We start from the raw sequence: 54,371 nt of genomic DNA, 5'->3' as shown, positions 1-54,371 counted from the left end.
AATGCCGATCATCACGATGAAGATGCCGGTATCCTTCGGCATTTTGCCGCTCAGCCCGGAGAACAGCCCTCCCTTGCCCGTTGAATCGGCGGAGAGCGGCTTCTCAATCTTTACGTTACTCATGATGTTCACCCTTCGTTATTCTGAGGCCAGCGCCAGGATCTTCTCCTGGTCCGCGTCGTCTTTGTCCAAAATGCCGGTGATGCGGCCGCCGTGCATCACCATCACCCGGTCGCTCATGCCGAGGATCTCCGGCAGCTCGGAAGACACCAGAATGATGGCGACGCCGCGGTTGGCCAGCTCGCTGATCAGGCGGTAGATTTCCGCTTTCGCCCCCACGTCGATGCCGCGCGTCGGTTCGTCGAGGATCAGGATTTTCGGCTGCGCCAGCAGCCAGCGCGCGATCAGCACCTTCTGCTGGTTGCCGCCGCTGAGGTTATTGATGATCTGATCCATGGTCGGCGTTTTGATGTTGAGCTTTTTAATCTGATCCATGCAGTCTTTGGCCATCTGCACGTGGCTGACGAAACCGTTCTTGCCGATGTATTCCGACAGGTTGACGATGCTCATGTTCTCGACCACCGACAGCACCAGAAACAGGCCGGATTTCTTGCGGTCTTCGGTGAGAAACGCCAGCCCGCTCTCGATCGCTTTCGCTGGGGAATCCACCTTCACCGCCTGGCCTTCGATAAAGATCTCACCGCCGTCCGCCGGGTGCATGCCGAACAGGCTTTCCATCACTTCGCTGCGCCCGGCGCCCACCAGCCCGGCGACGCCGAGGATCTCGCCGCGCTTGACGCTGAACGACACGTCGTGGAACCAGCCGCTGCGGCGCAGCCCCGCCACCCGCAGCACTTCCTCGCCGATATTGTTGTTGAATTTGGGGAACATCTGCGTCAGTTCGCGCCCCACCATCATGGTGATCAGCGACTGTTTGGTCAGGTTTTCGGTTTTGTCGCAGGCGATGAAGGTGCCGTCGCGGAAGATGCTCACTTCGTCGGTGATGGCGAAGATCTCGTCCATCTTGTGGCTGATATAGATAATGCCTTTGCCCTGCTCGCGCAGTTCGCGGATGATGGCGAACAGGTGCACCACTTCGCCTTCGGTCAGCGCCGAGGTCGGTTCATCCATGATCAATACGTCGGCGTTGTAGGACACCGCCTTGGCGATCTCCACCATCTGCTGGTTGGCGATGCTCAGCTCGCCCACCAGCGTATCCGGCTGCAGTTTGATGTTCAGCCGCGCCAGCAGTTCGCGGGTCTGTTCATTCAGCTGCTCGTGGTTGACGAACCCCAGCCGCGCCGGCTCGCGCCCCAGCCAGATGTTTTCCGCCACCGTCATGTCAGGCACCAGGTTCAGCTCCTGGTGGATCATGGAAATGCCCGAATGCAGCGCCTGTAGCGTGTCGCTGAAGGTGACCGGCCGACCTTTGATTTTGATCGAGCCTTCGTCCGGGTGGTAGATGCCTATCAGGCATTTCATCAGCGTCGATTTGCCCGCGCCGTTTTCCCCCATCAGCGCGTGCACGCTGCCGGGTTTGATTTTAATCGAGACCTTATCCAGCGCTTTGACGCCGGGGAACTGCTTGCTGATGCCTTCGGCCTCAAGAACATAAGGGTACATACCGCTTACCTCCGCACTGACCCACGTTTTCCGCCGCGCTCGCCCCACACCGGCGCCCGCGGCGGGCTTCAAGGCTTATTTCTTGTTTTTATCGGCGAATTGCTGGTAATTGGCCTGGGTGATCAGTTGGTAAGGGATCAGCACGTTGCTCTCCACTTTCTCGCCTTTCACCAGTTGAACGGCGGTCTGCACCGCGCCCTCACCCTGGCCTTTGGCGTCCTGGAATACGCTCAGCGCCAGATCGCCCTTCTTGATGAACTCCAGCGCGTCCGGCGTGCCGTCAACGCCGGCCACCAGCACGCCGGATTTCTTGGCTTGCTTCAGCGCCAAAATAGCGCCGATGGCCATTTCGTCGTTGTTGGAAGCGATGGCGTCAATCTGCTGGCCGGACAAAATCCAGTCGGTGGTGACGTCCACCGCCTCTTTGCGGAAGAACTTGGCGGTTTGCTTGTCGACTATTTTGATGCCGGGGTAGTTGGCCGCTACCTCTTCCACGCCGCGGGTGCGGTCGCGCGTGGCTTCGCTCGACAGCTCGCCCATCAGGATCATCACGTTGCCCTTGCCGTTCATCAGCTTGGCCAGCGCCTCCATCTGCAGCTTGCCGGCCAGCTTGGAGTCGGAGCCGACGTAGGCCATGCCGGCTGGCAGCGCCACTTCCGGCTTGCGGTTGACGAACACCAGCGGGATCTTGGCCTTCTCGGCCAGCTTGATCATCGGCTTAACGCCCTGGGTATCCACCGGGTTGAGGATGATGGCGTCGACGCCCTGGCTGACGAAGTTTTCGATTTGTTGAATTTGCTGCGCGATGTCGCCCTTGGCGTCTTCGAACTGGCCGCTGACGTTGCCGTCGGCCTTCATTTTGCTTTGCATCGACTGGCGCAGAATGGTGAGGAAGTTGTCATCGAAGTAAGCCATGGAAACGCCGATCTTGATGTCTTTCGCCAACACGCTGGCCGGCAGCATGCACATCAATACCGAGGCGGCGATCAGTTTCTTCAGCTTCATGTTCGTTACCCTTTAATCGTTAGAATGAAGAGGTCTGTTGGTTGACAGCTAATGAAAAATATTTTTTACATTCAAACAACATTACGGTCGGTGTTATCCCTTTGATACGGCGAATTTACCGTGTTATCGCCGTATTAAGGCCGTAGACAAAATGGTGATCGATATCTCAAAATAGATTAAAAACAATCAATTGAAATAAACCCCTGGCATAACAAACGGCGTCTTTAGCGCGCTTTTAAATGTTTATTTCATAATTGAGATTATTGAAACTTTTTAACCCAAACAAGCGAAACATGCATTTTGGAATGGCTTATTAACAAAAACATGACACGGATCTAACAAATGAAATGAAAGCCGCCGGCAAGCGTTCCCCTTTCGTGCGCCGGCAAAAACTGCGAGCGGCCACGCAGTTTGCGGTTTCCGCGTTTCCCGACCATCCTTACTCGGCAATAATGGACATATCCCTATCTCAGGAGGACCTGACATGCAGCTCAGCAGTAAGGTGCGGATGAACCGCCTGTTCAATAACGGCAAATGCCTGGATGTGGCGATCGATCACGGCATCGCCAACGAACCGGATTTCTTGATCGGTCTGGAAGATATCGAACGGGTGATGGGCAACCTGATCGCCGCGCGCCCCGACGCCATTCAGGTCAACTACGGCCAGGCGGATCTGCTGCAGTGCGCGCCGCAGCGCGAAAAACCGGCGCTGGTGATGCGCACCGACGTCGGCAACGCCTATAACGCCGCGCGCCACCGCGAAATGTGGGCGGTGCTGCACAACCCGGAGGCGCCGATCCTGGCGGCGCTGCAAATGGACGCCGCCGCGGTGGTGGTCAATCTGTATATGATCCCGGATGAGCCCGGTATTTTCCGCCAGTGCGTGGAGAACATCGGCCGCCTGCGCCACGCCTGCGATCGCTACGCCATGCCGCTGATGATCGAACCGCTGGTGATGGCGCCGGCCGGCCAGGGCGCCGCCTACGGTTCACTGGGTGACGTGGAGAAGATCGTGCCGCTGGTGCGGCTGGCGCGTGAGCTGGGCGCCGACATCATCAAGGCCGACCCGACCGAACGGGTGGAAGACTTCCACCGCGTGGTGGAAGCGGCGCGCTGCCCGACGCTGGTGCGCGGCGGCGGTAAAGGGGAGCTGGGGCCGGTGCTGGAGAAATCCGCCGCGCTGATGGCCCAGGGCGCATCCGGCATGGTCTATGGCCGTAATGTCTATCAACACAGCAATCCGTCGCAGGTGGTGCGCGCCCTGATGGCGATCATCCATCAGGGGGCCAGCGGCCAACAGGCGCTGGAGATCTACCACCAGCAGTGACCCGCTTTTGTAACTAAAATAACCCCTCCGCACTCCGGCAGCATGCTATAACCTGCTGCCGGTAACTGCAGCTTGCCTCATTCCTCGCTAGAATACGCCGTGATATCGCCATTCGGAGAACCGCCATGCCAAAACAACGGGTGCCGCTCAAGCTGAGCACCGCCATCACGCTGATGGTGTCCGCCATCATCGCTTCGGTGCTGCTGGTGGTGTTCGCGCTGTTTTTCGTGCAGATGAGCCGCGAGGGGCAAGATCAGCTGCAGCAGAAAGCCATCGCCGTCGCCAATACGCTGGCGCTCTCCAGCACGGTGGTTGACGGCCTGCAGCGGCGCGACCAAAGCGGCGCCATTCAGCGCTTCGCCGAGCAGGTGCGCCATCAAAACGAGCTGCTGTTCGTGGTGGTGGTGGATATGCAGGGCATCCGCTATTCGCACCCCAAACCCTGGCTGATCGGTAAGCATTTTATCGGCGAAGATCTGGCGCCGGCGCTGCAGGGCAACGTCAACAGCGCCATCAACCGCGGCACGCTGGCCCCGGCGCTGCGGGTGTTCGTGCCGGTGTATGACGCGCAGAAACAGCAAATCGGCGTGGTGGCGCTCGGCATCGCGCTGGACACCGTGCAGCGGGTGGTGTCGGAAAGCCGCTGGATCATCTATTGGACCATCGCCTTCGCCGCGCTGGTCGGCAGCCTGGGCACCTTCTTCCTGGTCTCCGCGCTCAAGCGCATCATGCTGGGTTTCGAGCCTTACGAAATCTCCAACCTGTTCGAACAGCGCAACGCCATGCTGCAATCGATTAAAGAAGGCGTGATCGCGGTCGATAATGAATCCCGCATCACCATCGTCAACGACGAGGCCAAGCGCCTGCTGCGCCAAAGCGGCCCGGTGGAAAACCTGCTGCTGGAAGCCGCCAGCAAACATTGGCCGGCGCAGCTGCATCTGGCGGAAGTGCTGGCCAGCGGCAAGCCGCTACGCGATCGGCAGATCAGCTTCAACGGCAGCGAACTGCTGACCAATACCGTGCCGGTGATCGTCAATGGTCAGGTGACCGGCGCCATCGCCACCTTCCGCGACAAGACCGAGGTCAGCCGCCTGCTGCAACGCCTGAGCGGCATGGCGCACTACGCCGATGCGCTGCGGGTGCAGTCGCACGAATTTATGAACAAGCTGCACGTGATACTCGGCATGCTGCACATGAAGGCTTATCAGCAGTTGGAAAACTACATCATCAATACCGCCAGCAACTACCAGGAAGAGATCGGCGCGCTGCTGCGCAAAATTCACTCGCCGGAAGTGGCGGGCTTCTTCATCGGCAAGATCAGCCGCGCCCACGAAGCCGGCGTTGAGCTGACCATCGAGGAGACCAGCCTGCTGCCGGAAACCGACGACGCGGAAACCACCCATGTGCTGATCAGCGTCCTCGGCAATCTGATCGAAAACGCCATCGACGCCATCGACGGCGTTGAGGGCCACGAGATCGGCCTGAGCTTCCATCACCACGACGATCAATTACACTGTATCGTCAGCGACGACGGCCCCGGCATCGATCCGGCGATCGGCGCGCGCATCTTCGAACACGGATTTTCCACCAAGGGAACGGGACGCGGCATCGGCCTGGCGCTGATCCGCAGCCATCTGGAGAAACTGGGCGGCAGCATCGATTTCGAATCCGAACCGGGCGAGCTGACCCAATTTTTCGTGCACCTTCCCTATCAGGCCAAGAGCAGAGCCCATGATTAACGTACTGATTGTCGACGACGACCCGATGGTGGCAGAGCTAAACAAATACTACCTGAGCCAGGTCGGCGGTTTTCACTGCCAGGCGACGGTCGCCACTCTGAGCCAGGCGCGCGCCCTGCTGGCCGATGCCAGCGTCAGCATCGATCTGGTGTTGCTGGATATCTACATGCAGCAGGAGAACGGGCTGGATCTGCTGCCCGGCCTGCGCGAGCTCGGCGAGAAGACCGATGTGATCATCATCTCCTCCGCCAGCGACGTGAACACGGTGCAAAAAGCGCTGCACTACGGCGTGGTGGATTACCTGATCAAGCCGTTCCAGTTCAGCCGCTTCAAGGAGGCGCTGAGCCACTACCGGCAACAGTCGCAGCTCTTGGCGCAGCGCGAGTTTTCGCAGGCCGACGTCGACAGCCTGCTGCGCCGCCAGCCCGGCGGCCAGGAGAGCAAGAAACTGCCGAAGGGGCTGACCAGCATCACCCTGAGCACGGTGTGCGAGTGGATCGAACAGCAGCACGACAGCGAATTCTCCACCGACAACCTGGCCAACGCCATCGGCATTTCGCGGGTGTCCTGCCGCAAGTACCTCATCTATCTGGCGGAGAGCGGCATTCTCGGCACCCGTATTCTGTACGGCGCCACCGGCCGACCGGTCTATCTGTATCAGTTGAAACCGGACGCGATCGCCATGCTGAAAGAGCATTGCCGCCCGGCCTAAACGACGCCGGGCGCAGAAAGCGCCCGGACGTTGAAGGCTAGAAGTTGTGCATGTAACACTTCGCCTCGGGGTGAGGATCTTTCGAGTGTCTGCGCAGGCAACGCTGCTTTTTCTCCTGCTGTTCCAGGTTCCGCTGCTGCCGCTCGGCGGCCTCTGCGGCCTCGCGCTGCTGTTCCCGTGCAATCGCCTGCTCGTTGACCAGCGTCAGGTTATCGACATTCCACACCTTGTGACGCAATGCGTCGCGCTTTTTCTGGTACTCCTCGGTGATCTTACTGTCCTTCGGCGCCGCCGCATGGTATTCCAGATCCACCCGCGCCTGCGCGAAGCTGGCGCAACACAAGGCCATGCCGGCCAACACTATCATTTTCATCGATAAACTCCTGACAAATCCCTGTTCTCATCTTTAGCAATTCAGCGGTCGACCATTCAGCCATGCCCGGCAATATGCGCCGACAAACGGCCGATGCGGCCCCATCAGGGACGTCCGCCGCAGACGCAGCGACAGGCAGCGGACAATATCGGCTCCCTGTTCACAGGCCGATCGGGCGCTCTGGTGCCCCTGCGCAGAACGTCTCGCCGTTTTCTGCATTTGCAACCGCATTTCCAACGCTTCCCGCTCCGCACGCAGCCGCGCCAGCTGCATGCGCTCCGCCTGAATCTGTTCAGCCAACCAAATATGCTGCAACAAGCCATCCAGCCGCGCCGGGCATCCCGCCGCCGAAGAACTTTCCGTCGAAGCGCCGGGCGAGGAATGACGATCGATGAACGCCTGACTGCAAAATGAGGCCAACAGTGCCAGCGCCGCAGCGATTAACGAGGGTAGTTTCAATACACAAGCTCCATGAATAAGCCGACTGGGGCGCGCCACGAAAAATGACGCAGAGAACCGTTCAACAACCATTGAGTGAAGACACATGAGGCTCTGCGGGATCTGGCGCATGTTGCCCTCCCGTCGCCGGCGTTTTCGCGTTTTCGGCATCGCATTCGACCAGACGCGCCAAGGTTTCAGCCTCATTCTCCGTGGGTGGGCTCGGCACCGCTATCTCTTGTCGCAGGCCATGCGCCAGCTCTTTCAATTTCTTCTGAAACAGCACGGGAGAAATTCCCTCGCATTGCCGATCGTAACGGGCCGCATTTGCTTGCAGACTCAACAACGACATTATCAACATGGCGACAATACGCTTTGCCATTGAAAACTCCTGTAATGATGTCTGGGTATGTCGATATAAATTCAACAAGCAGAGATTCATCGTTTAAAGATAAATAACGCATCGGAAAAACAGAGTAGCGAATTAATAATAAACCGTTCCACAATATCTCTGAGATAACGTCTGGCGCCACGCCGAATAAAGAGTGGTGATTAGCGCCCCTCTATTTTCGACCAGTCCAGCCTACCGCCGATACCGACCCGGCCTTCATTCAGCACGGAAGCAGCGGATTCGCCGGCGATAATACGCTGTTTTTGTTCTCGCGTTGCGGGCTGCGGTGCTCCCCAATTCCCCCAGTGAGTGGAGGAGGATGAGGATGAAACAGTGGGGTAAATGGCACTGCATCCGTTTAATACCAGACACAATGCCAGAAGATAATTACGCCATGTCATACTATTCCCCTTAAAATAACGCCATTGGCAGTGACGGTAAATGAAAAATGAGTTTATTTAGTTTAATAACGTTCGCCGCATGCCATCGCCTGCGACAAAAAGAATACGCCGGTGTTAATCACCCGTTATTTTAATTAACCTGAATAAAACAAATATCGCTCAATAAGATAACGCTAATCGCAGAAATGGGCCAACAGGTTCAGCGCACTTCCGAGTGCGCTGGGATCTTACTCTTCGCCGTCCGGCTGCCAGGCCAACAGATCGCCAGGCTGGCAGTCGAGAATGCGGCAGATCTTGTCCAGCGTTTCCAGCCTGACTCCCTTGACCTTGCCGTTTTTCAACAGAGACAGGTTTTGCTCAGTGATCCCCACCTGCTCCGCCAGCTCCTTTGAACGCATCTTCCTTTTGGCCAACATGACATCAAGACTTACGATTATTGCCACTCTATTCTCACACGAAAGAAAGCTGTTCTTCATTCAGCCGCAACGCTTCCAGAAATACCCGGCTAAATACCAGGATTGCGCAGCCTACGATCAGCGAGCGCACCGACTCGCTATTGACGCCATAATAAAGGATAAACAGCATTTTTTCATCGGCGGTCAATACCATCACCTGCAGCAGACCGGCTAACGACGGGAACAACACATCGACGATCAGCAAGATGCCGATGATCTGCAACAGCACCATATTGTTGCGATGCCACACGTTGCCGCGGAAAAATTGATAAAACAGCCCGGCGCCGCACAGCAGCGCGCTGTAATAGGGCAAATAACCGAGCATGTCGATAACCAGCGTGGCGAACAGCGCCCAGCGTTGCTGCGGGATCGCGTAGGCAAGCAGCTCCGGGTAATATTCCCGGTAAGAGGCGACGATATCGCGATAGGCTACGCCTTGCAGCCAGTCCCGCACGATGATGAACATCTCAACGCCGGTGCTGACGATCAGCATCGCCATAATGAGCAAACACAGACAACGCACATACAGCGGCAGATGGATCCTTGGCGCAGCGCCCATAATTTTCTATCCCTTAATCAACAGCAATAACAGCAATAAATTATCGTAAAACGATAATTTATTGCTGTCAATGATCAAGTGGACTGATGAGTCAGACGGTGGTCGCCAACGCGCGGACAATAAAAAAGGCCGGGCTAACCCGACCTTGTTTGACTGCTCGCCGCGCTTAGACCAGCTCGATCACATCGAAGTTGGCTTCGCCGCTCAGATCGGCGTCGTAGTCAACGCCCTGCAGACCAAAGCCGAACAGGCGCAGGAATTCCGCCTTGTAGCCCTGGTAATCGGTCAGTTCGTTGATGTTGCTGTCGTTCAGCTGCTGCCAGATTTCACGGCAGGTTTCCTGCACGGCGTCGCGCAGTTCCCAGTCATCCAGGCGCAGACGGTGTTTCTCGTCGGTGTCCGGTGCCACGCCGCTGTACAGCTTGGTCGCGAACAGACGCTGGATCTGCTCGATGCAGCCTTCGTGAATGCCCTGCTCCTTCATGATTTTGAACACGATGGAGATATACAGCGGCATCACCGGAATGGCAGAGGAAGCCTGAGTCACTACCGACTTGAGCACCGCAACGTAAGCCGCGCCGCCTTTGGCCTGCAGCTTCTGGTTGATGGCCTGCGCCGCGCGATCCAGATCTTCTTTCGCCTTGCCCAGCGTGCCGTGCCAGTAGATTGGCCAGGTCAAATCGGTACCGATGTAGGAGTAAGCGACAGACTGCGCGTTATCCGCCAGCACGCCCGCTTCGTCCAGCGCGTCCATCCACAGCTGCCAGTCCTGGCCGCCCATCACCTTCACGGTGTCGGCGATTTCTTGCTCGTTGGCCGGCTCGACCACGGCTTCAACCAGCACGTCTTTGTTGGTATCCAGCGCGACGGATTTGTACGGCTCGCCGATCGGCTTCAGTGCGGAACGCACCACTTCGCCGGTTTCCGGCATTTTACGCACCGGCGAAGCCAGCGAGTAAACCACCAGGTCAACCTGACCCAGGTCTTTTTTGATCAGATCGATCACGGTCTGACGGCACTCGTTGGAGAATGCGTCGCCGTTGATGCTTTTCGCGTACAGGCCTTCTTCTTTAGCTGCCTTGTCGAAACCGGCGGAGTTGTACCAACCGGCGGAACCGGTTTTGCCTTCGCTGCCAGGCTTCTCGAAAAATACGCCGATGGTGGCCGCACCGCTGCCGAAAGCGGCATTGATGCGCGAGGCCAGACCGTAACCGGTGGATGCACCAATGACCAGCACCTTTTTAGGCCCGTTTTTCAGTTCGCCGCGCGACTTAACGTAGGCGATTTGCTCACGGACGTTGGCTTCACAGCCTGCCGGGTGAGCGGTGGTGCAGATAAAACCACGAATTTTAGGTTTGATAATCATAGTAATTTTTTCTTGGTAGCTAAAAACCGAAGGACAATATACCTGATTTTCTCGATATACTTAAGAAAGTGCGAAAACAAGCGCAGTGAACAGACCAGTTTAGTCGAGGGATCAGGGTTGCCCAACTCCGCATCGTGATGCCTCCACGCGCCACGCTTCGCACCCTCAGCGCGTTCAAGCCTTCCCTCTTAAATCAGCAAAAGTTGATCATGCTTCTGGCGTTGCGTTATGGTGTGGCTGTTTTTCGGTCGAATATCAGGGAAGATAAAATCACCAGGAACAGTGATGGAACCAACTTTATATTATATTCTTTCTACTCTCGCTGCCGCGGCCTGTCTGGCCGTGAAATACGGCTTCAGACCGCCTCTGGGTTCCAAGGGTTATGTCGTTCTGGTTACGATATGTTTTTTAATCCTTTGCTGGCAATTTACCCTTTTTGCCAACGGCAACGCGATGTTTATTGCTGACTCTGAAACATGGACCAAAGAAAATTGGCCTCTACGCTACTGTGCGTTGGGGTTTGCTCTTGCACATGCCTTCGCCACTTTCGAATCCTCCAGAAGAAAGAAAAAAGACAAACTTTCCTGAAGTCGTCACCACCAAATGAAACGCCATTTGGTGGTGACAAGGTAGATCCATTACGCCTTGTTCTTTTCCAGCTGCTCAATCAGCGTATAACGCAGCGATGAGGCATCGGCCGGCACGTTCTCCACCGGGGTAACAAGCACTTTCAGCCGATACTGATAACCCGGTTCGAAGGTGAAACCCTCGATGCCGGTATAGAACAACTCCCACGGCTGCTGCGCGGAGCGACGCACCTGCATGCACTTCATCGGGCCGACGCCCACGCAGTCCACCAGCGCGCTGTTTACCAGCAACACTTCCGTTTGGCCGCCTTTCTCATTTGCGGGCTGATTCATTGAGGTTCCCTCCTGGCTGCAGCCGGCCAATGCGGCCAACGCAACAAATAACAACGCTTTGATTTTCAATGTACTGCACCAATAGTCATGTAGGTCAGACGATCCTAACAAATTGACTGGATGAATTGAACCTTGCTCCGTATCACAGAGGCGACATTATTCGCTCGCGCTTATTCTCATACGTTACAGGACAGCGGTCATGACGGTACGTTGTCGTTTATATCATCAGTATCGATGAGAAAACCGGCATCACGAATCGCCGCCCTCACCTGCCTGGCGTCCATCACCGCCGTTTTCACATAGCCAAAGAATGCCACCCGCGCGCCGGGCAAACGGACTGGCGTCGCCAGTTGGGCACTGAGTTCGCGATTGCGCTGCGCCATCTGCTCGGCACGCGCCTGCCAAAATGCAGCCGGTTCGGAGGGAGTTTCAGTGGCGGTTTCGAACCGAGACGCCAATTCGCTTAGCGCCTCCCACTCCGCCAACAGGGCGGCAACCACTTCAGGATTAGCCACCTGCCCCCAGTCAGAGGGTAAAATCCCCTCACGCCACGCCTCGAGATAGCCGGGCAACGCCCTCTTCAACCGACTCAGCCGATCGTTCAACGCAGGTGTCCTTTTACAACTACAACGCCTAATATCTTGATATTCCCCATAATGCCGCTCTCGCTTAACCGGTGATGGGAGCAATGACCGGAGCTTATCAGCGCCATACATGACGTAATGACTTTTGGTGCGGCTAAATTAGCGATATGTGCGGGTGGGGAATAAGGATGGAGATCGGGTTGGTGGCTGTGACTCGAAAAGAGGAGCGGAGATTGTTGCTTGCGGATTAAGAGGAATTTACTTATAAATCAATCACACAAAAAAAGACCGAATACGATTCCTTTATACGAAAAAGAATGAAAATATCCTTTTTTAACAATGCCTTATCAACCTTTCAGCCTTTGCAATCCCTTGCTATACCTTGCATTCCATGCTTTTAATTTCAGATAGTTACCAGAACCCTCGGAGCAATTCGGAATAATTTAGGTACTAAAACTCTCAATCACAAACGCTAATATACTCGCGCACGTGGCAGATCACTCAGCCGTGTCGTGTATGCCGGCGACAGTAGCTCACGCTTCATTGACCACACCTGATGCGCCCCTTGTCCTGCAAACCACAGTTTTGCCCTTCCCGAGTTATTGATCCGATCAAGCACCCCCATCAGTTGCTCGCTGTTATGCCGTGGCTTGTACTCATCGAACAACCCCAACTGAGCCACACCTTGACTGTAAAAATCCTGCAGCATCACCCCGCCTTTCTGATATCGATGGCCAGGTTGCCAAACCGCATCCAGGCAACGCATAGCCGCAGCGATAATGTCCCGAGTATCCTGCGTTGGCGTGCTCAGTTTTATGCTTGCGGTGTTGTCATAGTATTCCTCATTGATGGCAAATGGGCTGGTTTTGAGCCACGCGCTGACATGCCGGCAATACTGATGCTCCTCCCTCAACTTCTCCGCTGCACGCGTCGCGTACATGCAAATAGCCTGATGCATCTGGTCATACTCGGTGATCCGATCTCCGAAGCTGCGGCTGCAGATGATCTGTTGTTTTGTCGGCGCAAACTCCTCCAGCTCGAGACAAGGCTGACCACGTAGCTCGCGGACGGTTCGCTCTATCACAACGCTGAAATGCTTGCGGATCATCGTAGTGCTTGCATCGGCCAGTTGGAGTGCCGTTTCTATACCCATCATGTTGAGCTTTTTCGATATCCGGCGTCCGATACCCCAGACCTCATCGACAGGCACGAGGCCCATCAATTTGCGCTGGCGCCCTTCATTGGACAGATCCACTACTCCGCCAGTCTTGTCCCACTTCTTCGCCGCGAAGTTTGCCAGCTTGGCTAACGTCTTGGTTTGGGCAATGCCAACGCCTACAGTTAGCCCAGTGTTGCGCAGTACCTTGGCCCTCACCTGGCGGCCGAAAGTATCCAGATCAATGCAGTTACGAACTCCAGTCAGATCAAGAAAACTTTCGTCAATTGAATACACTTCTACGCGTGGCGCCATCTCTTCTAAAACAGCCATCACACGCTGAGACATGTCGGCGTATAGCTCATAGTTGCTGCTGAACGCGATGCCCCCTGCGCGCTCAAATTCCCGCTTAATTTTGAAATAGGGTTCTCCCATCTTTAACCCTAACGCCTTCGCTTCCTTGCTCCTGGCTACGACGCATCCGTCATTATTCGACAGAACGACGACAGGACGCCCTCGCAGATCTGGGCGCCACAACGTTTCGCAGCTCGCGTAGAAGCTGTTCACATCAGCAAGCGCGTACATCACTTGAGCCTCGTTATCGAAGACACAACAACGCCCATCACCTCCAGATCGTCACCGCCATCATGAAGCAGGATCGGCTCATACTTCGGGTTCATGGGTTCCAATTGCGCGCGAGGATGCAAACAGAGACGCTTCACGGTGAACTCGCCGGCTATGCTGGCAATAACAATATCTCCATGGGCTGGGCTGATGCTGCGGTCAACAACAAGCATAGAGCCCTCAGTGATCCCGGCCTCAAGCATGGAATCACCTGTCGCATAGAGAAAATAGGTCGCATTGGGATGGCTGATGCAGTACTCGTTCAGATCGATGCGCGAACTGACGTAATCTGCTGCAGGACTGGGAAACCCCGCCGGCACCTTGTCGGCGAAAAGCGGGATTTTGAGCTTGGTTGGGTTTGGTGTTGGATAAAAGAAAGTCATAATGTTGCCTTGTTACTGTGTTTTTATACAGTATATGCGCAAGATTTTGACGGGGGAAAGTTCGGATTTTTGTTAGAAAGGTAGGATATTGATCGGTAAAGAAAGATAGTTTCGATGAATGGCCGAGTTCCCTCCAGGCTACAACTCACGATCGAAGTTCGACCTTCAGCGCGTTTTCGCGTCCACAAGTAGAACACTATGCCGATGTTTATCGCGACATTATCCCTTGAGATATCAGTCTGAGAGGAGCGCCAGAACCCAACTATCAGGTGGCGTGAGGCAACGCTGACGGACGGCGTGCTGGGAGTCATACGTTGTTACTACAGTATGTCACCATGCCCCAACGATAGTGATTGTGCTTACTTATCATCTTGATGGGCTAGAAAATTTTGCCATCAATATCATGCGATGGCAGAATATGGCAAACCAACATTTAAGAATTTTACGCATTGAATACTTTTATACGTTATGCATCTGTAGGGGTAATGAATACCCTGGCTCACTGGGCTGTTTTTGGGCTCATGCTCTTTAGCGGTTTCTCACAATCAGTTTCAAATGTTGTCGCTTTTGGCATCGCTGTAACCGTTTCGTTCTTTGCTAACGCCAAGTGGACGTTCAAGGCACAAGCTACAACTTACCGCTATATGGTGTATGTGTTGTTTATGGGAGGTATGGCATTCTCTGTCGGTTGGGCAGCAGATACGCTACATGCAAACCCAATTGTAACTCTCGTTACTTTTTCAGTGATCAGCCTAATCTGTGGCTTCATTTATTCTAAGTTAGTTGTCTTCAGGGAAGATAAATGAAAATTTCACTTGTAGTTCCCGTATTCAACGAGGAAGAAGCAATTCCTCTATTCTACCAATCTGTGCGTCAGTTTAAACCTTTTCAGCATATAGATGTAGAGATCGTTTTCGTCAACGATGGTAGCTCAGATAGAACGGAAGAAATACTGTCTTCCTTATCTAATGATGATCAAAATGTTAAATCGATAAATTTTTCCAGGAATTTCGGGAAAGAACCTGCATTATTTGCTGGTTTGGAAGCCGCTACCGGCGATGCTATTATCCCAATTGACGTTGACCTTCAAGATCCAATTGATGTTATCCCACTATTATTGAATAAGTGGCAAGATGGTGCAGACGTGGTGTTGGCTAAACGTATGGATAGGCAATGCGATGGCCGAATGAAGAGAAAAACAGCAGAATGGTTTTATCGAGTACACAATAAAATAAGTAAACCGGCCATAGAAGAGAATGTAGGTGATTTTAGGCTGATGACCAGGGAAGTGGTAGAAAGCATTAAATTACTTCCAGAGAGAAACCTATTTATGAAAGGTATCCTTAGCTGGGTTGGCGGAAATGTTGAAATTGTTGAATACTCTAGAGCCGAGCGAGTCGCAGGAACCAGCAAATTTAATGGCTGGAAGCTTTGGAATTTGGCAATAGAGGGAATTACAAGCTTTTCCACCTTCCCTCTTCGTGTTTGGGCTTACATTGGATTTTTTGTTGCTGCAATTTCCTTCATGTATGGCGCATGGATGATCATAGATAAGGTTATTTGGGGAAACCCGGTAGCTGGCTACCCTTCAATTATTGTTTCCATTCTTTTCCTTGGCGGTGTACAGCTTATAGGAATCGGAGTGCTTGGGGAATATATTGGTAGAATATACATTGAAACCAAACGTCGCCCACGCTATATAATAAAGAAGTGAGATGAGAATTAAAATGTTTTGTAAAATCGACAAAAAAGCACTGCTCCTTTACTCAGGGATTGCTCTTCTTTTTATTTATCCATTAATCCAAGCTGGTATTTTTTATAGGGATGATCTAGATAGAGCCATAACTGGTCAGTATGGATGGAGAGGATTAGGTCGGCCTGTTGCAGATATTCTCATGAAAGTTTTATCCGCCAGTGGCCACTATAACCTTGATCTATACCCCTATACTATGATTGCTTCCTGCTTGTTTATCGGTGGGGCATCGCTTTTACTTAGCGATCATTTATGGAGGTTAGAAGTTCCTTCACACAAATTAGTTGCGGCTCTTCTAATTTTCAATCCATTCATGCTGCAAAATATCGCTTACAGATATGACTCTTTAGGCATGTCCATCGCTTTTTTCCTAGCGGTTATGGCTTATACCTATACAGCCAGTAATCCTACAAGACAAACTTTAGTAAAACTGTTCGCTGGCGTACTATCTTTAACCATATACCAACCATGTGCAAATGTATTTATTGGTTTACTTGCTGTAGACGTAATGATCGCAGCAGTAAAAAATGACTGTAAAGCTACTGACATTATAAAAATAATACTTAACAAAACGGCTTTATTCGTCTCTTTTTACATGGTTTACATGTTATTCTTTGCTGCAAAAAGTAATTCACGCGCAGAGATCATATCAGCTAATACTGAAGGGCTAGAGCATTTAGCCTCTACGCTTAGTTCATTAAAAAACATGGCGCTATCATATTTCCATGGCCCAGTTTATATTTATTTTTTGATTCCAGTTATTGCTGGCTTGATTTTCATGTTGTTTGCAAATCGCCATAAGAAAAAATCTATATTATCATTCAGTCTTTATTGGGTTATTTCCCTATTTATATTTTTAGTTTCACTGATGGGGCCAACCATATTTCTTAAAGATGCTCCGCTATTCCCCAGGACTTTGGTTTCCTTCTCAGCGTGTCTTGTTTTAATTTCGATTCCCATTGTTTATTTTTTACCAAAAATGAAATATTTATCACTAATTCCTGTTATTACAGCAATTGCATTCAGCGCACAATTAGGCAGTGCCATTAAATCACAGCGCGAGTATGAAGATTTTATTTTTAACATGATCAGTCGTGACTTGCTCACTCATAATGAAATTACCACCATCGGAACAGTTGGCCAGGTCAATATAAATGAAAGGGCTAAATTGTTAGTGGACAACAAACCATTAATAGGGTATTTCCTTAGCCCTGCATCTGAGTTTTTAGCTTCTTTTCAACTAATTAACAAAGGATTCCCGCAGACTCTGCATGGTTATGGAGATGAACAAAACAATAAAAATGTGCTTTCTCGTATGATTAGCAGTGGGATTAAACCAATTTCAACTAATAAGGAATATTCTCTGTTCATTTCAGGTAATACAGCCATTGTATCATTGGGAACGGATAATAATTGATCTATTCAGCCCTCTACCATGAGGGCTTTATTTTCGGTTCCGGCCACACGATTTTTTCAAGATCTGTGTCATCGCTGATCTTCTCGATCTCGTTAACGTAGTCCATCCATACCCGCAATTTGGCTTTCTCTTCATCGGTAGCCATACCCAATAGCAACTTGCTATTGAGGGTTTGCGTAACCTGGTTAACACGTGCGATACGACGTTCTTTCTCCCCCTGTAACATCTTGCGCTTTTCAGCAGAGCTGTAGGTGCGCTTAATCACCCTTCCGTCACGATATACCCACGTCATATCGTTGCACGCTTCAGGTGGGGTTTCGCTAATCGCCACCTCTGCTACTGAGTAACCAGGAGGGAAAATTGCTGTGACGTCTTTTGATATACAGACGATAATACCATTCTCGTCATACATGACCTTCAGCGTGTCTGGACTAAAATCCGCCTGACAGGCGTACCAGTCTCGCCCATTTTTATCTCTGGCGTAAAGAATATCAGGTCTATATGCTGGCTCATTCTCTTCGGTGGATTTAAAATCAGGCTTGTAAATAGCAAAGTTTTCAAATTTAACCATGATTAAGAAGTCCCTATATTTCGCCAAGAACCATTAATTAAAACTTGGATATATGAATAAGAAGCCCAAATAGATGGGTTATAGTTGGCCCCAGACATACCAGTAAACACGCAACCGTCAGGAGCTCTAACTTGCCCGCCAGTATCAGGCTGGTTAATTCGTCCAGTGAGCCTGACGTTTTGGACAAGATTTTGATAAGCCCATCTTTGTGCGTTATTTTGCGCGTTCGATATATTTTGATTCAGCCAGTTGCTAAGGTAGCCTCCCCATTGAGGGCCTTCGACATTGCCGTCTGGGTGCCATGTAGTCCCGGCGGAGTTGCTTATAGCAGGCCAGCTCCCATTAAGAGAAAGCGAACCATTATTGTTAAATGCCGGATAGGCATCCAGTCCCCCTCCGTGGATATGGAATGATAATGAACCATATTTCCCTACAGTCTCAAGATAATAAATATCTCCATATTGGTCACCAGCACCTTGGATATGCAGTCCGTTTGTTTGGTTAAAACTTTGCCCGTTACTTGTATAGGGGTTAACCCCTAACTTATTAATATATCCGGTATAATTAACCGAAAAACTTGTACCTACATTTATGGAGCCGTCACTGGTGGAGACAGCAAGCGGTCGCAGGTTATTAAATGTCCCCCACTGGTCACCAGCATTGGTGAGCATGAGATAGAGGGCATTGCCGTCATTACGCCAGAATGTACCGTATTGACCTGCAACGATCCTATAGGTGTCGGTATAAGTCGAACCTAGCGCACCACTCATTCTATCGCCAGTCTTAGCAACAGCGTTTACATCGGCAGCAGTAGGTTTAAACCTATCGGTATAAATTCTCGCCCAGGTAATCCCGCCAGCCTCTGCTTGTGAAATGCCGACATACGCCGCCAAATTACCGCCAACAACAGCTACGTAGCCTGAGGATGGTGCCGCATCCATAGGCAAGCATACAACGCCAGCTGATACGTTTCCGGACACTGCAGGAGGCTTATTGGCTGACGAAGCATTTACGCGGAAAAACTGCGCGATGTTACTGTAAGCGTCGCTTTTGGCTATTGGCCCGACACCCAAACCCGCCGTGCCCATTTCCATTACATTACCACTGCCAGTGCCGACGTTTTTCGTCGCAGCAGTACCGAGCTCAAGATTTTTCCGGCCCTCCGCTTTATTTTGTAAATCCGCCAGGTTTTGTGACTTTTGAAGAAACAGCCCATTGGGATCCGCCAACAGATTTTTCCAGCCCGCTGCACTGGCGCCATCCGGATCCGTTGTGTTCGCTTCAACTGTATTCCACCAGATTTTCGAGCCGTCAGCGCTTAATACCGTTGCGCCTTTTGCATATCCGCCGATAGCCTGAGCAAAAGCAGAATCAAAGGTATAATGGCCGCCGGCTTGAGAAAAACGAATTGCCGCAGTGATGTCGTTCAGCAGTCCGTTAAAATCCTTCCCGTGCGGTGGGATACCGCCGGCCGCGATTGCTGTCATTGTGAGTGGCGGAAAGCCAGAGTCATAGGCAGCTTTGCCCTTTTCCTTGGTTTCCTGCGTGGCATTATTGGGGATCGTGTTTTTGTCAGCTGTACCGCTGGCGAACGGCACTGCAATCTGACGCGGTTTATCTGTCAGTTTCATTTTATGCCTTCTGAATTATTGAAACGTTAATACCTGGCGGCGCCGGCAGCGCGCCGGAGGACTGGACGATAGCCAGCTCTGCGGTCGACAGTTCAAACTCGAACACATAGCTCATCTTCATTCCGCCATCGTTCTGGATATAGGCGCGCCCCCGATCGCCGAACATGTAACGCAACATCCGATTGATATTCGGTATTGAACAATCGGTGATATTGCTCATGGCTTTCATCATGATCAGACGGCGATAGATCGGGTCCGCAAGTTCAATGGTCTGCGTTGTGCTCTCACCGCTATAGAACGGCGCCTGGTCAAATGGGCGGGGATCTGTCCGCGTTGGCGTATCCAGCCGCGCCTCACTGAACCCCAAATAATTAAAGTCGTCGTCGACCGTTAGCCGCCGGCTTACGTCCACAATTTTTCCCCACATATCGAGGCCATAGGTCTCTGCGGTTTCGATGTTCCAGATCAGATCGTAAAAATCATCGACGAACTTGTCGGGGGAAACGGCTTCGTTGAAGCTGCCTATCAGGGCGTTAAGGCGGGGGCTGGCGGCGTACTGTGCGAGCACAGTGGCGGCCACATTCTGCAATTTAGACCTCCTGCAGCTTTACGCTGATATTGTTCGGATCCAGCGTCGGAATTTCGTCGATTCCAAACTGGAGGGATGAGGAAAAGGCGTTACCATCCCTGCTCAGCGCCAGGCTGAGAATATCGATGTTTGAAGGGTCAATGCTGTAAATGCCCGCATAGAATCGCCCGGCGGCCAGCGCAGCCGCTGCACGCGCACGATTGCCCCCATCAGCGCCATTGAATGCCGCGATCACTTTACCCTTTACCTGATCGGTAATGTCCGATGGTAAATATTCGCTTTTTTTCAGGATAACCCTCACTGACACGCTCACCGGCTTCAACCCTTGCCAGGTGATCACATACTCCGGGTATGGCGGCTCATAGCCGTCGGTATCTGCAATCGTGTATGAAGAATCACCGTTCATGTCGACACCGGGCGGCGCCTTGCGCCAGATAGCATCCGCGATATCCTCAGCCTTTCCGCCATATACGCCAACGTAGAACGAGTTTTTCTTCAATGTATATTTGGATGAGCCGACTTGTCTGTCTACCGGGGTCGGGTTATGCGTAACGTATACATCCACTACGTTGGGAACTTTTGCGAGGATCTCGCCGCGGATCGCGTTCAATGTATTCCGGGCATTGTTGGCAACGGAATTGCGTCGGCGGTGCTCAAAGTCGGCTCTGCTCTCCTCATTGTTGCCCGGCACCCCGGCGGCGCGGTTCGTCACACCAGACCAGCCAGGGATCGCTTTGTAGACCTTGCTGAGCGCACCAATGGGGCAACCGATCGGGCCTGTCGTGAGGTTCTGGAAAACCACATCAACGCTACCGGCGGCGCCGATCGTGGCGTCGGACAGGCTGGCGTAGAGATACCCTGCTTCATCCTGTGCCAGGCTTCCAGCAGGGATCAGCGTATCCACCAGCCCTGAGCACGTCCCGGTTACTGTCGTGCCGGTGGCACCGATGCGGTCGAGGAAATAAACCCGGCCAATCGCATCCTGAAACCTGCCGCTGCTGTAGTCCGCGTTCACCTGGTTCGCGATCGCCAGCAACTGATCGTTCTTATCGGCGATGATGGCCGAATCGCTCATCGCCAGCTGTCCCTGTGGGCTTGTCAGGCTGGTCCCCATCGAGCTCCCCAGCGCGGTGGAGAAATCGGTTAGCCGGCCGTTTAGTATGTCCACCTCATCCGGTACCAGCAGCCCCGTTTTTGAAAACGTAACCGCCGGTACCGCAGTTGTATAATTGGTGTTTTCATCCGTCATAACAGCACCGTGTAATCGTTGAAATTGGTATCGGTGATCGTCATTACGCCACCAATACGGCGATCGCCATCAGAGACTGCCGTACACAGCGCGCTGGAGACCGTCGGCAGTTTCATCGCCTCCTGCTGCATTTTGGTGTTAATCAGCTGCGTGCCGGGCCAATGGCCGAGGATCCGCGGGTAATAAGGAATTCCGAGCGTGTTGTCATACCAACACTCGCCAAGGAAAGTGCTGCAGGCGCACGCCACATCCTGCGCCACCGCATAAGGATTGTCTGTGACCGCCAGGTTGCCTTTGTCGTCCAGCATCAGATCCCAGGTATTCGTATCGAGAAGAAGTGAGCGAGTTTGCATCATGCCCCCTATTGCGGTTTATTCGTCTGCGCGCTGCCTGATTGCACGCCACCATGCACGTGGTCACCAAACTCGATACCACTAATCATGGCGCCGGCGGACAGGTCCGCTTTGCCTTTGGCTGTAAACTTCTGGCTCACCTCGGTCGCGCCGTTCAGTGCGATTTCCGGCGAGTTAACGGCAAAGCGCTTCGATGCATTGGTTTCAACATCCGGCGCATTCAGCGTGATTTTCCAGGGTGAAGTTACATTGATCTGCTGATCGGCAAACTCGACAAATTGCACCGGGTCGCCATTCAGCACACCACCCAGATAGATCGCGTCTGACAGGCTGTGCGTGCGCCTTGATCCCGGCATAGCGGGCTGGCGCGTGGCTTTAATCCCGCTGATATCCCGATCGCAAATCGCTATGAACCCAATATCACCGGCTTTCGGTGGCATGATCACCGCACTTTGACCACCCTGTAGACGCCACACCGGCACGTTGTAAATTACCTCATGCGGGATAGGTGAGCCGTCGCCAGCGACGGCCATCACCATAGGGCGAATGTCCACGTGCTCCCCGTTGGCATTGATCACCCTACCCAACGTGATAAACGCATGACGCCCCAGAAACTGGCGCATAACGAAGTCCTGCGCGTTGATATCACCATTCAGATCGGAGCCGTTTACATGAAAATTTTCCATATCAGCCCCCGGGTTGCCGCAACAATTCGCAGGATGTTGAACATTGGCCGCCCTCAATCCATGAGGTTAACGTGTGCATTGCACCGAGCACCGCATAGCGGCCGCTGGCGTTCGGGAGTGAGGTCACCAACGACAATTTGCGACCAATAAAAATATCAGGACAGAACAGACACGAAATGCTCAGCCCAACATTGGTAAAAATGGGATACCCGATTAATCCGTGGTCGGGAGAAACGAGCAATACCGACTCTTTTCGGGATACTCCCTTTGGCCAGATCGTCACCTTCTCCACGTTGATATCGATTTCGGCATCAACAGCCCGTGCCGCCTCGATCATCTGCTGCGTGATATCTCCCTGGAAATACGGATCGGGCAGCGTGCGTTTAACGCCCTGATTCTCATATTTCAGCCCCACTGATGATGCCATTGGCATCAAAATGTCATCGATCGAGACGGGGCCTTTCGCGCTGAATGGCGACACCTTTTTCGCCCGCAGATAAAACATCATGTTCGCCGTAATAATCAGCGGCACATCCGGAGCCTGGTTGTAATCCGCATATGCATCGCTGATAAACCCTTCGAAAATCAGACGGTCAGCAGCCCATACGCGGATCCGATTAGGCTTGGCCCCATCAATCCAAATCCCTTTGTAGCTCAGCGCCGCCATCTGCTGGGCCACGAGCCCCCACAGATAAAGGGTAATTTGCGTGCCGGCAATCCCGCCATACGCCGCCAGGCTTATATAGCAGCGCGCATTCTTGACGGTAAGCACGTTACCCCGATCGTCAAACGTTCGCCCCTCTGCCAGGGTAAACTCCACCCTGATATCCCGTTGTTGATAGCTCACGGCATTTCCTCCGGCGCAAGGTAGTAAAGTTTGAAACGCTCACCCAGGCCGGACCATTCAGGATCCGCGTTTCCCGCCAGGTCAGCGAAAAATAATTCGCCGGCGAATGGCAGATAGACGTAACGCACGATCTTGTTGCCGTTCAGGCACAACACCCCCTGCAGGCAGGGAGTGCCGTTAACGGTCAGATCGATATATAGCCCCGTGGTACGCTGTGCCAGACGAATTTCACAGGCCTGATTATTCAGGGAGACGGTGAATCGTTGAGACTTGAGGGGCTTGAGTACAATTTCCAGCATCAGGTTAAACTCCGCGCCAATTGCTTAACCGCCGCATCCAACTTTTGCGTCGCGCTGACGGTGACCTCTCCGAGAGGTTTGGTCACATCCTCGACCGCTGACGAAACCTTATCGGCAATGTTCCCAACCAATTCCGACGCCGAGCGCTGCACGCCGGAGATCGCTTTCTTCACATCAGAAAGGGTGGAACCACTCGTTGAAGAGGTAACGAGCTCCGTTTTGGCGCTCGCTCCCTGGGTGATTTGATTATTGGTAGTGTCGGCCTGCGATGTCTCGCTGCTGACGGTCACCTCGGCCACGTCCTGCACGTCCTGAAAAACCGCCGTTACCGTAAGCAACGTCGGGCCGCCGTCGCTTCGGATCCGATAATCGTATTTGGTCAGGTCATAGGACGAATAGGTTTTGTCGGGGGTTTCGATGTCATAAACCTCCGCCGTTGTGCGCATCGTCTCCAGGGTGGCCAGCACGTCCGAGCGGGATGTCAGCGTGAGATTGGTCAGGTTCGTAAGCCCGCCTGAAAACCCTGTCCAGCCTTCCACGGTAAACGTAATGTGTAATTCTGCCGGCCGCTGCACCTTGTTGAATGAGGTGTAACCACCTCGCTCGATCGGCGCCGTGGTGATCGACGCTTCGCCCCCCACTTCGATAACGACAAATGACGTTGGCGAAAAGGGCTTCGTGCCGACACTGGCGCCGGAGGCATAATAAACTCCGTATCCCGGTGCCAACACGCTGTTAACGACAGACAGCAGGCCACCGCCCCGCACAGCATTCAGTACAGTGGCCTGATTCAGGGAAAACCTCATGTCGACACTCCCGATGCATACGCGCCCACAAAGCTGGAGCGATTAATTTTTTGCCTTGCGTCGTCGATGATCCCTTTCGTGCTGTCCGCCGGCGAATTCACCTGCAGAGTGCCGATATGGGTTGTTTCGGTGATCGTGGATTGCGAACCGCCGACCGGCTGGCGCGCCTGCGCCGCCATGCCTGCGCCCGGCTGAGGCAAATTCGACAACACCTTCGGCACGTATTCCCGCGTTTCCTGCGGGGCCGCGCCGAGCCCTTTGCGCTCAACATTACCCTGGCCCCAGTTATACGCCGCCAGCGCCTTACCCAGATCACCATCGAACATTTTCAGCAGCTGCGACATGTAGCGCGCTGCGGCATAGGCTGATTTCTCCGGATCAAAAACGTCATCGCCGACCAGCCCAAAGTCCTTCGCCGTGCCTGGCATGAACTGAAACGGCCCTTTGGCGCCCGCTTTCGATATAGCCTGAGTATCGCCGCCTGACTCCGTGATCACCATGCTGCGCAGCAGCCCGGCAGGGAGCCCGAACGTTTCCTCCAGCTTGCTGAGTTTCGGCTGCAGCCACGCCAGCATTTCCTCACCGGCCTTTGTTGGCTGTGGCCGGCGTACAGATTGAGCAAACTGCGTCGGAGCCTGGTCTTGCCCGTAACCATCACCACGCGGAAGATTGATCCCGAATGTATCCTTAACCCAATCGTGAGCGGATTTTCCCCACCCCTCTACCTTGTCACTGAATGGCAGATTGTTCAGGGCATCCGCAACGGGGTTATTTTTCAGCGCAGGGTATTTTTCCTCGAGGGGTTTAATGACAAACTCCTCAAGCGCCACCAGAGCTGCAATAAGGCCGGCAGGCCCCATCAGCGCCCCGCTGAGCCCTTTAAACAGGGAAAGCAGCTTGCCACCCACCGATGCGCTAACCAGCAGCAGAATGGCGTTCTGCCAGCCTCCTACCGCATTGGCGGCTTCACCGGCGATACCGACAATGCTCGACAGAACATCGAACACGCCCTGCACTGCGGCTTTGATTTCATCCGGGTGCTGTGCCATCCAGCTCGCCAGATCGTTCAGCCACGCGTTGAACTGTTTGATGTAAGGCAGCAGCGCGTTAAAGAGGATGTATCCCGTTTTCTCAAAGGCCTGGCTGATCTCTGCCCACTGCTGGCGAAACTTTCGCGCCGCCGCGATTGACTGATCGTCAACGCCTGAGTGCGCTGTAAATCGGTCAACATCGCGCAACGCATGGCCAGAGCCGAACCATTGCTGCGCGGCGTAGCCATACCCCAGCTCACTGCCATAGGCCTGCTGCTGATCCTTATTCAGGTTTGGAAACGCGGCTGCCAATTTGCGGACAATATCTTCAGTCCCATCCCGGCCCAGTTCGATATTGGCGCCCGCCTGGTTGGCGGCCAGTAGCAGGCTTTGAAGTTGTGGATCCAGCCCAAGGCCAGATTTTAAGCGTGCCTTTGCATCGTTGATGCGGGAGAACGCGCCAACAATCTCATTGGCACTGACACCGAACGCCTCGCCCGCCTTGGTCCAGCCATCCAGCGATTTGGCCGACATGCCAAAAGCATCGGCCGCCGTCGCCAACTGGTTCAGGTTACTGGTGAACCCGGTAACAAAGCTTTTGAGGCCGCCCAGCGACAACGTGACGCCGGCCAGCGCCAGCACCTGGGCGCGAATACTGGAAAAGAACGACGCCGCCTTTTTGCCGCTGGCTTCCATGTCTTTGGCGGTTTTGTCGGCTTTTTTCCCGGTTTTATCCAGCGCCTCGCTGCTTTTCTTCTCGCCGGTGTCGAACGCCTGCGCAACGTTCTCCATGACCGCTGTCAGGCGGTCAAGCCCTGCCACTACCGCCTGCTCGCCAGCGCTGAAGTTTTTGTCATCAATACCCAGGGCGAGGACGAGCTCGTCAAGTACCATTGCCACTATTTCCCCTCCTGCATTACGCGTGCGTTATGGGCGTCCACCTGGATGATTTCCAACAAATCCCACAAGTCCTGCACACCAAGCACCGCATCCAGCTCGGCCTTGGAGGCTTTGCCGGCGGAAATCACGGTAGCGATGGTGTGCGGAACGTTGGTGTAATCGACAAGCCCAAACGGCCTGTCAGGATTGGCAAAACGAGGCGGTATATCTAGCGGCCGGCGGTAGCGAAAAAATCCACGTGCAGTTTGAACACCTCCGCGCGCAGGTTAAGGCGTGTGGCCACTTCATCGATATCGGCTTCAATCAAAGGGCGAACCACGGTTTTATCCGCTGGATTCGGCACGGCCTGAACACAGGTCATCAACTCATCAAGCAGCGGCTTGGCCTCATCCGGGGGGATCTTCGAAATCGCCTTTAAGCCCTCAACAGCCATCGCCGCGATCCCCATGCTGCGTAAATTATCGGGGATCTCGACGCCGCCGCGCCCCATCGCCATGAGCGCCCGCAAAGCCCACCATTCAGCCTGTGACGCCGACATTTCCTTGATATAGAAAACCTTGCCCTGATCGCGCCCGGCGGCGTCGATAGTGATAAACGTCTCTTTACGTGCCATCAGTTAAACGCCTCCGGAGTGATGGATTCCCATTCGATGATCGCCTGGCTGGCCTGCAGAATGCGGCCGGCATCCGGTAGCGCCTTCCACTGCTTCAGCACGCCGTTCACGCATTTATATTTGCGCTTGAGCGCCGGCAAGATAACCGTTGCATTGCAGCGGAACACCGCCACGCTGGCGCGCGATGTGGTCGCCCAGGTATCGAACACGTCCCGGCTTTCCGAATCCGGCATAATGTAGATCGTCTGGTTGATGTTGCCGTAAATGAAGCCGGCCGATAACTTGCCGTCGGCGCCGCGCACCGTTTCCGCCAGGCTCAGCGCGTCGGTCCCGTAGATATTATCCGCAGCGAAGCCCTGCAGCTGCACGCCTGACGGGTACAGGTTCATTACCGACAGCGTAATAATGGCGTCGGCAGAAGTGATGGTGTTGGACATTATTGAACCTCCGTCGATGCAATATTCAATTTCTGGATGCTGCCGCCGTCGCTGTACCACAACGCGCAGTTCGGGCTGGTGCGACCTGGTCGAAGGGCCGGCAGCATTTCACCGACATAGAGGTAGTACCCCGTCGCGAAAATTGTCGCCGACACGTCTTCCCCTACTGCGTTGCTGATCTCCAGTTTTTGCGCCGCGGACAGTGTCACCCCGGCACGAATGCCGCCCCATGCTTTAAACTGCTCGATCACATCGGTCATCGAGGTTGCAACCAGCGCGCGCCCGGCGTTGTTGTAGGGGATCGTCTTGTTGGATTTGAACAGCGCCAGCACCGCGCCCTGCAGGTTGGCGTTCAGCCAAATTTGCCCGGCGAAGCTGTCCAGCCATTTGAAATCGCCGGTGATCGAGCCATCTGCCCAATAATCCTCGACGATGTTATTGGCGGCGTACTTGCCGTAGAAGTTATAGCCATTGGCGATCAGCACGTCGTACTCATCCCCGCTGGTCACATCGGCCGCCAGCCCGTTGTATTCGCGGAATTTGAACGGCACGCGCCCTTCTGTGCGAGTAAAGTCCAGCGCAGCGGCATATCCCAATACGGATGCAGGTTTTTTCACGTCAGTGCAGAACACCGGCACGACACTCCCGTAATTGTTCACGGTGATGATCTTGTACGCGATGTGATCCTGATTGCCCGTAATTCGGGCTTTTTCGTTGGTGGTCCACGCCACATAGAAAAAGCGCTCCTCCTGCGCGCTGGCCCATGCGGACAACGCCAGGTGTTCATCATCCTTGCACTCGAAAACGGTCGAGAATGAGGCCCACTGCTGCGACTTGGCGATGATTGCCGTGAACAGCGCGGGAACCACTGCCGCCGGCGCCCCCTGGGAGATCTTGGCGCCGAGATCGCTGGTCATCTTCATGGGTGCCGCTGCGGTGCCGGTCGCATACGCGATAGTCGTCGCTTCCGGCTTGGTGCCTGCAGCAGTGATGATGAAGGCATTGTGCGTGGTGTCATATACCACCGTCGCCACGGCGGCCGTCAATGAGGTTTGCAACGCGGCGGCCGCCTCCGCAAAACTGGTTACCGCGCTGAAATTGACTTCCGCACTGGCATTCTTCCCGCTGATGCTGATCGTGAGCGTACCGGAGATTTTTTTCAGCTCCTCGACCGTCACCCCTTTAAACGATCCGCTGCGCAACCATGCGGCCGCCGGCGCGCGGTTGAATCGGGCGAACAGCAACGCCCCCGGAGATTTTGTCGCGTTGTTGTAGCCCTGAAAATACATGGATGCCATAACGTATTCGTCAGAGTCACCACCGAAATAATCGGCCACGCTCGAGGGTGACGAAAACGAAGGGACGTCGCCGATCGGTACGTAAGGGCTGTCGGTTAAAAGCAGGCCGTTGAGGTCGACCGCATTACCCACGGCGGATAGCACGCCCGGTTTGATTTTTACGTCTTTACTGATTGGAATTGCCATCGATGGACTCCGTTGTGGTCGTTTTGATGGTCACGTTGTCGAAGAACGCCAGAGGCGCACTGACCACCGGTTTGATTTGCGCGATGAATTCCAGCGTCCAGCGCGGCTCGTATTGCCACTCGCCGTTAATCATCGTGGTCTGACGGGGATCGCTACAGTAGAGCGGCGTTAAGACGCCCCCGGAGCAGCGAAAAGCGGAGGTGCCAAACTCCGAGCGGATCAGCGTGGCGAACATCAGGGAATTTCGCTCCGCGTTGTCGCCAAAGAAATCAAGCTGACATTCCCAGCGCGTGGTGCGCGTAATGTGTTGCGTACCCAGTCCGGCCTCCAGTGGCGGCGAATACTTTACCACCGCCGTAGACAAACCGGCGGAATTCAGCGAAGTCATCGCGATAAATTCGCCCTGTGGCATCGGCACCCCGTTTTGCTGAGTGCGCTCGATCTGCGCATCAACAAAAAGCCCCTGGAGAAAATCGCCAAGGGCTTTATAGAGATCGCTTTCAGTGATCGAGAGCGTTACGTTTGCAGACATGCAACAACCCTCGTCCAATCCGGCCAGTTCTCCGGCACCGCCACCACAAGCCACGTTTCGCCCGCGATGACGAATTTGTCACCGCCGACCTGCTTCGGTCGGCTCACACCGCACCAGTTCCCGTTCGTATAGATGGACGTGAACACCCCCTGAATATTCAGGTTGTCCAGGTGGCGGATATCGCCCTGGGTAACAGCCTGTTTTTGTACCATCATCGGAATAGGCGCGTCATAGGCCGGCGCCCGGGAATAATCCTCACGTTTTTCGGCACCTAGCGATCGATAAATCTGCGCCTCAACGAAGGGATTAACTGCGCCGACGGCGCGCGAAACAATACCGTGCAAATTCACTCATCACCTCCATCAACGGCATAGTCGACGCTGTTCTGCATGTGGCCAGTGTCGACCAGCGGCTTATCGAACCCTTTGCGCTTAATGGTCGACTCCGCCAACGGCGGAGAATTGAGCTCCCGGATAGAATCCTGCAGCTGGCTTTTTATCCGCTCCCCCATCAATCCAAGCGCTAACCGCGCGTCATAATTTGATGAACAGATAAGCTGCGAAAACTCACCGGGCCACTGCGTACTGTTGGCTGAAATCATGTTGCGGAAAAAAGGCCGCGGCAGCTGAAAATAGGACTCCCCGGCCTTGGTCATCACCATTTTTCCGAACTCGTTCGCGGCGGCCACCAGCGCAACCGGGGTCCCGTCCTCATAGGTCGCATCGGCCAAAAAACCCACCTTGAGGCGCTTGCCCGAAGACAGCCCTTCGGCAATTTGCGCCAGGCGCGCTTTAAACGCGGCACCGCCGCGAACACTGGCACCCATTTAGCGCCCCCGCCTGACCGGCCGATAGTAGTGGTCTGGATAGCGAGATGGCGATGAGCCCGGGTGATAAACCATCGTCCTGTAGGGCGCGGTCGCTTGCCAATAATCCGCGCCATAGGGAGTCTGCAGATACCACCATGACTGATCGTTACTGCCGGCGCTGTCCACCGATACAGAAACCGATCCCTCTGAGGCACTGGTAATGCGGCCAACAAGGCCGCTTCCCTGACCGCCCGACTGTCCTGAACCAAATCCGCGCAACGCACAGAGATGAGCAACAAGCAGGAAAAATAACTGCTCGCGCTCTTTCAGATCCTGCACTTTGCTTTCATCGGTATTATCGAGGTAGAGGGTCGAGGCCTGATTGAACAGCGCCTCGAGCAGGTCATCACTTGGCGCCGATCCGCATCCCGTTGCAAACGCCGGGTAAAGCGCCCGAAATGCCTTGATGTTGAAAACCACGGCGCCCATGCATTACTCCTTTTTATTCATCGCTTCATCATCACGCTTGATCCCCGGTGCCGGGTTTTTTTGCGGCAATGGGTCAAGGCCTGACTTCAACTTTTCCTGCTCTTTAGCCTGCGCACGGGCGCTGTTGCCATTGTCCTGCGCGAAGATCACGCCTTTTTTTACATACGGCTGATCTTTGTGGATCTTCAGCCAGGCGTCCCACAGTTCCTTATCGACCTGTGTGAGGCCATAGCCGCCGATAATGCGCACATCTTCGCCGCGGTAACCCGCGACCGCCTGCTGATGGCCGTCGACTTCCAACACCAAACCGTTCGGCAATTTGCAGCCCACTGTTACTTGCTCTGCCATCTTTTAAACCCCCAACATTTGTACGTAAGCCAGCGGTTGGCGAATGATCGCCCCCCAGGTACCGGCGGATTTTTTCTGGTGCCAGGCTGAAGACTCCGTCACCACGGCGTGCGCGCGCATTTTCTCGGTGAACGCACAGTAACCGGTGTCGTTCTCCCCCAGACGCTCGGCAATCAGCTGAACCACTTCACCCGCGTCGCTGGAATACTCCACCGCCGTTTCGATGGTCATACCCGGGAAGTTTTTCTGCAGCAGGTCTGCAACGTTGACCTTGTATTGGTTGGTCTTCGTCAGGTTGGCTTCCGACAACGGAGACATATTCAGCTTCATCGCGTCGGTACGTTCGACATGCCCTTTGGTCTGACTGACGAGCTGCTTGTACAGCTTGACGATGTCGTTATAAATCGCCTCTGCGTCCTTATCGTCCCATTTCAACTTACCGCCGACGTCAATCGGGGTAATCGGCGCCGACAGCGATGGATCGTTCAGCAGGCCATAGTTCTGCAAGCCCTCGATGCCGTAGAAGTAGGATTTATTCTGGAACTTGTTCAGCACCAGCGCAGACGCGACATTCAACTCCGCCGCCCAGCCAATGCGCGCCGCACCGTACATATCCAGTTCGCGTTCACCCCAGCGGGTGTGCGTCTGGTAGTGGTAGCTCTGGCGCGGCACCCAGTTTGCGTTCGCGGTTACCATGCCGTTGTTGTTGTAGTCGCCGTAAGAGCTGGTGTCACCGGCTGACTCCACGATCGGGAATTGAGTGGTCAGCGTCGTCCAGTCGCCTTTTTTGGTTTCGCCCAGGATTTGAGCCGCTTTCATCGGTGTCACCAGCACGCGAATTAATTCGGGATCAACGTAGTTGGTGAAATAGGCCGGCACGCCGGAGTTTGAGACCGTTACCAGATTAGGCTGCGCATCCATCGCCAGCGCGAAATCGCTCGCATACTCCGGCGGCAGGTAAGCCTGCGCGCCCGGCAGGATGATGCCGTAATCGCGGCTGGCGGTAGCGTAATGCTGCTTAAATTTATTCATCACTTGCTCCAGGTGCTGATTTTGATACGTTCTTTGGCCGCCGCGGCGCTGGCCACCGAGAATGCCGTTTCCGCAAAGCCTTCAATGGTCGCGCCGGCGGCACCGGTAGCAATCTCGCCGGTGGTCAGTGACGCAAACACTTTTTGGCCGACAGTGGCTGCCGTCGTGGTAACCGCCCAGTAATCACCGCCGGTGTGCAGCGTGCACTCTCGCCCCGGCTGGATCACATTAGACGCCGCGCCCAGCCATTCAACGATTGACGCCTGGCCATCGCGAGGAACAAACCCCGACGGCGCGCCAGTGCCTTTGTTCGATGCCACGCCCTTCACCACCCAGGCAAATCGCCCAATGGTTAACCCGTCGGCGCCGGTGACCAATGCCCCCTCACCGGCCACATAGCTGGTGTACGGGTTGTTACTGGCAAAAGCCCCCTCAATACCCGGAGCCGGGTATTGGTTAATGCTCGTCTGAAATCCTGACATGTTAATAACCTTTTTTAAGTTTGCTGGCGGTAGGGAAATCGGCAGCGAAAGACGATGCAGCCGCGGAGTCATGGGCCAGTTTCGGCGCCTTAACGGCCCGTTTTTGCTCTACGGCATACTTCACCATGCCGCGGAAGGCGCTTGGGTGTACGTCGGTGATATCGATCCCGGCCTGTTCGAGCGCGGTGCGGTAAACCTCCTCGGCGGAGTCCATCGCCACCACGTCACCAATCAGGGGGCGCACCTCACTTTCAGCGGTGCGAACCGCCTGGAAGTTTTTCGCCGCCGCCTTGGTGGCGTTGTCAGCCGCCAGCCTGATAGCCGCGTCCATCGCCGGTTTGCTGACCGTATCGGGATTCGGTTTTACCGGGTCTTTTGCTGGATCGTCCGGGGTGTCATCCGCAGCCGGCATCAGTACCGCTTTGATTTTTTCCAGCACTTCCTCCGGCACTTTGTCGGACAACAGCGCCAGGATGCTTTCCAGTGGGTTTTCGGTATCAAACGCTGGCCCGTTCTCTTCCGGCTCGACCACTTCTTCGGCGGCCTCCATCAGTTCGGCAAGCTCGGCCGGCTCGATTTCCATATCCTGCGCCAGGCGGCCGGAAAACGCGGATTTGACCGCATTCGCGATCGCGTTGGGGCGTTTATGCTGGCCCACCAATTGCGTGAGGTCTTTCGGCGAGGCGTCTTGCGCCAGGCGAGGTTTAAGATAGGCGCCCAGCGCTGCGCGCATGGCGACACCCTTACGATTTAATTTCATGTTTTGTAACTCCTTCGGGAGGCAATCAAATACCAGCACATCGGATCCGGCCCGGCCGTCACCGACCAGCGCCACGTGGTTACCGACGATATCCCGCATCACGCCGTCAAATTTGACGCCATCCGGGGTAACGCCTGGGGTCATGTCAGCGACGTACGCATACGACGATGACAGTTCTCGTTGCTCGTCGGTCTCGATACCGGCGATGGCGGAGTTGTCCCAAATCGACAATCCGTTTGTTAGGTAGGTGCCATCAAAATCACTGTTGGCGTGCGTTGTCCCCACCCGAAGCTCACGCGCGGGCGCGCCTGGGTAATCAGGCTTGTGTCGGCAAAGGATGGGGATGTTATTGAAGGTTTTCGCTGCCTTGCGCAGCTCGTCGGGGTCGCGGTACAGCATGTACAGCCGATCGGGCTCAAGCCCCAGCGCCTCGGAATTCGGGATTTCTCGCCCGTAATAGCCGCACACGTTGGCCTTGCTGATGTTGCTGCGTTCTACCTGCAGCCGTCCGACCTTATCAATTTGCCGCACCGAACCCCGGTCAAATGCCAGTCGTTCAGTCGTCATTCATTACTCCAGTCCCGGTAAAATCGCCTCCCATCCACACCTGCAACGTATTTTTTCGCCTGGCATGATCCATTCGCCATCGATAAACATACCTTTGTCCAGATCGAACTCTTTGCCGTCGGCTTTCACATGGGAGGGGCGCGGCTCTTTCCCTGCGTGGGAATGGCGCCAGCGCCCGCGGCGGATGCCAAGCGCACGCTGGCGCGCCGACTGCATGGCAGACGTTGCCTTGTTGTTCTGATCCAGCGCGATAAAAGCCGCCCGGCGCCGGGTGACGCCATAGCGCTGTTGCAGCTCTTTGGTAAGGGTGCCGAGATCACGCCCACGGGATACCGACTGCATTACCAGCGTTTCGACCTGCGTGAGGTACTGCTGCGAAATGGAGCGGATCAGGTTGACGTTCTCGGTGATGGTCGCCTGCAGCGCGTTGTTCATTTCCGCCGTCATTTTGAATGGCACAGTGAAACCGGCCTGCTGCAATGCAGTGGAAAGCGACGCATCGCTATTTTTCATCACATCAGAAGCGAAACGCTCAGCCAGTTTCCCGGCCAGCACATCGAATTTTTTTCGCCAGCGCCGCGACAATTTGCGCATGGCATCGCGCATCATGATCGCCGGTGAGGCATCCTGCGCCAGCCCGGTCTGACGGTATTCGGCGCGCAACCAATAAAGCGTGCTGTTGTGCAGCTCCTGCACCGCCCTATCCAGCTGCCGCCGGTACCAGGCCTCAATTCCCGCGTTGGGTCGGATCTGACGGAGGGTCTTTTTCCGACGCGCTTTCCTCGAGGTTGAAGTTTTCGTCGTCTTCGTCGTCAATCTCAATCTCCCCGCTTAAATCCAGACCGCTGTAGGGGCTGTTCGGATCAGAGGCCAGTTTTTCGCGCACCTCGTTATTCGTCACTGAGCCAATGGCCTCGTAAATCTGGTCCGTCTCCGCTTCTGTTTTGCGGATGGCGGCCTGCTGTTCACGTGTCATTTCGTGCAGGGATTCGAATTCAAAGGTGATGTCCGGATCGATGTCGCCAAACTCCGACAACTGGATAATGTCCATCACGCGCTTTATCGGGTGCTTGAGTAACCTGGACGCGCTGGCCGCTATCGTGTCGTAGAACACTTTGATCTCGCCCTCGCTCGAGGCATTCAACCCCGTGGGGCTCAGGCCGGCGAACTTCACCGACGGGATCGCGCTGACAAAGAACATGTGCTCTTGTGCCTGCGCCTGCAGCGTATCCAGCCCACTCAGTGGTGTGTTGAACTGGAAGAACTCCTCCTGTTGCTTGTCCAGAATCAACAAGCCGCGCGTGTCCCGCGTGCGGTTATACAGCTCCGCGCGCTTGGCATAGTTGGGATCGTTCTTTCCGCTTAACGCATTCGTCATGTTCGTGCTGATGCCGCTCAGGGAAAAGGAATGAAGCACATCCCCCACGCTATCGCGGGTACGCAGCCAGTTATTGACGTAAGGCTCAGCGATTTGTGTCAGCGACAAGCCGCCGAAGTTATAGGCCGGCTTCAACATGTCAGGCACCGGCCTGGAAATCAGATCCAACATGCGGCTGGCGTGTACGGTCTTACCCATCACGAACCACTCCGCCGGCTTGTAGAAATCATCGCTCAGCGGGTTATCGGCGTTGTAGATGCCTGGGTAGGTCCATACCGGCTCAATCACGCGAAAGCCCACCAGCGAGCCGGGTGTGATTTTTTTGTTGGACAGAAACAGCCGGGATTGCAGCTCCTCCGGATCCGTCCATGCGGACAAACCGCGCGGGGAACGCACATCGATGTATATCTGGCCGCGGCCGAAAAATCCGTCGTGCTCAATAGACAGGCGGAAAACATCCTGCACCTTGTAGCGCTCCATCGCCTTAACGAGTAGCGCGATGCGGTCAGCCTTGCTTTCATCCCCGTCACTGGCCGCTTTAACCTTGATCCATTTGCGGGTCATTTCCTCGGCGATCACGCTCACCATCCGGCGATATTCCGGCAGCTGGGCGAGTTGAGCCAAATAGGGATAGCCTGGGAAGCCGCCGAAAACGTAGTCAGGGTAGCTGCCGTTCAGTGAATCGTATGGCGTTGCATCCATCGCAAGAATTCCACTGCGGATATCGTCAGGGATAACACCGGCCGGCGGTTCGTACTTCTCGAACTCACGCCGCTTTTTGTGTCCGACCTCGGCGAGCATCTCGTCGCTGATCGCAATCCCTGGCGATTTTGGCGCCTCCTGCACTGGCGGCGCCTCGTCACTCGTTTTTTTTCGCTTAAAGGGCCACATCAAATACTCTCCAAAAAGTCGTCGGAAATGAGCATAGGCATTTCCATTGGGGCGTAGGCGATCATTGCCGAGTCGGCGAGGTTCGGTGATTTGGTGCCGTCAGGCTTTTTATCAACCACGATTTTCCCCACACCATTCACCGTGTAAGTGGGCTGGGATAATTCAATAACCAGCTTGTCCTTTTTTTTCATCGTCCCAGAGATGGAAATAATTTCGTCAGGATCAAACTCCATCCCTTCAGTCACTGCGCGGTAGGTTTTTTGGAACCGGGTACGCAATGACCACCACCCCTGTGCTTTTGCATTGGCGAAAAAGTCCTTGTTAAGTCGAGCTGGTCGTCCGTTATCGCCCCGAACTGCTTCGCCCTCGGGATCGAATACCGCTCCGCTACCGCGGAATGGGACGGCGACAATTGTCGGTATCTCCTCAGCTTCGCGGTTTTCGTTTATTACCCGTGCATCGCCGCGCGCCCCGGCCCCCAGACCATCTGAGTCAAACCTGAAGTGATCAAGCAGTTGCTGATCGCAAATGGTAAAAGCTTTCTGAACGGTTCCAAAAATGTCGTCGCCCTTCCCCGACCACTCGTCGATATCCTCCAGGAGGAAACCGTGACGGGACGTAAAGGCGTTGGTGTCCTTGCCCTCATCGGCAACATCCAGCGCCCCCATGCGCACGCCCGTTGGCTCGATGCCAAGCGCGATGTGAGCGTCGATCGCCGCCTGCACCCATGCAGACGGGATCAGCACGCCCTCGACGGATGCGCTGTAGTTGATGTCGATTTCTTGTGCCACGGTGACCGCGTCGAGTTCCTCTACCTGCTTGTCGTACCAAGCCTGGTCTTTGCGAGGGTCATCACGCCAGTGGAACGTAAACACGTCGATCTTGCCGCTATGACGGCGCTCAGCGAAGGAGTTGGCCATGCCGTTCGGCGTTGAAATGTCCTGCCGGCAGTTGGTGGTGGCAGACAGCGACGCATCAACCAGATAAGGCCGCTCCAGGAACGCGGATTCGTCCACGATGTAGAAACTGGTGCGGTCACCACGCCCGATGCCGTCGCCGGCCTCACCGGTCATTGCTGATTCGGTTTCCGGGAATAGGATGCGCATGTGCGGCGCGTGCTGTTTGGCACTCCAGCCGCCGCGAAACTCTACCGGCAACAGGCTAATGAAGTTACGGGCTTTGTCGAACAGCGACTTCGGTGAGCCGATTTTATCAACGTATTCTTCTTTGCGAGAGCCGAAGCCGGCGAAAACGCCCCGATTAAACAGGCAGAGCGACGACGCCATCCCCACCGTCAGCCACGACATGCCCATGTCGCGGGTTTTCTCCGTGATGCCGGGTTTTGATGCCCGCCAGTGCTCTACAAACCACTGGATCCACTCCTCCTGTTTTGGGAACAGCAGAAATGGGATGCGAGCCGGTAAGCCACGCTCGACGTTGCGCGGGTCAACCGTCATTCCCCAATCAATGATGAACTGGGCCGGGTGGTCCTTATAAAAGGCCTTCATGATTGGGAGCGATTCAGGATTAGCCCTGATACGCTGCAGGCGTTCCATCCGCCATTCGAACACCTGGGTGTAGTCCGGGTTTTTGAAGTCGAAGGGGAATGGTATCGGCATAATGAAAACGACCTTGTTGATGTTTGCATGCAAAAGCCACATATTAGATGTGCTTATTAACAAAGGAGATTTTTATGAACAATGCTTTTGATGTTGGTGACTTAGTTAAATTAAAATCTGGCGGTCCAGACATGACTATTCAGTCAGTAAGTGAAACATCGACCTCATATTCATATTGGTGTCAATGGTTTGCTGGGCGCAAGCTTGAGCGCGGCAATTTCTCGGAAGCTTCTTTGGAATCAGCTGAAAATGGAGAGAGCTGAAGTCGCTCAGTGGATGCTAACCGCTCTACGACGCGATAAGTGTCTTTATCAGGATGATGTTGTTGATTACCTGATCAAAAATAATGACGAATCGCACTTGACCGAAAATACAGATGGTAACCAAGTTTTGGGACGCCCTCTCCTGAATGAATTTCTCAACTTAACGAGAAATGATGTTGTTTGGGTTCGTTCCGGGTTTTACTGGCGCTATCGAGTTGCCGAGGATGAGCCAGGCAGAAATGCCCGCGGTTAATAAATTGCTCACATACAAGGGGGTGCAATATCGCCCCTTTTTTTTCAACCCATCATTTTCCGATAAAACTCCGCAGCCTCTTCCGTCGTCATATTGACGCTCTCGGTTTTAACCGGGCCACCATCAGGACCGCTCAATTCAGTCTTGGTTTTTATCATTCCAAGATGCTGGGCAACCATTTTCAGTGCGTCGTCCTGATTGCGGGTGATCACCTCAATACCAAATTTACCTTCCTTGATGCCAGCGAACAGGCGGCGGGCAGCCCCTTTTAAATCACGCGTGTCGTGGAAGTGGGCGCGGCCCTCACCGGCACCATTGCAACGTGGGCAATCAGGGTTTGGATCCAGCGTGGAGTCAAAACCGTAGCCACCTTTGTCTCGCGGCGGTGGTTTCTTCGCTGTCTTGGCCTTCTCGCTCGCCTCTTCATACTCAACAGCGTCACGCCACTGGTACTGAAACCCAAAGCCCCAGCAATGGCGACAGCACAACCGGCGGTACTCGGTGATCTGGTTGGCGTCGGCGGTAGCGATGTCCCACCACAGTTTCAAGACTTCATCCTGGGTGATCTGGGTGCGACGTTCGCGAGCAGCCAGCGCGTCGTTGATAGCCCGGCTCACCTTAGCGTTTCTATAAATGCGGCTGGCGCTGACATAGGCCGTGTTGCCTTCGCCCTTCCCACCCGCGCGTTTGTATGCCGCCGTCCTGTTCAGATCGATGAGGTACTCATTCACGAAACGCCACTGCATATCACTGAGCCCGTACTTACGCGAGTCTATAGAAAATTCATCCTCTCCTTCTACAGCATCACAATGCAGTTCCTCTATCACCTTTTCAGGTGTTGAGTTCTGCATTTTTTCCTCGGTACGCACCTTAGCTTTTTGCGTACCTTTTTTGCGTACCTGCGTACCAGTTTTCTCACTGCGTACCCACCCATGCTTTTTGGCCCGCTTTCTAATGGCTGCTTCACTGATGCCGTATATCTTTGCCATCTCACGGAGAGAAAGCTGACCGGCACAGTAATCGCGCTCAATTCCGCTTTCTTCCGGTTGTGACATAACGTTCTCCGAGAATAAAAAAAGCCACGGGCAACCATGATCTGAGTGATCGGTGGGTGTCGCCTGTGGCTTTGCTTGCGCATTACGCAGCACCTGGATAGATGCTGTGTGATGGGCAATAAAAAAACCCGCCGAAGCGGGCTCACTCATTGGGAGATTGGGCTGCTCATTTTAAAACGAACGGTAATCTCCAGGTTCTTATATGGTTTATTTTTTTCGAACCGCCACTTAGACATCGCCATAACAAGCGCATTATCGAACAAACCCCGAGGGCTTGACTCTATGATTCTTATCTCACTAATTTTTCCATCTTTATCAACGTCATATTTTACTTTTGCATATCCCTCTATCTTATTGTCATAAGCATAAATTGGGTATACAGGATTAACTCTGGATACAGGCTTCGGTTTAGGCCCTTCAGCTACACAAGCGTTGAGGGAGAAGACCGTTAGTATGGTTAATAAAAACTTGAGCATGACAAAATCCTTTTGACAAAATGTATAGTAGTAGCCCCTCACAAATGATAATGATTTTCAATAACCACGCAATTGTTATTCAATCACTTTAATCTAGTGGTAGCTCGCCGCCAGGCGTTGAGCGTCTCCACCTGGCCGGCGCAGATTAATAAAGCCGTTTGCAGCCCCAACGCATGGCTGCCAATGTCGCCCCATGTGTCACCCTGCAATGTTGGCACCTCGCAGGGGGTGAACACCGATTCAGGGGGAAACAGCACGAGCGGCGCCGGCGGCGGCGGTGTCCGTTCCGCGCAGGAGGCCAAGAACAGCACCAGGAGCAGTGCGGCGGGCGCACTCGTCATTTTTAATGGCATCCTGATATTTCCTCTGGTAGTTTTCGCCCTGCTGGCGCAGCTGCTGCTCTCTCCGTTGCTGTTCGGCCATCATTGCGCGATTACGGGCGTCATCCGCGCGCAGTGTGGTGATCAGTCCTGCCTGCTGCGCCAGCGTCTTTTTCTGCTCTGCAACCTGCTGGCGTGCCAGCTCCAACCGGTGCGACAACAGCGAGCTGTAACCACCTAGGCATATGGCCGTCACCAGCAGGAGCAACATTCCCCCGCCGGCCAGTTTTGAGATCCAGCCGCTCATTTGTCCAATCCCCAGCAAGCCAGTTCGGCTTCCTGATCGCGCCGTACGATCTGCCCGTAGCAGTTATTCGAGCGGATGCGGCAATCTCGGCCAGCGTCGTATATCCAGCGGCGGATTTCGCGGCAGGCGCCAATGCGGTCGCCGGCGTTCAACTTTTTGTAAAAAGTGGAAGTGAAGCACTTTCCGGGGCCAATGTTCCACGGACAGAACGAAGCGATCCCGACTTTTTGCGGTTCGGTCAGAGTTACCTTGACGTTGCGCTCTACCCAGTCGAGCGCCTTTTTCTGCTCTGCTGCGTCAATCTGCTTGCACTGCTCGGCGGTCAGGCGCAGCCCCCTCACAACCTTCTGGCCGTTGACCATCGTCACGCCGCCGCAAATTGTCCAGATGCCGACTCCGTCCTGGTATGCAGTCAGGCGCTGTCCTTCTTTTTCTTCCTGAAACTGCGACATCATGACCGGGGCCGATGCGCCGGCAGCAATCAACGCCAGCATAGCAGCACTAAGTTTGGTCTTTACCGAAGCCACTACTCGCCCCCTATCAGGTCAACGTCTTGCGCGTTAATGTTCTTGTTTGAGCGGTCAATGAGGTACATTTTCAGTAACCTTTCTCGCCGGCACCTGAACCAAATACCCACGATGCACCCAATAACGGAACTGAGGATGCCGACAAATATGCCGATCACCATCCACTCACTGGGCGAGAAATAATTTATTGCCCCTAGCAGCAGGCCAACCAGCCAGCCGCCATGCGTGGCGCTATCTGCGATTTTTTCCGGCATGGATCTCATCCTTCTCCCTCGCCGGGGCATGCCCCGATCATCGGGTGATAAAAGCGAAAAACCGCCGGGAGGCGGTCGCTATGGTGATTCAGGTTTGGGATATGGCTTCGGGCTGAACAGCTTCGTGTTTAGCCGCCGGCGCGCCCGCTTGTTCAGAAAGCGGATATACCTGAACTGATTAAATGTGTGGGCGGTGGCGCGGTGTGCGTTCGCCTGCAAAAAATTACCTCGGGCGCCAGCTTTGTGCCCCTTCGTAGTCATGGCGATCTTGTGATACCACTCACCGTCGAGCTCGTAGAACGTCGTTTGATGGCTGCCGACGTAATCGAAATTGCTCGCCTGATACACGACGCCGAACCGGCCACAGCGTTCGTCGGCGAACGTCTGCACCCAATCCACAGCGGGATAGAGCAACTTGATGGTTTTCAGCGCATAGCTGATTGCCCGTGATTCGGTATTACGCGGCATCCGGTCATGTACCCAGAGCCGGTTTAACTCCATGTATTCGCGGTTGCCGGTGCCGGCCACGACGCGCGCCCCGCTGCTCGGGTTCATCGCGTAGCCCCACTGCATGACGCCCGCAAGTTCGCGTCCGTCAAAAATACCTAGGTGCATATAGGAGTTGTTTACGACGCGCTTGCTATAGTGAAAATGACTGATCACCAGGCGAGCCAGCCAAACTGGGATCGTTGCGACGTGGAGATCGTCACATCCATAACCTACGGTTTCACCAGCGTAGACGATCGGCGCCGGCCTTCCGCTGGCGCGTGACACAATTGCATTAACGTGATTTTTCAATGTCTCGGCACTCCAATAGAGGGGTGTGCTCGTGACTGTTGACGCGGGCATACTGCCTCGGAGAGCGGCAACTCTCCGGGGCGCCCATCAGAACGTAGAAGTGAAAAACCCCGCCGGAGCGAGGTTTCTGAATGAGTAAGCTACCTGTCTGCGTAACCACTCTTATCACGTTACAACAGTTTTTGCGTACGCGTGAGTTATTTCGTATATTTAGCAAGTGACTACAAACAGTTGAAGCATTATAAGAAAAAAAAGGATACCTATGGATAACCTTATCTATCAAAAATTTAGTGATTTCGATCACAAAGATCCGTTTTTTGATTCTTTGAAAGCTGATTATAAAGAATTCCCTTCTTGGCTTACTAAAAAAGCAAAGGAAGGAGAGTCTGCTTATGTCTTATACGGAGACGAGGGACTAATAGAAGGGTTCATGTATTTAAAAGAAAATGATGACGGGGGTGGTCTTGATCCTCAACTTCCAGCTGGAAATCATCTAAAGATTGGCACTTTTAAATTCGAATCTAAGAGAACACTACGTGGGCAGCGGTTCCTTAAAAAAGCATTTGATAGAGCTATAAGCTCTGGTTCGAATGATATATATGTAACCGTTTTTGAAAAGCACGGCCATCTGATTAGGCTTTTTCAAACGTATGGATTTTATCGCCATGGTCAGAAAGACACTCCAAACGGAAAGGAGTTTGTCTATGTCCGCTCATTAAATGAGGTTAATGGTGATATTCTACTTGATTACCCATTAATATTAAACCGCAACACTAGAAAGTATTTACTTGCCATATACCCTGAGTTTCACACACGTCTATTTCCTGACTCAAAGCTAGTCACTGACTCACCAGATATTGTACAGGATGTATCACATACAAATAGCATTCACAAAATTTACATATGCGGAATGCCAACTGTATCAAAAATGCAACGTGGGGATATAATAGTTATATACCGCACAGGAGATGGTAAAGGCCCTGCATTCTTTAGAGCTGTAGCCACTTCTATATGTGTCATCGAAAGCGTAAGAAAAATTGATGACTTTAATGACGAGGAAAGCTTTGTAAATTACTGCGGAAAGTTTAGCGTATTCAGTGAAGAGGAATTAAGAAAATTTTACAAAAACAAGCGGTATCCATATGTTCTGCGCTTCACATATAATCTAGCTTTACCTAAACGTCCAACGCGTGGTAAAATGATTGAAGATGTTGGTTTAAATGGCACCAAAGGTTTTAGATGGAGCCATTTTGAACTAACAGATCGTCAGTTTAACGAAATAATTGATTTAGGCAAAGTCGATGAAAGTTTTATTATCAATTAAACCTGAATATGCCGAGAAAATTCTAGACGGAAGCAAAAAATTCGAGTTTAGAAAAGGGATATTCAAGAATGAAAAAATCACAACAGTAGTGATTTATGCGACCATGCCGATTGGTAAAATTGTTGGTGAATTCCAGGTTGATTCTGTATTAACTGGCAGTCCTGATGCTGTATGGGCTGAAACAAAGAAATTTGCTGGAATTACAAAAGAATTTTTCGATATGTACTATGAAGGAAGGGAAAAGGCATTTGCGATTAAGATCGGCTCCGTCGATAAGTTTGATGCCCCTCTTCCGTTATCCGCTCTTGGTAACAATATTACCCCTCCACAGTCATACCGTTACCTTTTAGCGTAATACATGCCCGGATCTCTCCGGGCATCCGTTTAGATCATATTCAGTTCAATATCCAGTATAGCTAGGCACCCTCTGATAAAACCTTCAGCAGTTTGCATCTCCTTCCTGACAGTTCCATCTGAGCATTTACGTATTCTTGCTATCTTTCGCAATGACATGCCGTAAACATGGTGCGCAATCACTAGGTCGTACTCGTCTGGCTTGTACTGCTTCAGCCTTGCCACACATCCGTCTATCACCAACCCATCATCATCGCAGCAGGACAGCTTACCATTGGACGGGTGAGGCAATAGCCCCTTGAAGCCTGCAGCGATTGGCGAATAATCAATGCCACTACTTTCTCGTGCCCACACTCCCCAACGGGACAGCACTTCGTACATGTCCAATTTCATAGCTTTCCTTCCTTTCTCAAAATTTCTTGCGTGCGCATGACGCCTTCGGCGTGCATCAGTCGGGCGTCGTTCGCGTCGATAAAGCGCGTGCGGCGATCTACTTCATCGTGACAGGCGCTGCAGGCCCAAGCGGCCTGTGTGTCGTCTGGTTTTATTGCCGTGCCGCAGGTGCCGGCCAGCCGATAATGTGCGGCGACGGTTGTTTCTGGGTTTCGGTTACAGATGCCGGGGATCCTGATTTGGCAATCACGGCCGCGGGCCTCGTCTGTCAGTTTGCTCATGCTGCATAATCCATAAGCTGAGCCGCGGCGTTCTCTGCCTCGGCGATGGTTGGAAAGGATTTGTTTAAGATGAAGGTCCACAGCACGTTAAGCGCTGCCTGGTACAGGTCGTTAAATTCGAGGTCATCCATTTTTGCGAATGAGATCGATCGCGGCTCGCGCAGGGTCGAACCGTCGGGGAGTTCAAAAAGGTCATAATGCCCCGCTTCGACGGTCACCCATCGGCGGAAAGCGTGGAAGGATTTTGCAATCGTCAGTCGTTCGGCGCGCTTCTCGGCCACCAGCTGCAGGTATTCGTCCGCCAGCGCATAGAACACGCCAGCATCGTCAACATGGCGAGCCAGACGATTGATATACCCGCGGAGGAATTGGCGCTCAAACGTTGATACTGCTCCGCCAGAAGGCGCCCAGTATTCAAAACCGAGATTCAGGAGTGAGAAAAATTTGCGATGCAGTCCGGGATTCCGGGCGCGCTTAAACTCGCCAGTGACAACAGCCCCCAGCTTGAGTTTGTTCATGACGAAATCGACCGTGTCGGGCGTTGCCGGCACGAGGATCCCGCCTTGGGATTTGTAAAACGAATACTGCGCCATTTTCGTCTCCGTGGTGGCGCAGCAGGTGATCAGCTGTTCAGGCTGATGAAGAGGATTATATCACTTTCTCCGGACGTCGTAGCCCATACGTCGGAGCAGCACAATCATGAGCTCAGTATCGGCGACAATCTGGCTCTCCTTCAGCGGTAAAACCGCAGTTATCGCCCCGTGGGTCATGTAAACCAGCGCCCGACCATTCTCGGGCAAAACACGAGCAACATCTTGTTTTAAATCCATTATTTTTTCTCCGACATTCTCGGATTACTTCGTACCACAATTATTACACCAAAATACTGTACAAATAAACAGTGATTTTGAATCGCTATCAGGCATCCGAGCCACTTAGCTTTTGAACACTGCTCTCAATTTTGCGTAGCGAGTATTAAAGTAAAGATATCTTTATGTTATAAATTGGTTCTGCAAACACTAAAATAATAATCAAAGATGATAATTAGCATTATTAGTTATATGAAAATGGAGAAATCATGATCACTATTCCTGATCGGCTTAAAACCAAGCTTGAAAAAAATCCAGCTCTTTGTGGCGCGGTCTATTCCTCACTGTCTAAACTTAATCCTTGGTTCAGCGATAACAAGACAGTTTTCTTCCCTGAATATACCGACCATGGCATTACTCACTTGCAGGAAGTAATTAATACTGCAGATAGCCTAATTACAGATGAGAGTTGGCCATCCATTACGGCCAATGATGCAGCAGCCATAATAACTTCAACACTATTGCATGACTGTGCAATGCATCTCAGTGAAGATGGTTTTTACTCACTAATAAATAAAAAATACCCCCCTGGTAAATCACGATATTTTGAAAATGACATTGACTGGAGTCATGCTTGGCATGAATTTTTTGCAGAGGCAAAGAGATTCGATGGAAAAAAACTAAGATCCCTTTTTGGTGATGATACACCAGTAAGAGACATCCCACTCAATAAACTAGATTTGAACTTGCGAGACAAACTACTTATTGGCGAGTTTTTAAGAAGACATCATGCCACACTTGCACACCACATCGCCCTTAACGGGATACCAGGCCCCTCAGAATCAAGAGTACGACTTGAAGGTTTCGATAACGATATTCTCGATCTCTTTGGATTCATAGCAAGAAGTCATAATATGGGACTAAGAAGCGCAATTGATCTACTTGAACAATCGAAGCGCAGAGTCCACTACAATACGCATGTACCATTCATTATGGCAGTTCTGAGAATATCAGACTATATACAAATACACAGTACGAGGGCAGAAAATCAGTTATTAGAAATAAAATCTCTTTCGAGTCCAATTTCAAAAAAAGAATGGAAAAAGCACAACGCTATAAAAGAGATAAATCAGACGCATGATGATCCTGAAGCATTATATATTGATGCAGAACCTCAAGATGCAATAGTGTATGAGTCATTATCAGCTTTATTTAAAGACATTCAAAAAGAACTAGATGTAACCTGGTCTATACTTGGTGAAGTATATGGAAGGATGGATAGCTTAAAGAATATTGGTATAAATATCAGAAGAGTTCGTTCATCATTAGATAGCACTAGCGTTTTTATAAAAGACAAAAAGCCCAACTTCATTCCAAAAACATTAAAATTAAAGACCTCAGATAGTGAGATGATTAATCTTCTCATTGCCCCACTTTATGGTAACTCTCCCGGTGTTGGAATTAGAGAGTTGATGCAAAATGCTGTTGATGCATGTAATGAATTAATCGACTATTACTACAAAAAAGCTGAGCGAGAAATTAGCAGCAATAACATTGATGTCACTATTAAACTAATAAAAACGGGAGATAAAAATACATTAATTATATCTGACCATGGAATAGGAATGACGCTATCAGTAATTGAAAACTACTTTTTAAATATTGGTGCTTCATTTAGGAAAAGCGACTCATGGAAATCTATTCACGAGAGAGATGGACAGTCGAGTGTGCATAGAACAGGCAGATTTGGCATCGGACTTCTGGCTGCATATCTTCTTGGTGATGAAATACATGTTAAAACTCGTCATGTTACAGACCAAACAGGATATGAGTTTTCTTGCCGACAAGACAGCGATGCTATCTGTGTAAAACCAATAGATTTTCGTATTGGCACTGAGATTTCTATAACAATCAACGACAAAGTCTTTAAAGACTTAACAAACTCCGACAATTATTCTAATGAAGATTATTGGGACTGGTACTGCTTACCTCACCCCAAGGTTAATAGATTGATTTGCAACGAGTCGGAAGAAGTTATTTTAGAACAATCCATCACCGTTCCTATGAACGAAGAAGATCTAAGTGATACACCATGGAATAGAACTCATCACCCGGAATTTAATGATATAATTTGGGGATATGTTGAACTCAGAGAAAGGAGGAATCGTTCCACAAACCTAATATGCAATGGAATAAAAGTACTTAGAAACAACCACTTTTATAGTATAAATTTAAGCACCAACAGACATGATATGAATGCAAATTACCCAACACTTATCGTCTACGATCAGGATGGGCACATGCCTTTAAATCTTCAAAGGGATAGTCTCACAACGCGAGACCTTCAATTTAAAGATGAGTTAATGAAGGATGTATCAGAGTACCTTAGTAAAATTATTATCTCTAAATTTGAGAATGAAGATAGAAAAATAAATGAAGAGTTAATAAAAAAATTAATAATGCCTGGGATAGATATCTTAGTAAATAACAATGCTGCCGATGATGGTTTTTCCCAGTTGATTATTTTTAATGAAAAATTACTTCCTTTAAATGCATGCCTACTTAAAGAATTAAAACCCAAAATGGTTTCAATTGATTTTGTTGTACTCTCAGACAAACTAGGTTCTTGGCAATCACAAACGCTAATGGATTCTGTTGAGTGTTATATACCATATCACTCGAGAAGAGGTTCTAAAAGTAGTAAGGTTAACTTTTTGAGAGGAATCCTTGATGATAATAGTTATAGATCGGGTTATTTCAAAACATTCCCAACAATAGGGAAAAGAATATTTATTAGAAAAGCAGAAATAGATGACTTGGTATCACCGAATAATTACCCAAGAACTAGTTGGGCGCGATTAAAGACAGAATGGGAAAATAAAGAATGGAAAATACTCAGCATTGGGAATGTACCACCTGTAAATGAGAAAATAGCCAGGGTTATAAATGAGCTATCCAGAGTAGAACAGCCGTTTTATATTGAAGTTTATTTAGATTGGGATAAGGCAGATGGGATCGATGATAGCTCAATATTTTCTACGGTTTGGAAAGAGACTGCTCAAGGAGTTTTAATATAATTAGCACTGGCGCCATCGAATATGGCGCCAGTAAAAATTAGCTACAATCTCGTTTAATAACACTCCTTATTTTTTCTATCATTTCCATGCCCTTTCGCTGATAGCGGCCGTCCGTGTCAGCGACTTGTGCGTCGCCCGGCGGTCTGTTCTCCAGCGCATTCGCTTTTCGCACTGGCGGGATGGAGAATCCCATTTCCACCTGCTTTGCCCACTTCGTCAGCAGCCGGCCGGCCAGTGCGGCGAGTTCGTTGTGTCCCAGCTTGCGCTCTACGCCGGCGCGGCGGAGCTCCGGGCAAATCTGGAAAAGCACCGGGTGGCGCCAGTCGAAACTATCTGCGCCGTCGAAACGCCAAGACTCGTTGCGCCAGCGGCGGTATTCGGTCATGACGTCGTCCGCCGACAGGCCGAACGGGTTGGCCATGCACTCGCCGACGATCGCAGTAAATTCCGCAAGGTCAGGCGGCCAGTGGTTACCGACGCTGCAGCGCTCCATGCACCGGCGCGCGGCGTAGGCCAATTGGTCATCTGAGAATTTCGAAATCGTCTGGCCCCAGATCGTGGAGGGTGCCACCCCGTTTTTGGTCACCCAGCGGTTGGCGTAGATCCCCGCCATCGTCTCCCAGAGGAGCCAAGCCCTGTCGCTCCCGTTCTGCGTTTCGTGCGGCCCTGACCTGCTGCTGAGCGGTAGCGGCTGCTGCGGTGTATCTGGTCGCATTTGAACCTCCTGCATGCTGCTTTCGTTTGGCCGCCGCCTGGCGCTCGTAGAGCACGCTGTCGGCGAATTTCTGCTCCCACTGCGTCTGGTTAAATACCCTGCCCTCGGCTTTCCAGTACGCCTGGAAGCTCGCCAGCTCCTGCGGGGTATATCCCGGCGCCGGGCCGTCGATAATTCGGCCCCACAACGCCGCCAATCGCTGGAAATCAACCGTCGGCGCCCAGTTGGCGCTCATCGGAAACTTTCCGCATGGGTTCTCGTCGTCTTGGTCTTCCCAGGGTGTCGGCGGTGATCCCTGTCCATCTGGTGAAATTTCGCCCGCTCCCAATAGAGAGAGGGGTTTATCTTTTAGATCTTCTTCTTCCTCTACTTCTGGTAACGCTTTTTGATACGCATCTGTAACGCTCGCAGCGTTACTAATTGCGTTACCTTTTGCGTTACTCCCGCGTTTCACTTTCCTGGAATTTGCAACGCGATTATTCGTAAGTGCTCGTTTTTTCGATGAATTCCCGTTATGCCTTTCAAAGTTCGGAAAAACCAACGTCTCCCCATCGAGCGCCAGCCAGCCAACGCTGATCAGCGCATCTGCAAAACCGGAAACGAAAGTGATCCGATCAACTGCATTTTTTGTAACGCTCGCAGCGTTACACTTTGCGTTACCGTCAATGGTCTGTTGATCGGCCCACGCCCATAATCTGACCAACTTGCCTAACACGGCGTCCGGGTCCAGATTCAGGATTTCCGACAGCTGGAACACCTCCGGTTTATCCGGGGTTATCACTTCAACCTTGATCCAACTTGCCGCCATATGTGCCTCAACTTTCTGTAATCTGTAACGCCGACAGCGTTACGGTTTGCGTTTCTAAAAGGTCAGTTTCGCGCCGTCGCGCGTGTTCCCTGCGGCGCTGGCTTCCCTTTCAAACGCTGGCAGTGCTTTGCAAAACTTCGCGCCCAGACCAACAGGTCGGGCAGTTTCATGTTCGGGTTGTGGCGCTGGTGCTGTACGGCAGCCGCCGCCGACGTCGTGGCGACCGCCTCGTCGAACCGTGCCTCACGCAGCTGCGCGGTGATCTGCTTCTGCAGGAAATCGTCGTGATTAATGGTCATTGGTCATGCCTCGGTTAATGCAGTGCGCTGTAGGCTCGCCGCAGCTCGTAGAAGCTGCGCTCTGCCTCGTCGCACTCTCTTTCAAAATCTGCCGGTGATGCGTGCAGCAGCGCGGCGGCGATCGCCTCCTGGTGTTCCTTCAGCGCGCGGATTGCCAGGTATTCGATGCTGTTCCCCGCCACCAGCCGGGCGCGCAGCACCGCCGGCAGCGCAGCAAGGATCGCCGGCTGCAGTTCCTGGATTTTCTGGCGGGCGCCAGCACTATCGCTGTCGAGCCAGCGAAAGATCTGCTGCTTGTTGTTGTGCCATGCAGCATCATCAACGCTGCCGTCGGCGCGTTCGATCTGCGCCAACTGCGGTGCCTGCATTTTCAACTTGAAGTAAGCGCGGGTGATTTCCGCCGCGACCGTGCGCTGAGTGGCCTCCGTGGCCCATCCGCGCAGCGCGTCGCGGATCTGCTCGTGTTTGATTTCCATATATCAATCCTTAAGCCCCAGGTTTGTTATCCTGAGGTTCTGGTGGTAAGCCAGAGGTTGGGTTTGGGTGAATGTCAGGCCGAATTTCATGCGGCGTGACGCCTGTTAGTTCATAAATTTTCAGCAAATGAGCCTCTGGGACACGGCCGTTATATTTCTTTACCCAGCGGTTCAGAGAAGAGGGTTTGATCCCTAACATAAGAGCCAAACGACGCTGGTTAACTGCAACCTTGATGGCTTTGTCTAGTCCGGTCATTGCAGACCTCCTTGAAGTTAAAACACAACAAGTGTGAGCATAAAGCTAACACTTGTCAACAACAAGAGAAATTGAGGGGTGTTAGCCGGTGGCTTATACTCACATAATGAAAAATACAGACGACGCCCAGACCTCGCTGGTTACCCAGCGCCTAAATGAATTGATGGAAGCCAAGCATCTTTCAAAAGCTGACTTGGCACGAATTGCTGATGTCAGCAGATCATCAGTTAACGGATGGTTTAAAAGGGGGAGCATCAGTAAAGAGGCTGCTTCCAAGCTTTCGAGCGCTACTGGTGTCTCTATAGCCTGGCTGCTCGGTGACGACACAGAAGGAAGTGGTGATCTCAGCCAAGAAGAAAGAAAGCTTCTCGACTTATATCGCCAATTACCGGGAATTGAGCAGGCTAACATGTTGGCTGCTTTTGAAATGCGCCTGAATGAATTAAAAGAATTCTACACTCGGTACGTTTTAAGAAATAAAGAATAATCAATCATATACATAGAACCCTCTATCGAAGGCCGCTTAAAAAGCGGCTTTTTTTATGCCCTCATAAAATTTTCCAGTTAGCCAAATGTTGACACATGTTAGCTTTTAGCTCACAATTCATTTCATCAAGCAGCAGCGAACAGGCAGGAAGCCCACGAAGTAGCCGCCCGGGGCGCACGAAGACCGGGATGATTCGCTAACGCAGCAGGTGAAAAACGTTCTGACAGCTGGAAAGACAGCACTGAGGCATGACCAACAGACCACACAGCAGAGGGCAACACGATGTTCACATCATACGAAGAGTATTTCGACAGTCTGGCGGAAGGCGAAGAGGCCATGTCAGAAGCAGAATTTAACGCAGCTCTCCAGTAACACTCACCGCGCCCTACGGGGCGCCACCGAGGCAATCATGAGCGACAGAGGTTTCTGGATTGTAATTGTCGTCGGCACCTGCGGCCTGTTCTGGACGGGAGTCATCGTAGCTGCACTGATTTTTAAAGGGGCATGGCAATGAGCAAGATCGTCCCAAACAGCGGTAAGGCCGTCAGCCTCCGCAACACGCGCACCGGCGCACCGTGGGTAGCATCGTTCGATTACATCCGCGGCCGCTATCGGTTCGAACCTGTCGGCAATCTACGGGCCATCAAGCGCCCTTTTGAATCCCTGCGGATCCCGCCGGAATTCGAGCCAGCCGGCACGCACTAAAGCACCACCTGAAACAGCAGTAAAAAATGCCCGAATTAATGGGCAGGACCAAACACGCACTTTAATCAAATGAGGCATGACCATGAAAGTAACTAGCGCAACTTTAGTTTGTGAAAAAATCCACGCAGGTATTCATTCCGTATCTGAAAACGACAATGTCATTGGATATATCGCCAAGACCAAAAACGAAGAATTACCTGTTGGTGCAGTTTTAGCAGACGGAACCGATCTCGGTGAATTTGATTGCCCTGACTGCGCAGTAAAAGAAATTTACCGCAAAGCAAACAATATTACTGACGGGCATTTAATTACCAGCGACGACAAGAAAGAAATGCTTTTGGCCTTCATGATGGCAATGCTTGGCGGCTCAGCAGAACGCACAACCCACTAATTGCTGTGTGTAGTCTTCCCCGCCAGCGATGGCGGGGCTTTTTCAAATATTGAAATGCGTCATGCGTTTCCCTCCCGGGGCGTCAACTCGTAGGGCGCATTTCAATAAATCAAAGAGAGGGTTTATATAATGCAAACTTTCAACACTGAATTAGCAATTGAGGCCCAAAGCCAATATTGCAATGACAACCGCCTTCCGAATTTCTCGCCAATTGACGGGATTTGTTACCGCTGCAACAAAGATGTTTATGTTCCAGTTGAGAATAAATACGGCGACTTTGTCTCCGGAATTTCCGTAGAAAAGGCAGCGAGCACCCACATTATTGATTGTCCGCACTGCCGAATGAGTTATTGCGATTAAAAGTAAAAAGGCCCGCACAAGGCGGGCCAGTCTACCGGCTTAACGTCCCGGTGACGGGCTGCCAGGGGACCAACCCTAACAGCCGAGGCATGACCAATGACCACATCGAGGATGCAGCACCGATCGGGCTGCATTCTACCTAAAACTCAGGAGAATTGCACAATGCAAAACGTCTACGCCTATCACTTAAAGGCAAAGCAAAAGTCAGGGAAACCCTCGCTTTTCATCTGGTTTGAAGCAAAGAACGATGCGCGGGCAAAGCGTGACCTCGAAAACCACATCGAGGACGCCGAGCTGGATCAATCCGCTTACTTCAAGCCGGTGCGCACCAATTACCCCGTTGTTGACGATCTGCCGCCAGAAGCGGCGTTCTGTGATACCTGGTGCCTGCGCTACAAACTGGACGATAACCTGTCGTGGCAGGTCATCCCTGCGGCTGAGCGCGAGCCGCATAAACCTGCAGGTGATGCTGGTGCATCAGAAACCAGCAGCAGCCAAAAGCCACAGATAGACCAGAAGACCAATGACGGCGGGGATCCAGCTCACGGGCAAGAGCCGCGAGCGTACTTCGCAAAAATGAGCGCTGACACGCGGGCTGTCGCCGTCATCCTGCACGGCTTCGAGGTGATCGATACCGTGCTGAGTAAATCGCAGATGACCAATGTCATAAACACCGCATTGAGCGGCGAATCCGCTTATATCGCCGATATGCTGCAGGCTCTACGCCTGCCTGCCGTTTCCTGCATGGATCCCGAGCGCTTCGCGGCTTTCGTTGCCGGGGTCGCGCGTCGCTATGAAGAAACCGATCCTGAATCGACCTTCATCAATATCCGCAAATACGTTGAGCAGCTGCTGAAACCGGCCCCGGAGCCGGAAGCAGAAACGACGAAAACTGTACATAAGCGCGGCTATACCCAAACGCATGACGCCCTTGACCGTGAGATCGCCTGCGCGCTGTGGGTCGGTGATGTCGACTGCCAAAATATCGCCGGTGAGATCGATCGCTGGGCGCAGAAAAAAATAAAAAACGATGACGAAGACTTTAAGCGTTGGTCAATGGCGCTGCGCGCTGCCCCGAACATCCTAAAATACAGCCGTGAGACAATTTTCGGTGTGATCCGCAATGTTCCATCGTCTGATATGTACCACTTCCCCGCCACACTCCGCGGCTGGATTGAGAAATATTTGTCTGAGCATGGCGTTTATGAATTTGGCGCGGCGCCGGACGCCGTGCAGTTGGCTGCAGAGCCAGAGCCAGAGCCAGAGCCAGAGCCAGAGCTTGTCAGCTTAGGCGGTGCCCACTTCGATGCGTACAGTCTTTTCAAAGCCTCCCCGCTGGCTGCAGTGCAGGTTGATAGCGAACTGAGCGAAGATACCGAGCAGCAGCCGGCGCCAGAGCAGACATGCAAAGACGCCTCAAACGACGATGAAAAAGCGGAAGTAGCGCAGCGGCAAGAAAGTGAGCCAGCAGCAGATTGCGCACAGGCGTATTTCGAGCCAGGCCGTTACGCTGATATTTCAAACACAGCCTATCACGCTGCGAACGGCATCAGCAGCACTCAGGTGAAGGACGCGCGCATCAGCCTGATGTATTACCACGGGCGCCACGTCATCAAAACGATCGGCCGGGAACGCAGCGACGCGCTGACGTTCGGTTCGCTGGTGCACACGCTGGCGCTTGAGCCAGAGAATCTGGAGCGAGATTTCAACGTAGAGCCGATTATCCCGGACGGCGCTTTCACGAATACCGCCTCA

Annotated in this window: 70 protein-coding genes (1 of these 70 cut by a window edge); 17 read left to right on the top strand and 53 right to left on the bottom strand. The window is 52.7% G+C overall.

Annotated elements, in window-relative coordinates; genetic code table 11:
- The 3 genes from FUU19_RS22750 to FUU19_RS22740 form a co-directional block, all read right to left on the bottom strand.
- Nucleotides 1-123: the beginning of an ABC transporter permease gene (locus FUU19_RS22750; RefSeq protein ID WP_049204184.1), read on the bottom strand. Its footprint begins 918 nt before the window's first position; only the first 123 of its 1,041 coding nucleotides appear in the window; the start codon lies at nt 121-123; its stop codon lies off the left edge, out of view.
- A 15-nt stretch (nt 124-138) separates the two neighbouring features.
- Nucleotides 139-1,623, bottom strand: a complete 1,485-nt coding sequence (locus FUU19_RS22745; protein WP_025302466.1) for a sugar ABC transporter ATP-binding protein — start codon at nt 1,621-1,623, stop codon at nt 139-141.
- Nucleotides 1,624-1,698: 75 nt separating this feature from the next.
- Complete coding sequence (locus FUU19_RS22740; RefSeq protein WP_141969395.1) at nt 1,699-2,628, bottom strand: sugar ABC transporter substrate-binding protein; 930 nt, start codon at nt 2,626-2,628, stop codon at nt 1,699-1,701.
- Nucleotides 2,629-3,112: 484 nt separating this feature from the next.
- Between FUU19_RS22740 and FUU19_RS22735 the strand changes: the two genes are divergently transcribed.
- The 3 genes from FUU19_RS22735 to dcuR all read left to right on the top strand — a co-directional run bounded on the left by FUU19_RS22735 (nt 3,113) and on the right by dcuR (nt 6,406).
- Entirely contained in the window at nt 3,113-3,955 is an 843-nt protein-coding gene (locus FUU19_RS22735) for a class I fructose-bisphosphate aldolase (protein ID WP_202669337.1), read from the top strand.
- Between the two features lie 125 nt (nt 3,956-4,080).
- Nucleotides 4,081-5,694 (top strand): sensor histidine kinase, encoded by a 1,614-nt coding sequence (locus tag FUU19_RS22730; RefSeq protein WP_230490443.1) that lies wholly within the window; start codon nt 4,081-4,083, stop codon nt 5,692-5,694.
- A complete protein-coding gene (gene dcuR, locus FUU19_RS22725; RefSeq protein ID WP_004940959.1) occupies nt 5,687-6,406 on the top strand; it encodes a two-component system response regulator DcuR in 720 nt (239 codons plus the stop codon). Before FUU19_RS22730 ends, dcuR begins: the two co-directional genes overlap by 8 nt.
- 37 nt (nt 6,407-6,443) lie before the next feature.
- On the opposite strand, the gene FUU19_RS22720 is transcribed toward dcuR, so the two are convergent.
- The 6 genes from FUU19_RS22720 to fabV form a co-directional block, all read right to left on the bottom strand.
- Nucleotides 6,444-6,779, bottom strand: coding sequence for a hypothetical protein (locus tag FUU19_RS22720; protein ID WP_202669336.1), 336 nt, complete (start codon nt 6,777-6,779; stop codon nt 6,444-6,446).
- Nucleotides 6,780-6,812: 33 nt separating this feature from the next.
- Entirely contained in the window at nt 6,813-7,349 is a 537-nt protein-coding gene (locus tag FUU19_RS22715; protein ID WP_230490442.1) for a hypothetical protein, read from the bottom strand.
- Entirely contained in the window at nt 7,300-7,599 is a 300-nt protein-coding gene (locus FUU19_RS22710) for a hypothetical protein (protein ID WP_230490441.1), read from the bottom strand. Before FUU19_RS22710 ends, FUU19_RS22715 begins: the two co-directional genes overlap by 50 nt.
- 637 nt (nt 7,600-8,236) lie before the next feature.
- A complete protein-coding gene (locus tag FUU19_RS22705) occupies nt 8,237-8,452 on the bottom strand; it encodes a helix-turn-helix domain-containing protein (RefSeq protein WP_025302459.1) in 216 nt (71 codons plus the stop codon).
- Nucleotides 8,453-8,459: 7 nt separating this feature from the next.
- On the bottom strand, nt 8,460-9,023 hold the full coding sequence (locus FUU19_RS22700) for a DUF2975 domain-containing protein (protein WP_033642723.1): 564 nt from the start codon (nt 9,021-9,023) through the stop codon (nt 8,460-8,462).
- Between the two features lie 166 nt (nt 9,024-9,189).
- Nucleotides 9,190-10,389, bottom strand: a complete 1,200-nt coding sequence (gene fabV, locus FUU19_RS22695) for an enoyl-ACP reductase FabV (protein ID WP_230490440.1) — start codon at nt 10,387-10,389, stop codon at nt 9,190-9,192.
- A gap of 285 nt (nt 10,390-10,674) precedes the next feature.
- Between fabV and FUU19_RS22690 the strand changes: the two genes are divergently transcribed.
- A complete protein-coding gene (locus FUU19_RS22690; protein ID WP_016928136.1) occupies nt 10,675-10,977 on the top strand; it encodes a hypothetical protein in 303 nt (100 codons plus the stop codon).
- Between the two features lie 50 nt (nt 10,978-11,027).
- Here FUU19_RS22690 and FUU19_RS22685 read toward each other — a convergent pair whose 3' ends face one another.
- From FUU19_RS22685 to umuD, 4 genes are all read right to left on the bottom strand, one after another.
- On the bottom strand, nt 11,028-11,378 hold the full coding sequence (locus FUU19_RS22685) for a DUF4377 domain-containing protein (RefSeq protein ID WP_025302454.1): 351 nt from the start codon (nt 11,376-11,378) through the stop codon (nt 11,028-11,030).
- A gap of 128 nt (nt 11,379-11,506) precedes the next feature.
- The gene (locus FUU19_RS22680; protein ID WP_230490439.1) at nt 11,507-11,914 is read right to left on the bottom strand and encodes a hypothetical protein; all 408 of its coding nucleotides are present in this window, start codon (nt 11,912-11,914) and stop codon (nt 11,507-11,509) included.
- A 451-nt stretch (nt 11,915-12,365) separates the two neighbouring features.
- Nucleotides 12,366-13,634: a translesion error-prone DNA polymerase V subunit UmuC gene (gene umuC, locus FUU19_RS22675; RefSeq protein ID WP_230490438.1), complete on the bottom strand. Its 1,269-nt coding sequence runs from the start codon at nt 13,632-13,634 to the stop codon at nt 12,366-12,368.
- Entirely contained in the window at nt 13,634-14,056 is a 423-nt protein-coding gene (umuD, locus tag FUU19_RS22670; protein WP_033637997.1) for a translesion error-prone DNA polymerase V autoproteolytic subunit, read from the bottom strand. The genes umuC and umuD overlap by 1 nt, the downstream gene beginning before the upstream one ends.
- A gap of 449 nt (nt 14,057-14,505) precedes the next feature.
- Between umuD and FUU19_RS22665 the strand changes: the two genes are divergently transcribed.
- The 3 genes from FUU19_RS22665 to FUU19_RS22655 are packed head-to-tail and all read left to right on the top strand — an operon-like array spanning nt 14,506 to nt 17,226.
- Nucleotides 14,506-14,862, top strand: a complete 357-nt coding sequence (locus FUU19_RS22665) for a GtrA family protein (RefSeq protein WP_072271515.1) — start codon at nt 14,506-14,508, stop codon at nt 14,860-14,862.
- Nucleotides 14,859-15,770: a glycosyltransferase family 2 protein gene (locus FUU19_RS22660; protein WP_060447306.1), complete on the top strand. Its 912-nt coding sequence runs from the start codon at nt 14,859-14,861 to the stop codon at nt 15,768-15,770. The genes FUU19_RS22665 and FUU19_RS22660 overlap by 4 nt, the downstream gene beginning before the upstream one ends.
- A gap of 1 nt (nt 15,771) precedes the next feature.
- The gene (locus FUU19_RS22655) at nt 15,772-17,226 is read left to right on the top strand and encodes a glucosyltransferase domain-containing protein (RefSeq protein WP_230490437.1); all 1,455 of its coding nucleotides are present in this window, start codon (nt 15,772-15,774) and stop codon (nt 17,224-17,226) included.
- A gap of 13 nt (nt 17,227-17,239) precedes the next feature.
- On the opposite strand, the gene FUU19_RS22650 is transcribed toward FUU19_RS22655, so the two are convergent.
- From FUU19_RS22650 to FUU19_RS22530, 24 genes are all read right to left on the bottom strand, one after another.
- A complete protein-coding gene (locus tag FUU19_RS22650; protein ID WP_197832685.1) occupies nt 17,240-17,797 on the bottom strand; it encodes a tail fiber assembly protein in 558 nt (185 codons plus the stop codon).
- 2 nt (nt 17,798-17,799) lie between these two features.
- On the bottom strand, nt 17,800-19,428 hold the full coding sequence (locus FUU19_RS22645; RefSeq protein WP_230490436.1) for a phage tail fiber protein: 1,629 nt from the start codon (nt 19,426-19,428) through the stop codon (nt 17,800-17,802).
- A gap of 1 nt (nt 19,429) precedes the next feature.
- Entirely contained in the window at nt 19,430-20,017 is a 588-nt protein-coding gene (locus tag FUU19_RS22640) for a DUF2612 domain-containing protein (RefSeq protein WP_182264655.1), read from the bottom strand.
- Nucleotide 20,018: 1 nt separating this feature from the next.
- Nucleotides 20,019-21,266: a baseplate J/gp47 family protein gene (locus FUU19_RS22635; RefSeq protein WP_230490435.1), complete on the bottom strand. Its 1,248-nt coding sequence runs from the start codon at nt 21,264-21,266 to the stop codon at nt 20,019-20,021.
- Nucleotides 21,263-21,619, bottom strand: coding sequence for a contractile injection system sheath initiator (locus FUU19_RS22630; protein WP_038875867.1), 357 nt, complete (start codon nt 21,617-21,619; stop codon nt 21,263-21,265). Before FUU19_RS22630 ends, FUU19_RS22635 begins: the two co-directional genes overlap by 4 nt.
- 8 nt (nt 21,620-21,627) lie before the next feature.
- Complete coding sequence (locus tag FUU19_RS22625) at nt 21,628-22,305, bottom strand: Gp138 family membrane-puncturing spike protein (RefSeq protein ID WP_182264658.1); 678 nt, start codon at nt 22,303-22,305, stop codon at nt 21,628-21,630.
- A gap of 1 nt (nt 22,306) precedes the next feature.
- Entirely contained in the window at nt 22,307-23,152 is an 846-nt protein-coding gene (locus tag FUU19_RS22620) for a baseplate hub protein (protein ID WP_182264659.1), read from the bottom strand.
- Nucleotides 23,149-23,451 carry a phage baseplate plug family protein gene (locus tag FUU19_RS22615; protein WP_182264660.1) on the bottom strand — a complete coding sequence of 101 codons (303 nt, stop codon included), beginning with the start codon at nt 23,449-23,451 and terminating at the stop codon, nt 23,149-23,151. The genes FUU19_RS22620 and FUU19_RS22615 overlap by 4 nt, the downstream gene beginning before the upstream one ends.
- A complete protein-coding gene (locus FUU19_RS22610) occupies nt 23,451-24,257 on the bottom strand; it encodes a phage baseplate protein (protein ID WP_230507382.1) in 807 nt (268 codons plus the stop codon). The genes FUU19_RS22615 and FUU19_RS22610 overlap by 1 nt, the downstream gene beginning before the upstream one ends.
- Nucleotides 24,254-26,188 (bottom strand): transglycosylase SLT domain-containing protein, encoded by a 1,935-nt coding sequence (locus tag FUU19_RS22605; RefSeq protein WP_230490433.1) that lies wholly within the window; start codon nt 26,186-26,188, stop codon nt 24,254-24,256. Before FUU19_RS22605 ends, FUU19_RS22610 begins: the two co-directional genes overlap by 4 nt.
- A gap of 208 nt (nt 26,189-26,396) precedes the next feature.
- Nucleotides 26,397-26,801: a hypothetical protein gene (locus FUU19_RS22595; RefSeq protein ID WP_049194151.1), complete on the bottom strand. Its 405-nt coding sequence runs from the start codon at nt 26,799-26,801 to the stop codon at nt 26,397-26,399.
- Nucleotides 26,801-27,238 (bottom strand): phage tail fiber protein, encoded by a 438-nt coding sequence (locus FUU19_RS22590; RefSeq protein ID WP_038875737.1) that lies wholly within the window; start codon nt 27,236-27,238, stop codon nt 26,801-26,803. The genes FUU19_RS22595 and FUU19_RS22590 overlap by 1 nt, the downstream gene beginning before the upstream one ends.
- On the bottom strand, nt 27,238-28,722 hold the full coding sequence (locus FUU19_RS22585) for a DUF3383 domain-containing protein (RefSeq protein WP_182264662.1): 1,485 nt from the start codon (nt 28,720-28,722) through the stop codon (nt 27,238-27,240). Before FUU19_RS22585 ends, FUU19_RS22590 begins: the two co-directional genes overlap by 1 nt.
- On the bottom strand, nt 28,703-29,254 hold the full coding sequence (locus tag FUU19_RS22580; protein WP_230490432.1) for a phage neck terminator protein: 552 nt from the start codon (nt 29,252-29,254) through the stop codon (nt 28,703-28,705). Before FUU19_RS22580 ends, FUU19_RS22585 begins: the two co-directional genes overlap by 20 nt.
- Nucleotides 29,239-29,604: a hypothetical protein gene (locus FUU19_RS22575; protein ID WP_049194153.1), complete on the bottom strand. Its 366-nt coding sequence runs from the start codon at nt 29,602-29,604 to the stop codon at nt 29,239-29,241. Before FUU19_RS22575 ends, FUU19_RS22580 begins: the two co-directional genes overlap by 16 nt.
- Complete coding sequence (locus FUU19_RS22570) at nt 29,601-30,080, bottom strand: hypothetical protein (RefSeq protein ID WP_182264663.1); 480 nt, start codon at nt 30,078-30,080, stop codon at nt 29,601-29,603. The genes FUU19_RS22575 and FUU19_RS22570 overlap by 4 nt, the downstream gene beginning before the upstream one ends.
- Entirely contained in the window at nt 30,081-30,551 is a 471-nt protein-coding gene (locus FUU19_RS22565; RefSeq protein WP_038875751.1) for a DUF4054 domain-containing protein, read from the bottom strand. It abuts the gene before it with no gap.
- A 3-nt stretch (nt 30,552-30,554) separates the two neighbouring features.
- Nucleotides 30,555-30,899 (bottom strand): hypothetical protein, encoded by a 345-nt coding sequence (locus FUU19_RS22560; protein WP_230490431.1) that lies wholly within the window; start codon nt 30,897-30,899, stop codon nt 30,555-30,557.
- A 3-nt stretch (nt 30,900-30,902) separates the two neighbouring features.
- A complete protein-coding gene (locus FUU19_RS22555; protein ID WP_142075388.1) occupies nt 30,903-31,931 on the bottom strand; it encodes a major capsid family protein in 1,029 nt (342 codons plus the stop codon).
- Nucleotides 31,931-32,413, bottom strand: a complete 483-nt coding sequence (locus tag FUU19_RS22550; protein ID WP_038875760.1) for a structural cement protein Gp24 — start codon at nt 32,411-32,413, stop codon at nt 31,931-31,933. Before FUU19_RS22550 ends, FUU19_RS22555 begins: the two co-directional genes overlap by 1 nt.
- A 1-nt stretch (nt 32,414) precedes the next feature.
- Nucleotides 32,415-33,740: a DUF2213 domain-containing protein gene (locus FUU19_RS22545; RefSeq protein WP_197779434.1), complete on the bottom strand. Its 1,326-nt coding sequence runs from the start codon at nt 33,738-33,740 to the stop codon at nt 32,415-32,417.
- A gap of 3 nt (nt 33,741-33,743) precedes the next feature.
- On the bottom strand, nt 33,744-34,427 hold the full coding sequence (locus tag FUU19_RS22540) for a phage head morphogenesis protein (RefSeq protein ID WP_197833154.1): 684 nt from the start codon (nt 34,425-34,427) through the stop codon (nt 33,744-33,746).
- Nucleotides 34,428-34,467: 40 nt separating this feature from the next.
- On the bottom strand, nt 34,468-36,009 hold the full coding sequence (locus FUU19_RS22535) for a DUF1073 domain-containing protein (RefSeq protein WP_230490430.1): 1,542 nt from the start codon (nt 36,007-36,009) through the stop codon (nt 34,468-34,470).
- Complete coding sequence (locus tag FUU19_RS22530) at nt 36,009-37,628, bottom strand: TerL protein (protein WP_219230666.1); 1,620 nt, start codon at nt 37,626-37,628, stop codon at nt 36,009-36,011. Before FUU19_RS22530 ends, FUU19_RS22535 begins: the two co-directional genes overlap by 1 nt.
- 74 nt (nt 37,629-37,702) lie before the next feature.
- Between FUU19_RS22530 and FUU19_RS22525 the strand changes: the two genes are divergently transcribed.
- Together FUU19_RS22525 and FUU19_RS22520 are read left to right on the top strand one after the other, a co-directional pair.
- On the top strand, nt 37,703-37,891 hold the full coding sequence (locus FUU19_RS22525; RefSeq protein WP_099782372.1) for a YodC family protein: 189 nt from the start codon (nt 37,703-37,705) through the stop codon (nt 37,889-37,891).
- Entirely contained in the window at nt 37,878-38,144 is a 267-nt protein-coding gene (locus FUU19_RS22520) for a DUF6953 family protein (RefSeq protein ID WP_099782373.1), read from the top strand. Before FUU19_RS22525 ends, FUU19_RS22520 begins: the two co-directional genes overlap by 14 nt.
- 44 nt (nt 38,145-38,188) lie before the next feature.
- On the opposite strand, the gene FUU19_RS22515 is transcribed toward FUU19_RS22520, so the two are convergent.
- The 7 genes from FUU19_RS22515 to FUU19_RS22490 form a co-directional block, all read right to left on the bottom strand.
- Nucleotides 38,189-39,199, bottom strand: a complete 1,011-nt coding sequence (locus tag FUU19_RS22515) for a terminase small subunit (RefSeq protein WP_230490556.1) — start codon at nt 39,197-39,199, stop codon at nt 38,189-38,191.
- Between the two features lie 146 nt (nt 39,200-39,345).
- A complete protein-coding gene (locus FUU19_RS22510; protein WP_197769986.1) occupies nt 39,346-39,675 on the bottom strand; it encodes a TonB family protein in 330 nt (109 codons plus the stop codon).
- A gap of 83 nt (nt 39,676-39,758) precedes the next feature.
- Nucleotides 39,759-40,016, bottom strand: coding sequence for an Rz1-like lysis system protein LysC (gene lysC / locus FUU19_RS24785; protein ID WP_430726494.1), 258 nt, complete (start codon nt 40,014-40,016; stop codon nt 39,759-39,761).
- A complete protein-coding gene (locus FUU19_RS22505; RefSeq protein ID WP_230507380.1) occupies nt 39,916-40,302 on the bottom strand; it encodes a DUF2570 family protein in 387 nt (128 codons plus the stop codon). The genes lysC and FUU19_RS22505 overlap by 101 nt, the downstream gene beginning before the upstream one ends.
- Nucleotides 40,299-40,829, bottom strand: a complete 531-nt coding sequence (locus tag FUU19_RS22500) for a lysozyme (protein ID WP_230490428.1) — start codon at nt 40,827-40,829, stop codon at nt 40,299-40,301. Before FUU19_RS22500 ends, FUU19_RS22505 begins: the two co-directional genes overlap by 4 nt.
- Nucleotides 40,829-41,083 carry a phage holin gene (locus FUU19_RS22495; RefSeq protein ID WP_197798316.1) on the bottom strand — a complete coding sequence of 85 codons (255 nt, stop codon included), beginning with the start codon at nt 41,081-41,083 and terminating at the stop codon, nt 40,829-40,831. Before FUU19_RS22495 ends, FUU19_RS22500 begins: the two co-directional genes overlap by 1 nt.
- Nucleotides 41,084-41,161: 78 nt before the next feature.
- Complete coding sequence (locus FUU19_RS22490; protein ID WP_230507378.1) at nt 41,162-41,881, bottom strand: Mom family adenine methylcarbamoylation protein; 720 nt, start codon at nt 41,879-41,881, stop codon at nt 41,162-41,164.
- A gap of 262 nt (nt 41,882-42,143) precedes the next feature.
- On the opposite strand from FUU19_RS22490, the gene FUU19_RS22485 reads away from it, so the two are divergent.
- The gene (locus FUU19_RS22485; protein WP_154746951.1) at nt 42,144-43,205 is read left to right on the top strand and encodes an N-acetyltransferase; all 1,062 of its coding nucleotides are present in this window, start codon (nt 42,144-42,146) and stop codon (nt 43,203-43,205) included.
- Nucleotides 43,183-43,560, top strand: coding sequence for an ASCH domain-containing protein (locus FUU19_RS22480; RefSeq protein WP_154746950.1), 378 nt, complete (start codon nt 43,183-43,185; stop codon nt 43,558-43,560). Before FUU19_RS22485 ends, FUU19_RS22480 begins: the two co-directional genes overlap by 23 nt.
- 29 nt (nt 43,561-43,589) lie before the next feature.
- Here the strand turns inward: FUU19_RS22480 and FUU19_RS22475 are convergent, their stop codons facing one another.
- From FUU19_RS22475 to FUU19_RS22460, 4 genes are read right to left on the bottom strand one after another with little or no spacing between them, the layout of a single operon-like run.
- On the bottom strand, nt 43,590-43,952 hold the full coding sequence (locus FUU19_RS22475; protein ID WP_230490427.1) for an antiterminator Q family protein: 363 nt from the start codon (nt 43,950-43,952) through the stop codon (nt 43,590-43,592).
- Nucleotides 43,949-44,233, bottom strand: a complete 285-nt coding sequence (locus FUU19_RS22470) for a DUF1364 domain-containing protein (RefSeq protein ID WP_103773921.1) — start codon at nt 44,231-44,233, stop codon at nt 43,949-43,951. Before FUU19_RS22470 ends, FUU19_RS22475 begins: the two co-directional genes overlap by 4 nt.
- Nucleotides 44,230-44,826: a DUF1367 family protein gene (locus FUU19_RS22465; RefSeq protein ID WP_230490426.1), complete on the bottom strand. Its 597-nt coding sequence runs from the start codon at nt 44,824-44,826 to the stop codon at nt 44,230-44,232. The genes FUU19_RS22470 and FUU19_RS22465 overlap by 4 nt, the downstream gene beginning before the upstream one ends.
- Before the next feature lie 60 nt (nt 44,827-44,886).
- A complete protein-coding gene (locus FUU19_RS22460) occupies nt 44,887-45,063 on the bottom strand; it encodes a hypothetical protein (RefSeq protein ID WP_230490425.1) in 177 nt (58 codons plus the stop codon).
- A 248-nt stretch (nt 45,064-45,311) separates the two neighbouring features.
- On the opposite strand from FUU19_RS22460, the gene FUU19_RS22455 reads away from it, so the two are divergent.
- Nucleotides 45,312-48,119: an HD domain-containing protein gene (locus FUU19_RS22455; RefSeq protein ID WP_230490424.1), complete on the top strand. Its 2,808-nt coding sequence runs from the start codon at nt 45,312-45,314 to the stop codon at nt 48,117-48,119.
- 37 nt (nt 48,120-48,156) lie between these two features.
- Here the strand turns inward: FUU19_RS22455 and FUU19_RS22450 are convergent, their stop codons facing one another.
- The 5 genes from FUU19_RS22450 to FUU19_RS22430 form a co-directional block, all read right to left on the bottom strand.
- The gene (locus FUU19_RS22450) at nt 48,157-48,612 is read right to left on the bottom strand and encodes a replication protein P (protein ID WP_255703297.1); all 456 of its coding nucleotides are present in this window, start codon (nt 48,610-48,612) and stop codon (nt 48,157-48,159) included.
- A 28-nt stretch (nt 48,613-48,640) separates the two neighbouring features.
- Nucleotides 48,641-49,642 (bottom strand): DnaT-like ssDNA-binding domain-containing protein, encoded by a 1,002-nt coding sequence (locus tag FUU19_RS22445; RefSeq protein WP_230490422.1) that lies wholly within the window; start codon nt 49,640-49,642, stop codon nt 48,641-48,643.
- A 62-nt stretch (nt 49,643-49,704) separates the two neighbouring features.
- Nucleotides 49,705-49,941 (bottom strand): hypothetical protein, encoded by a 237-nt coding sequence (locus FUU19_RS22440; RefSeq protein WP_060447357.1) that lies wholly within the window; start codon nt 49,939-49,941, stop codon nt 49,705-49,707.
- A gap of 14 nt (nt 49,942-49,955) precedes the next feature.
- On the bottom strand, nt 49,956-50,417 hold the full coding sequence (locus FUU19_RS22435; protein ID WP_171884846.1) for a toxin YdaT family protein: 462 nt from the start codon (nt 50,415-50,417) through the stop codon (nt 49,956-49,958).
- A gap of 10 nt (nt 50,418-50,427) precedes the next feature.
- Nucleotides 50,428-50,673: a transcriptional regulator gene (locus FUU19_RS22430; protein WP_103773913.1), complete on the bottom strand. Its 246-nt coding sequence runs from the start codon at nt 50,671-50,673 to the stop codon at nt 50,428-50,430.
- 88 nt (nt 50,674-50,761) lie between these two features.
- On the opposite strand from FUU19_RS22430, the gene FUU19_RS22425 reads away from it, so the two are divergent.
- The 5 genes from FUU19_RS22425 to FUU19_RS22405 all read left to right on the top strand — a co-directional run.
- The gene (locus FUU19_RS22425; RefSeq protein WP_347343976.1) at nt 50,762-51,160 is read left to right on the top strand and encodes a helix-turn-helix domain-containing protein; all 399 of its coding nucleotides are present in this window, start codon (nt 50,762-50,764) and stop codon (nt 51,158-51,160) included.
- A gap of 510 nt (nt 51,161-51,670) precedes the next feature.
- A complete protein-coding gene (locus FUU19_RS22420) occupies nt 51,671-51,865 on the top strand; it encodes a hypothetical protein (protein ID WP_057523605.1) in 195 nt (64 codons plus the stop codon).
- Nucleotides 51,866-51,947: 82 nt separating this feature from the next.
- Entirely contained in the window at nt 51,948-52,256 is a 309-nt protein-coding gene (locus FUU19_RS22415; RefSeq protein ID WP_154746943.1) for a hypothetical protein, read from the top strand.
- A 129-nt stretch (nt 52,257-52,385) separates the two neighbouring features.
- Entirely contained in the window at nt 52,386-52,616 is a 231-nt protein-coding gene (locus tag FUU19_RS22410; RefSeq protein ID WP_149570733.1) for a hypothetical protein, read from the top strand.
- 162 nt (nt 52,617-52,778) lie between these two features.
- Nucleotides 52,779-54,371, top strand: a 1,593-nt coding sequence (locus FUU19_RS22405) for a RecE family exodeoxyribonuclease (RefSeq protein ID WP_304622325.1), incomplete at its 3' end; no start/stop codon positions are given.

The sequence above is a fragment of the Serratia montpellierensis genome (genome assembly GCF_020858655.1).
In the GTDB taxonomy this organism is placed as follows: domain Bacteria; phylum Pseudomonadota; class Gammaproteobacteria; order Enterobacterales; family Enterobacteriaceae; genus Serratia; species Serratia montpellierensis.
The sequence above is the reverse complement of the archived record's forward strand: the minus strand, read 5'-3'. Positions and strand labels throughout refer to the sequence as shown.

What these genes read in the sequence shown, in the direction of transcription:
- FUU19_RS22745 (WP_025302466.1), bottom strand. Translation starts at nt 1,623, where the DNA reads ATGTACCCTTATGTTCTTGAGGCCGAAGGCATCAGCAAGCAGTTCCCC.
- FUU19_RS22740 (WP_141969395.1), bottom strand. Translation starts at nt 2,628, where the DNA reads ATGAAGCTGAAGAAACTGATCGCCGCCTCGGTATTGATGTGCATGCTG.
- FUU19_RS22735 (WP_202669337.1), top strand. Translation starts at nt 3,113, where the DNA reads ATGCAGCTCAGCAGTAAGGTGCGGATGAACCGCCTGTTCAATAACGGC.
- FUU19_RS22730 (WP_230490443.1), top strand. Translation starts at nt 4,081, where the DNA reads ATGCCAAAACAACGGGTGCCGCTCAAGCTGAGCACCGCCATCACGCTG.
- dcuR (WP_004940959.1), top strand. Translation starts at nt 5,687, where the DNA reads ATGATTAACGTACTGATTGTCGACGACGACCCGATGGTGGCAGAGCTA.
- FUU19_RS22720 (WP_202669336.1), bottom strand. Translation starts at nt 6,779, where the DNA reads ATGAAAATGATAGTGTTGGCCGGCATGGCCTTGTGTTGCGCCAGCTTC.
- FUU19_RS22715 (WP_230490442.1), bottom strand. Translation starts at nt 7,349, where the DNA reads ATGCGCCAGATCCCGCAGAGCCTCATGTGTCTTCACTCAATGGTTGTT.
- FUU19_RS22710 (WP_230490441.1), bottom strand. Translation starts at nt 7,599, where the DNA reads ATGGCAAAGCGTATTGTCGCCATGTTGATAATGTCGTTGTTGAGTCTG.
- FUU19_RS22700 (WP_033642723.1), bottom strand. Translation starts at nt 9,023, where the DNA reads ATGGGCGCTGCGCCAAGGATCCATCTGCCGCTGTATGTGCGTTGTCTG.
- fabV (WP_230490440.1), bottom strand. Translation starts at nt 10,389, where the DNA reads ATGATTATCAAACCTAAAATTCGTGGTTTTATCTGCACCACCGCTCAC.
- FUU19_RS22690 (WP_016928136.1), top strand. Translation starts at nt 10,675, where the DNA reads ATGGAACCAACTTTATATTATATTCTTTCTACTCTCGCTGCCGCGGCC.
- umuC (WP_230490438.1), bottom strand. Translation starts at nt 13,634, where the DNA reads ATGTACGCGCTTGCTGATGTGAACAGCTTCTACGCGAGCTGCGAAACG.
- umuD (WP_033637997.1), bottom strand. Translation starts at nt 14,056, where the DNA reads ATGACTTTCTTTTATCCAACACCAAACCCAACCAAGCTCAAAATCCCG.
- FUU19_RS22660 (WP_060447306.1), top strand. Translation starts at nt 14,859, where the DNA reads ATGAAAATTTCACTTGTAGTTCCCGTATTCAACGAGGAAGAAGCAATT.
- FUU19_RS22655 (WP_230490437.1), top strand. Translation starts at nt 15,772, where the DNA reads ATGAGAATTAAAATGTTTTGTAAAATCGACAAAAAAGCACTGCTCCTT.
- FUU19_RS22650 (WP_197832685.1), bottom strand. Translation starts at nt 17,797, where the DNA reads ATGGTTAAATTTGAAAACTTTGCTATTTACAAGCCTGATTTTAAATCC.
- FUU19_RS22645 (WP_230490436.1), bottom strand. Translation starts at nt 19,428, where the DNA reads ATGAAACTGACAGATAAACCGCGTCAGATTGCAGTGCCGTTCGCCAGC.
- FUU19_RS22635 (WP_230490435.1), bottom strand. Translation starts at nt 21,266, where the DNA reads ATGACGGATGAAAACACCAATTATACAACTGCGGTACCGGCGGTTACG.
- FUU19_RS22630 (WP_038875867.1), bottom strand. Translation starts at nt 21,619, where the DNA reads ATGCAAACTCGCTCACTTCTTCTCGATACGAATACCTGGGATCTGATG.
- FUU19_RS22625 (WP_182264658.1), bottom strand. Translation starts at nt 22,305, where the DNA reads ATGGAAAATTTTCATGTAAACGGCTCCGATCTGAATGGTGATATCAAC.
- FUU19_RS22615 (WP_182264660.1), bottom strand. Translation starts at nt 23,451, where the DNA reads ATGCTGGAAATTGTACTCAAGCCCCTCAAGTCTCAACGATTCACCGTC.
- FUU19_RS22610 (WP_230507382.1), bottom strand. Translation starts at nt 24,257, where the DNA reads ATGAGGTTTTCCCTGAATCAGGCCACTGTACTGAATGCTGTGCGGGGC.
- FUU19_RS22595 (WP_049194151.1), bottom strand. Translation starts at nt 26,801, where the DNA reads ATGGCACGTAAAGAGACGTTTATCACTATCGACGCCGCCGGGCGCGAT.
- FUU19_RS22590 (WP_038875737.1), bottom strand. Translation starts at nt 27,238, where the DNA reads ATGTCCAACACCATCACTTCTGCCGACGCCATTATTACGCTGTCGGTA.
- FUU19_RS22585 (WP_182264662.1), bottom strand. Translation starts at nt 28,722, where the DNA reads ATGGCAATTCCAATCAGTAAAGACGTAAAAATCAAACCGGGCGTGCTA.
- FUU19_RS22580 (WP_230490432.1), bottom strand. Translation starts at nt 29,254, where the DNA reads ATGTCTGCAAACGTAACGCTCTCGATCACTGAAAGCGATCTCTATAAA.
- FUU19_RS22570 (WP_182264663.1), bottom strand. Translation starts at nt 30,080, where the DNA reads ATGGGTGCCAGTGTTCGCGGCGGTGCCGCGTTTAAAGCGCGCCTGGCG.
- FUU19_RS22565 (WP_038875751.1), bottom strand. Translation starts at nt 30,551, where the DNA reads ATGGGCGCCGTGGTTTTCAACATCAAGGCATTTCGGGCGCTTTACCCG.
- FUU19_RS22560 (WP_230490431.1), bottom strand. Translation starts at nt 30,899, where the DNA reads ATGGCAGAGCAAGTAACAGTGGGCTGCAAATTGCCGAACGGTTTGGTG.
- FUU19_RS22555 (WP_142075388.1), bottom strand. Translation starts at nt 31,931, where the DNA reads ATGAATAAATTTAAGCAGCATTACGCTACCGCCAGCCGCGATTACGGC.
- FUU19_RS22550 (WP_038875760.1), bottom strand. Translation starts at nt 32,413, where the DNA reads ATGTCAGGATTTCAGACGAGCATTAACCAATACCCGGCTCCGGGTATT.
- FUU19_RS22545 (WP_197779434.1), bottom strand. Translation starts at nt 33,740, where the DNA reads ATGACGACTGAACGACTGGCATTTGACCGGGGTTCGGTGCGGCAAATT.
- FUU19_RS22535 (WP_230490430.1), bottom strand. Translation starts at nt 36,009, where the DNA reads ATGTGGCCCTTTAAGCGAAAAAAAACGAGTGACGAGGCGCCGCCAGTG.
- FUU19_RS22530 (WP_219230666.1), bottom strand. Translation starts at nt 37,628, where the DNA reads ATGCCGATACCATTCCCCTTCGACTTCAAAAACCCGGACTACACCCAG.
- FUU19_RS22525 (WP_099782372.1), top strand. Translation starts at nt 37,703, where the DNA reads ATGAACAATGCTTTTGATGTTGGTGACTTAGTTAAATTAAAATCTGGC.
- FUU19_RS22520 (WP_099782373.1), top strand. Translation starts at nt 37,878, where the DNA reads ATGGAGAGAGCTGAAGTCGCTCAGTGGATGCTAACCGCTCTACGACGC.
- FUU19_RS22515 (WP_230490556.1), bottom strand. Translation starts at nt 39,199, where the DNA reads ATGTCACAACCGGAAGAAAGCGGAATTGAGCGCGATTACTGTGCCGGT.
- FUU19_RS22510 (WP_197769986.1), bottom strand. Translation starts at nt 39,675, where the DNA reads ATGCTCAAGTTTTTATTAACCATACTAACGGTCTTCTCCCTCAACGCT.
- lysC (WP_430726494.1), bottom strand. Translation starts at nt 40,016, where the DNA reads ATGACGAGTGCGCCCGCCGCACTGCTCCTGGTGCTGTTCTTGGCCTCC.
- FUU19_RS22505 (WP_230507380.1), bottom strand. Translation starts at nt 40,302, where the DNA reads ATGAGCGGCTGGATCTCAAAACTGGCCGGCGGGGGAATGTTGCTCCTG.
- FUU19_RS22495 (WP_197798316.1), bottom strand. Translation starts at nt 41,083, where the DNA reads ATGCCGGAAAAAATCGCAGATAGCGCCACGCATGGCGGCTGGCTGGTT.
- FUU19_RS22485 (WP_154746951.1), top strand. Translation starts at nt 42,144, where the DNA reads ATGGATAACCTTATCTATCAAAAATTTAGTGATTTCGATCACAAAGAT.
- FUU19_RS22480 (WP_154746950.1), top strand. Translation starts at nt 43,183, where the DNA reads ATGAAAGTTTTATTATCAATTAAACCTGAATATGCCGAGAAAATTCTA.
- FUU19_RS22475 (WP_230490427.1), bottom strand. Translation starts at nt 43,952, where the DNA reads ATGAAATTGGACATGTACGAAGTGCTGTCCCGTTGGGGAGTGTGGGCA.
- FUU19_RS22470 (WP_103773921.1), bottom strand. Translation starts at nt 44,233, where the DNA reads ATGAGCAAACTGACAGACGAGGCCCGCGGCCGTGATTGCCAAATCAGG.
- FUU19_RS22465 (WP_230490426.1), bottom strand. Translation starts at nt 44,826, where the DNA reads ATGGCGCAGTATTCGTTTTACAAATCCCAAGGCGGGATCCTCGTGCCG.
- FUU19_RS22460 (WP_230490425.1), bottom strand. Translation starts at nt 45,063, where the DNA reads ATGGATTTAAAACAAGATGTTGCTCGTGTTTTGCCCGAGAATGGTCGG.
- FUU19_RS22455 (WP_230490424.1), top strand. Translation starts at nt 45,312, where the DNA reads ATGATCACTATTCCTGATCGGCTTAAAACCAAGCTTGAAAAAAATCCA.
- FUU19_RS22450 (WP_255703297.1), bottom strand. Translation starts at nt 48,612, where the DNA reads ATGGAGCGCTGCAGCGTCGGTAACCACTGGCCGCCTGACCTTGCGGAA.
- FUU19_RS22445 (WP_230490422.1), bottom strand. Translation starts at nt 49,642, where the DNA reads ATGGCGGCAAGTTGGATCAAGGTTGAAGTGATAACCCCGGATAAACCG.
- FUU19_RS22440 (WP_060447357.1), bottom strand. Translation starts at nt 49,941, where the DNA reads ATGACCATTAATCACGACGATTTCCTGCAGAAGCAGATCACCGCGCAG.
- FUU19_RS22435 (WP_171884846.1), bottom strand. Translation starts at nt 50,417, where the DNA reads ATGGAAATCAAACACGAGCAGATCCGCGACGCGCTGCGCGGATGGGCC.
- FUU19_RS22430 (WP_103773913.1), bottom strand. Translation starts at nt 50,673, where the DNA reads ATGACCGGACTAGACAAAGCCATCAAGGTTGCAGTTAACCAGCGTCGT.
- FUU19_RS22420 (WP_057523605.1), top strand. Translation starts at nt 51,671, where the DNA reads ATGAGCAAGATCGTCCCAAACAGCGGTAAGGCCGTCAGCCTCCGCAAC.
- FUU19_RS22415 (WP_154746943.1), top strand. Translation starts at nt 51,948, where the DNA reads ATGAAAGTAACTAGCGCAACTTTAGTTTGTGAAAAAATCCACGCAGGT.
- FUU19_RS22410 (WP_149570733.1), top strand. Translation starts at nt 52,386, where the DNA reads ATGCAAACTTTCAACACTGAATTAGCAATTGAGGCCCAAAGCCAATAT.